The following is a 52,929-nucleotide window of genomic DNA, read 5'->3' on the forward strand; positions in this document are numbered from 1 at the left end:
GTGTGGCTGATCATCCTCTCAGACCAGCTAGGGATCGTCGCCTTGGTGAGCCATTACCCCACCAACTAGCTAATCCCACCTGGGCTAATCCTGACGCGAGAGGCCCGAAGGTCCCCCTCTTTGCTCCGAAGAGATTATGCGGTATTAGCTATCGTTTCCAATAGTTATCCCCCACATCAGGGTATATTCCCAGGCATTACTCACCCGTCCGCCGCTCGTCAGCAAAGAAAGCAAGCTTTCTTTCTGTTACCGCTCGACTTGCATGTGTTAGGCCTGCCGCCAGCGTTCAATCTGAGCCATGATCAAACTCTTCAATTAAAGTTTTGTTGTTTCTTTCGAAACGGCTCAATAAATACTGACTTTAATACCAACTCTTTATAAATAAAGAGTGTAATTTTAAAGCTTTTTATCATTTAAAAAATGATAATTAAATAACTGTGCCAAAACAATCTTCTCTATAAATAGATTGGGTCATTTTGTATTGGTCACTCAGTTTATTGATAAATCTTTCGACTTAACTATTCAGTGAGTGCCCACACAGATTGCATGGTCAAATTGTTAAAGAACGTTAGCACAATACATCGTATTGGCTGAGGCTGCGTATACTACTCCGCGCCAGTTTAAAGTCAACAAGTTTTTTAAATTAGATTTAACAAACCCTTTATTGACCTGCCCTGTGTTAAAAATAGATTATATTTTTAACCACTCGAATAACATTCGAATCAAGACTGCGATTTTCATAGCTTAATGTAAGACAATAATCGTCAATTACCGCAATGATTTTTTACAAACCGCTTATCGACAAGTTACACACAGGTTGTAAGTAACTTACTAACCGTAGGTATTCCGTGTCGTTGGGCTGCATTATAGAAGGAACAGAAAGGATAACAATTGTTTATTTGCTTTTTTGATGTAAATGCTAGTAATACCAACCAAAAGCCATAAAAGACTCAATATTCATACAACAACATCTTTAATTGATAGTCGTAATTTAAAAATACTGCTGACTATTTGATCAATCAATGACTTTTGGTTAATTTCAAATGATTATGAGACAACAAAACAAGGATTCAATAAGGGTTCACGATCATAACGAAGAGGGAAACCATCCAGATCATTCACTGTAGCACCCGCACTTTCAGCGATACATTGACCAGCGGCGGTATCCCACATCATGGTTGGTCCTAAACGCGGGTAATATTGAGCACGTCCTTCCGCCACTAAGCAAAACTTTAATGATGATCCCACCGCTATCCATTTATGTTCACCTAATTGTTGAAGATAAGCCTCTAACCCAACCGATGGATGTGAGCGGCTACCTACCACCGTCGGTATAGTAGAAGGTAGAAGTCGGATCACTTCTTTACCTGCTTTAGTCACAAGCCAAGCTGTTTTTCCATCACCCAGCCATGCTTTATTTAATGCGGGAGCATAGACAACCGCTAAAATAGGTTTTCCATTTTCAATCAGCGCAATATTAACAGTGAACTCGCCATTCTTATTGATAAATTCTTTGGTGCCATCCAATGGGTCCACCAGCCAAAAGGATTGCCAATATTGACGCTGTTGCCAATCAGTCTGTGGCGACTCTTCAGATAAGATAGGAATATCGGGGGTCAGTTGTTGTAGCTGATTAATGATAATTTCATTTGCTGCAAGATCAGCAATGGTAACGGGACTATTATCGGCTTTATTTTCAACAGTAATATTACTGTAATAATGCGTCATTATTGATTTACCCGCATCCAATGCGATGGTGTATATAGCATCAAGTAATGTTGTCACTTACGGTACTCCTGTTACCGGTTATCAAGCAATAATACGTCGACTTCGTAAAGCGTTAATACATTGCTCAACTAACTCATTAATATTATAACTATCCGCTGCGAGACGAATTTCAGGTTGTAAGGGGGGTTGGTACTCAGCATCAATACCTGTAAATTGCTTTATTTCACCGGCTCGTGCCTTTTTATACAGTCCTTTAGGATCTCGCTTTTCACATTCAGCCAAAGGGGTATCAACAAACACTTCAATAAACTCACCTTGTGGCAGTAAATCTCGAACTAATTGTCTTTCTTCACGATGAGGTGAAATAAAGGCACTCAGTACGATTAATCCTGAATCGGCCATTAACGTGGCAACCTCACCAATACGGCGAATATTTTCACGTCGATCTTGATCTGAAAACCCAAGATCTTTACACAACCCATGGCGAACATTATCACCATCTAATAAATAAGTATGATAACCCAATGCCAAGAGTTTATGTTCAAGAGCGCCAGCAACTGTCGACTTACCAGCACCACTCAATCCAGTAAACCATAACACGCAAGGCTGCTGTTGTTTTTGCTGACCTCGTTGCTCTTTAGTCACACTATAACTATGCCAGACAATATTATTGTCTGTATGGGACTTCGTTGTCGTATTCATAACATATTCCATTGTTAATTTAGTTAAAGGGAAAAACGACTGGGATCAATATCAACACTACGGTGGAATACACAATCGAGAGCGGTAATCCAAGTTTAATATAATCTCTAATTTTATAATTACCGACGCTGTAAACGAGTAGATTGGTTTGATAACCATACGGTGAAATGAAACTCGCACTCGCGCCAAATAACACCGCCATAATAAAAGGCATAGGATCGACACCATAACCCAACGCCAAACTATAACTAATGGGAAATACCAGTGCGGCGGCGGCATTATTGGTGATCAGTTCAGTAAGAATTAATGTGAGTAGATAAATGGCAATTAAACCACCATACACTCCCCAGCCATTAAATGCGGTAATAAGTGCTTGGCCCATTTGTTGTGATAAACCACTGATTATCATTAATTGTGCCAGCGTTAATGCTGATCCAACAATAACTACAATATCAATCGGAAATCGACGTCGAAGCTCACCAAAGGAAATAATCCCCAATCCCACCAGCAGTACCAAATAAACGGCTAACCCTTTAATCAATGGCAGCCAATCAGCTAAAGCCAATACAATCACACTTAAAAAACCAACTAATACTGTTGTGCTGCGGTAACGGTCTAAACGTGCGCTTGAATCAAGACCATTAACCAATACAAATTCACGCTCAAGCTTGGTTTGCTTTTGGTTAAACAGTTTCCCCGGCACAATAACTAATGTATCACCCGCGCGTAATTCAATATTACCCAAGCCACCAGCTAACCGTTCATGACCGCGACGAATGGCGACCACGACCGCATCAAAGTTTTCACGAAATTGAGTGCTCTTTAAGGTACTACCACAAATAGCAGCAGAATGACTGACCACAACCTCCATCATTGATTGACCATTAAGATGATGCTGACCAAATAAGTGCAGTCCTTCTATTTCTTGTAAGGTGGTGACACTTTCAATATCACCACAAAACAATAATCGGTCACCTGCTTGTAATTTAGTATTAGGACAAACAGGAGCTACCGTCTTACCGTCACGAATAAGCTCAGCCAAAAACAAACGCCGTAATGCGCGCAGTCCATTTTCAACTACCGTTTTACCAATTAATGATGAATCGCTTTTTACGCGTGCTTCTAAAAAATAAGGTAACTGTTCTTCACTGTCGTCATCGTTGTCCGGTAAAAAATAACTCAGCGGAATTAAAATCATTAACCCGATGACTAATACCGCTAAGCCAATCATGGTCGGGGCAAAAAAACCAAGACTCGGCAAGCCGACATCTTCAACAAAGCTATTAATAATAAGGTTAGTCGATGTACCAATTAAGGTCAGTGTGCCCCCTAAAATAGCGGTATACGATAAAGGCAATAATAATTTAGAGGGGGCATGGCGTTGATTACGTTTTATCGCCCCAATTAACGATACAACTACCGCAGTATTATTGGTAAAGGATGATAACAACGCGGTTGATAGTCCTAGCTTCGCCACAACGGTACTATGGCCACCTTGTGAAATTTGCCGCCCAACCCAACTGATTAAGCGAGTTTTTTCAAGAGCAATGGAGACCAAAATTAATAACACTAAAGTTAATAATGATGAGTTAGTAAAATTTGCGGCAATGGCAGGCAATTCAATTAAGTTTGCTTGAAAACCAATAAACGCACTACCAGCAAATAAATACGCGGCTTTAATCTTCGTAGTGAGCAAGCAGAGAATAATCACTACTAGCATTGCCAGCACAGTAGCTTGTTCCCAGCTCATTCACATTACTCCAGTAATTGACCGATATCTTTTGCATCCCAATGAGGGAAATGCTTACGAACCAGCGCATTAAATTCAACTTCAAACACTGAATAACGACTGTTTTTATCTATTGCTAAGGGTTCACGAATTAAGCCTGCACCAACGGTCACATTGGTTAATCGATCAATAATGATAAAGCCGCCAGTATCTTTACAGGTTTGATAGCTATCAACAGCAATCGCATCGTGTAAGTTGAACTCACATAAACCAATGCCATTAAGGGGTAACGTCTCGGTTACAAAGGTATCAAGACTATTAATATCAACTTGATGACGTATCGCACTCACACTGCCTAGCGTTTTTTTACCTGCCACTTTAATATCATACTGACGTCCAGCCGTTAATGCGGTTTCCCCCATCCACACGATATCTGCCAATACATTGTTACTTAGCGGCACTTCATCTTCTGCTGCGATCAACGTATCACCACGACTAATGTCAATTTCATCGGCTAAGGTAACGGTAATGGCTTGGCCTTTAGTTGCAAATACTAAATCACCATCAAAAGTTACGATTCGCTCTACGGTTGATGTTTTTCCTGACGGTAATGCAGTCACTCGCTGTCCAACTCGTAATTCGCCTGCCGCTAATGTGCCAGCAAAGCCGCGAAAATCAAGATTAGGACGATTCACATATTGAACCGGAAAACGTAAGTCTGCAGAATCATCATCTTTCGACAAATCGACGTATTCTAATAACGTTAATAACGGCTCGCCTTGATACCACGGCATCTTGGCACTTTGATTGACAACGTTATCGCCTTCTAAGGCAGATAATGGCAATAATTGAATATTGATCTTAGGGCTGAGTTTTTTTGAAAACTGGAGGTATTGCTGACTAATATCGTCAAAACGAGCTTGATCAAAATCGACCAAATCCATCTTATTAATTGCCACAATAAATTGGCGAATACCGAGTAAACTAGCGATATAAGAATGACGACGGGTTTGATCTAATACCCCTTTACGGGCATCGATTAAAATAACCGCCACATCACAGGTTGAAGCACCGGTTGCCATATTACGGGTGTACTGCTCATGTCCTGGGGTATCAGCAATAATAAATTTACGCGCTTTGGTCGAGAAATAACGGTAAGCAACATCAATGGTGATCCCTTGTTCACGCTCAGCTTGCAATCCATCAACTAATAATGCCAAATCAGGCTTATCACCCGTGGTACCGACTTTTTGACTGTCAGTATGGATTGCGGCTAGTTGATCTTCATAAATTTGGTGAGAATCATGCAGCAGACGGCCAATTAAGGTACTTTTACCGTCGTCTACGGAGCCACAAGTTAAAAATCGCAACAGAGATTTATTATGATGCTGATCGAGATAAGCTTCGATTCCAAGCTCTGCCACCTGTTGTTCTATGACACTGTTCATTATTCTCTCCTTAGAAATAACCTTGGCGTTTTTTCAATTCCATTGAGCCAGATTGATCGTGATCGATAGCTCGTCCTTGACGTTCACTGGATGTCGCCACCAGCATTTCTTCAATGATCCCCGGTAACGTATCAGCCGTTGATTCCACCGCTCCCGTTAATGGATAACACCCTAAGGTTCTAAAACGGATACTTTTTTGTTGAATCGTTTCACCCGGCAATAATTCGAGTCGCTCATCATCAACCATGATTAACATTCCATCTCGCTCAACAACGGGGCGTACTTGGGATAAATACAGTGGCACAATTTCAATTTGCTCTAAGAATATATATTGCCAAATATCGAGCTCAGTCCAATTGGATAACGGGAACACACGAATGCTTTCGCCTTTATTAATTTGACCGTTATAGGTTTTCCATAATTCAGGGCGTTGGTTTTTTGGATCCCAACTGTGGTTTTTATCGCGGAATGAATACACTCGCTCTTTCGCACGTGACTTTTCTTCATCACGCCGAGCACCACCAAACGCAGCATCAAAACCGTATTTATCGAGTGCTTGTTTTAGGCCTTGGGTTTTCATGATATCGGTATGCTTTGATGAACCATGCGTAAAAGGTCCAACCCCCATCGCTACCCCTTCTGGATTTTGATGTACCAACAAATCAAAACCGTATTTTTTAGCGGCACGGTCTCGAAATTCAATCATTTCTCGAAATTTCCAAGTAGTATCAACGTGCAATAATGGAAATGGGATTTTGCCAGGATAAAAAGCCTTACGAGCTAAATGCAACATCACCGACGAATCTTTACCGATGGAATACATCATTACTGGATTATCAAATTCAGCCGCGACTTCACGCAAAATATGAATACTTTCAGCTTCAAGCTGTTTGAGGTGGGTTAAACGTTTCGGGTTCATCACTCTCTCCATGTTATGCCAGTTTCACTGCCGCTTCAGGTTGCGGCTGTAACTGTTCCTTTGTTGTGAACCAAGCTAATTTATGTGATAACTTTACGACTTCACCGACAACAATTAATGATGGTGATGCAGCATGTTGTGCTAAATCAGCGAGTTCATGTAATTGTCCGGTTAATACTTTCTGAGTGGCTTGTGTGCCACGTTCGATAATGGCGATTGGAGTGTCAGGGGCGCGGCCATGATCTAATAATTGCTGTTGAATATGACTGGATTTCATTAGCCCCATATAGATAACTAATGTTTGATTACCACGCGCCAACGTTGACCAATCAAGTTGTTTACCATCCGGCTTTAAGTGCCCAGTAATAAACATCGCTGTTTGAGCATAATCACGGTGGGTTAATGGAATGCCTGCATAAGCGGTGGCACCGGCTGCGGCCGTAATACCGGGAACAACTTGAAAATCAATCCCAGCTTCTGCTAGCACTTCTAATTCTTCAGCACCACGACCAAACACAAACGGATCCCCCCCTTTAAGCCTTACAACGCGTTTACCTTGTTGGGCATATTCAACAATCAATCGGTTGGTTTGTTCTTGTGGCACACTATGAAAGCCCGCTTTTTTACCGACACAAACAAGTTCTGCATCACGACGTACCAACGCCATGACTTCATCGGAAACAAGGTAGTCATACAACACCACATCCGCTTGCTGCATTAATTGTAAACCGCGTAAAGTTAGTAACCCCGCATCACCAGGACCTGCGCCAATTAACGCAACTTGCCCGACAAGTGGCGTGTGCTGTTGTAACTGTTGTTCTAATGCTTGTTGGGCTTCACTATGACGACCGACGGCAACCAAATCTGCAAAGCGACCATTAAATGCTTGCTCCCAAAAGGCGCGACGACTAGAAAAGGTAGAAAGCTGGGTGGCAAGATAATCACGAAAACCGCCCGCAATAGTCGCCATTTTGCCTAAATGCTGTGGCAATGTTGCTTCTAGTTTTTGACGCAATAAACGCGCTAAAACGGGCGCTTTACCCGATGATGAAATAGCAACAATGATCGGTGAGCGATCAACAATAGAAGGCACAATAAAACTACAACGTTGAGTATCATCAACCACATTGACCAATACTTGGCGTTGATTGGCTGATTGGTAAACCAGAGCATTCAGCGCTTTATGTGGTGTTGCGGCAATGGCTAGAAAAATCCCATCAAGATTCGCGGGCGAAAAGGTATCACCAACAAAACGGATCTGATTAGCAGCAATCGCCGCGGTAAAATCAGCATTCAGCTTAGTTGCAATCACACCAACATCAGCACCCGCTTTTAATAACATCCGTGTTTTGCGCCATGCGCTATTACCACCACCGACAACCAAACAGGGTCGACGCTTTAAATCCGTAAATATTGGTAAATAATCCATTGTTAACTCTCCTTGGTGCTCTGTAACCACTATAGAGAGCCCGTGATATAACTTGAAATTCTAAAGTTTCATTTTTTATATCAAAAAGTTTGGTTACTAATTAAACAATCCTAATTTAATGACCGAATAGAATGATCAACCGCAAATAAATACAAACCAAACATAAATAGCTAATAGTGAGCAAAATGGAGGATATTCAAATATCACTTCGAACCTAAGTTATGCCTTTTCTTTCTTAATTGAATCAGCACCATTTCGTTTTGAATCAAATATTGCGATTCTTTCACCGCTTAATAATGGTTATGCATATAAAAAATGAGAGTTAAAGCACAATTATGTGACGGGTTCAGATAGTAACCGCATAAGATTTGTTATTTTAGGCACGCTTTCCTTACCTACCCTTTGGAGAAACACATGACACTATCTGTTAAGCCTTTATCAATCGCTGTTTTAAGTGGTTTGCTATTACTGGCTAGCCCCGCAAATGCAGAAACGATTAAATTACGTATTCTTGAAACAACAGATATTCATACAAATGTAATGGATTACGATTACTACAAAGATAAGCCGACAGATAAAACGGGGTTAGTCCGTACTGCGACCTTGGTTGAAAAAGCACGCGCTGAAGTTATTAATAGTGTATTAGTCGATAACGGTGATTTGTTGCAAGGTAGCCCTATGGGTGACTACATGGCTGCAAGAGGCATTAAAAAAGGCGAAGTGCACCCTGTCTATAAAGTGATGAACCAACTCGGTTATGCGGTAGGTAATATTGGTAACCACGAATTTAACTATGGTATTGATTTCCTAAACACCAGTATTGAAGGGGCAAACTTCCCTTATATCAATGCCAATGTTTATGATTTAAAAACGGGCAAAAACTTATTTACCCCTTACCTTATTCAGGACTACACCTTTAAAGACAACGACGGCAATAACCAAAAACTGAAAATTGGTTACATTGGCTTTGTACCACCACAAATTATGGTGTGGGATAAAAACAACCTTGAAGGTAAAGTAGAAGCAAAAGACATTAAGCAAACCGCTGAGAAATTCATTCCTCAAATGAAGGCAGAAGGTGCTGATATAATTATTGCCATTCCGCACTCTGGCGTTTCAGCTGACCCTTATAAAGTGGGCGCAGAAAACTCGGTTTACTTCTTAACTCAAGTTGAAGGGATTGATGCGATTGCATTTGGTCACTCACATGCGGTATTCCCAAGTAAAGATTTTGCAAGTCTACCCGGTGTTGATATCAACAAAGGCACCATCAATGGTATTCCGGCGGTAATGCCCGGTCGTTGGGGTGATCACGTGGGTATTATGGATTTGGTATTAGACAAAGAAGGTAATAGCTGGAAAGTGACCTCAGCCCAAACTGAAGCGCGTCCTATCTTTGATAAAGCCAACCAAAAATCATTAATCAAGGCCGATCCAAAATTAGTCGCAGCAGTAAAAATTGATCATAACGCTACCCGTGACTTTGTTAACCAGCCGATTGGTAAAGCCAGTGATGTGATGTACAGCTATTTAGCCTTGGTTCAAGACGACCCAACAGTACAAATTGTTAACTTGGCACAAAAAGATTACGTTGAACGCTTTATTCAAGGCGACCCCGATCTTGATGGTTTGCCTGTATTGTCAGCAGCTGCCCCATTTAAAGCGGGCGGTCGTGGTAATGACGCAGGTAACTACACCGAAGTAGAAGCAGGCCAACTAACATTCCGTAACGCGGCTGACTTATACTTGTACCCAAATACCCTTGTCGCGATGAAGGTAAAAGGTAAAGATGTTCAAGAATGGCTAGAATGTTCCGCGGCACAGTTTAATCAAATTGATGTTAACAGTGAGAAGCCACAAGGACTTATTAACTGGGATGGTTTCCGTACTTACAATTTTGATGTCATTGATGGCGTGAAATACAACATTGATATTTCACAACCAGCAAAATACGACGGTGAATGTAAACTGATTAACCCAACCGCGAATCGTATTAAAGATTTAAGCTTTAATGGAAAGCCGATTGATTTAGAGCAGACGTTCTTAATCGCGACCAATAATTACCGCGCATACAGTGGTAAGTTTGCAGGTACAGGTGAAGCATTCGTTGCCTTTGCCTCACCGGATGAAAACCGCACTGTATTATCAGATTACATCAGTCGCGTGAGCAAACAGAAAGGTCAAGTTGTTCCAAGTGCAGATAATAACTGGCACTTCACACCACTAAAAAGTGATAAGAAGTTAAATATTCAATTTGAAACCGCGAACAGTGATAAAGCAGCGAAATTTATTAAAGATAAAGGCCAATACCCAATGCAACAAGTCAACACCACGCCGGGTGGGTTTGCTATTTATCAATTAGATCTTCAAACGCGTAAATAATTCCCCTCAATAAAATATCTATATACCGCAGCCTTGGTTGCGGTATTTTTTTGATACACTGCCACTATCATTCTTTTTATTCATTAACTCGCTTATGCCTTTCAATAACCATTCTGAATTAGCGGCTTTCTTAGCTCAGCTAGGTGCAGATACCGCCACCATCAACGATGTCATTGCCGTTGCTGAACCACTGGATCTTCCGACTCGTCATATTTTATTACACCAAGGGCAAATCCCAACCCATTGCTACTTTTTATTAAACGGTTTGTGCCATGCGTGTTATTTAACCGAACAAGGTAAACAATTCAGTAAAGAGTTCTATTGGGATCAAGATGTTATTATTGGCTTTGAAAGCTTAATTAATGACGCGCCCTCAGCCTATTTATTAGAAACATTATCCGCCAGCCAATTAATCATGTTACCCATTACCCTGTTTCAGCAATGGCGTCAGCAGCAGCACCCGTTGTATCAAACCTTATTAGAACGTCAATTACTGTATAAAGAGCACAAAGAACGCTTTATGCTCATGCATACTCCAGAGCAACGATTACAACTGTTTAGTGATCATTTCCCCGAGTTAGTTGGGCGCATAACCGATTACCAATTGGCTTCTTATTTAGGTATTACTTCCATTAGTTTAAGTCGAATCAAAAAACGGCTCGCAAGTGGTGAAATTAATCCCAAAAATTAACCATTGTTAACTTCATTTTTGACGTAAATCGGTACACTAACGACATCATACCGAATTCAGGACGTTAACTATGACAACATGGCAGTGTTTACCCTTTGACGAATTAACAACCCACCAGCTTTATGACCTATTAAAACTACGTTCAGAGATATTTTGTGTAGAACAAAACTGTGTGTATCCCGATCTTGATGATCACGACCGCGCTCAAAATGTGTTCCATCTGTTAGGTTACGTAAACAATGAACTTGTCGCATATTTACGTTTATTAGCCCCTGGCGTCACTTATGATAATGTCAGTATTGGGCGAGTAGTGGTAACACCAAGTCAGCGTAAACATGGTTTAGGTCATCAATTATTACGTCAAGGATTAACCCATGCAGAAACAATTTGGCCACAACAGTTAATTGAAATTGGCGCTCAACAATATTTGGTGGCGTTCTATCAATCACATGGATTTACCCAAACTTCAGACATGTACCTTGAAGATGGCATTCCCCATGTTGATATGCAGTTATTACAAGATCCCACCTAATGCGCTGGTCTGCGGTTTCAATCGGTATTGCTATTTTAATTTGCGGTAATTTATCGTCGTCACTGTCTGATGTGGCAGTAAAATTATTAGACGGTAGCGTATCGGCATTTCAGTACATGTTTATTCGCCAATTATTAAGCGTGATCCTAATTGCACCATTATGGTTACGATTAACCCCCGCTCAGCGTGATATTGGGCGTTGGAAGGTGAATGCAATTCGTGCCCATCTAGTATTAGCAGGTAGCGGCATGCTACTGATTGCTTTAACTTACCTTCCATTAGCCACCGCCAATGCTTTATTTTACGCCGCACCGTTACTCATGCTGCCATTATCGATGCTGGTATTAGGTGAACGACCAAATAAAGAAAAAGTATTAGCAACTGCGGTCGGATTTATTGGCATCGTCATTGTATTACGCCCCGATCAATTTCATTGGGCCGCATTTGCCGCATTAGGCACCGCCTCAACATTGGCGTTATATAATGTTTTAGTACGTAAACTGCCCCCACAACAACCGATTATCAGTACCCTATTTTGGACAGGTATTTTATCGTTACCCATATCAAGCCTATTAGCCTACCAATATTGGCAGCCATTACAGCCCAAACAATGGTTATTGATTGCTGCAAGTGCGTTATTTACATTAGGTTATCAAGGCTGTTGTGTTGCGGCTTACCGTCAAAGTGAGACTTATAAGATTGGACTTGCGGAGTATTCTGGGCTGATTTTTGTCGCGATATTTGGTTATCTCTGGTTTGACGAGATTCCCGATCTGCTCACGGGCTTAGGTATTCTATTGATCATTCTTCCAATGGCACCATGGCCTAAAATCCGTCGCTCACCACAGAGCATGAGCCATAACGAGGATTAAACATTTATCACTTAAAAATAATAAGCCGCCTTAACTGGCGGCTTATTAATTTAACGTATAACCATTGCAAATTTATTGACGATAGAAACGGCCATTCGCATTAACAGTATATGAAGCAGAAACACCATTACCTAAAATTTGTAAGCCATTAATTTTACCACGGCTGTTTTGACGATAACGTAATGTCTGCCCTGCTTGAATACGGCTAATCGGTTTACCCGCGCCTTCAACTTTCGCAATAGCATAAAGATCACCGAGTGGTAATCCTTTATTACGGAAAATATTGGCTAACGTATCCCCAGCTGGCACTTTATAGCTGTACCACTGATCAGCAACACCTGCTGATTGTTTAGCAACAACGGATGTTGTTTGAGACTTAGCGACTCGTGATACAACAACTGGCTTATGGGTTGTTGTATCAATGGTATAAACCTTACCACCATTAATCGGATATATTTTTGATGTCATCGGTTTACGTTCAGGGGCTGGACCACGATCTTCCATACCACCATCAGCTTTCATGCCCGAATCTTCTTTAATATCAGCGCTATCTAATACTACATCGGTACGTTTAAGCGTACTTTGTTTACTATTACCATCTGGGTTATTTTCTACCTGAATATTCGGCCCAGAACTTACCTGATTTGCAACATCGCTATTACCTAGATTTAATTCAATATTACGGCGCATAGGTACACTCCCAGCACCGCCTTCTAGTTCCTTCGCTGATGGCAACATTAACGCACCAATAAAAACGGGCACAACAAAAAGTAACGCCCAACGATGAAAACGAGGAAAACGCTGCCATATCTGATATACACCAGATATACGCTCACTGCACTTTGCTTTTACTGCGCTCATGTTTAGTTTCACAGGCGGTTGTTGGTTAGCGTTTTTTTTATTTGAACGGCGATTTACCTTTCCCATATACAGCACTCCAAAGCTTCATATGTCACGCAATTAGCGAATATTGGTTACAAACATTTACCCGATAGGGGCTAAACTGTTATCCTGCCCACTTTAATTCATTCTACATTAAGAGATGACAATAATGTCTGACGTTAAACTAGATACAATTGAGACTAAAGCAAGCTACGGTATTGGTCTACAAATGGGTCAACAACTAGCACAAAGCGGTCTTGAAGGCCTAAACGTAGCAGCTATTGCTCAAGGTATCGCAACTTCTCTAGCTGGCGAAATGCCAGAAATCGAAGTTGATGAAATCAACAATGCACTACGTGAACTTCACACAGCAGCAGATACTGCACGTCAAGAGCAAGCTAAATTAGCTGCTGCTGATGGCGAAGCATTCCTAGCTGAAAATGCACAACGTGCAGAAGTTACAGTAACTGATTCTGGTCTTCAGTACGAAGTTCTTGTTGAAGGTAATGGCGAAATTCCAACTTCAGACAAGCAAGTACGCGTGCACTACCACGGTATGCTAACAGATGGCACTGTTTTTGACAGCTCTGTATCTCGTGGTCAACCTGCAGAATTCCCTGTAACTGGCGTTATCGCTGGTTGGGTTGAAGCTCTTCAAATGATGCCTGTAGGTTCTAAGTGGAAGCTGTCTATTCCACAAAACCTAGCTTACGGTGAGCGCGGCGCAGGTGCTGCAATCCCTCCGTATGCGGCACTAGTATTTGAAGTAGAGCTATTAGATATCCTATAAGATATCGAGCTTGAACAAATAAACGGCGCTCATAGCGCCGTTTTTTATACCTATAGGTTATACAAATAATAAAAAATCATTGCAACCAGACAAATCTTCACTAGGATTGACGTACCCAAGTCAATTTCTGATTTAAAAGACTTCGGTATTTATCTTTACTAAGGAGTCTCCCAATGAAAAAACGTCGTATCGTAACGACTCTCGCAGCAGTTGCATTGTTGTCATCAAGCACCATGAGTTACGCCTTTAGCCTGTCTGATATTTTCGGTGGAAAAAGTGCAGATCAAGTGGTTAGCCAAGTCGCACAAAACCCGCTAACAAAAACACTTATTTCTGAACTAGGTGTTAAACCAGAACAAGCCGCAGGCGGTGCAGGTGCGCTATTAGGTTTAGCAGCTAGCCAACTTTCAGGTCCACAAGGCAGTGAACTTTCAAAACTGATCCCTGGAGCCGAAAAATTAACGGACTCATTACCAATGGGATTAGGTCAGCTACTTAGCAACCAAGCTAACATTGATAAAGTGTTCTCATTACTAGGTATGGATCCAGCGATGATTAATAAGTTTATTCCAGTTATTACTCAATTCTTAGGCCAACAAGGTGCAAGTAATGCCCTTTTAGGTGCACTAGATAAAGTATGGACTCCTGCAGCAAAATAATATTTTAGCCGTATGAATAACTTACAAGGTAGCGTCGATACGCTGCCTTGTTTTTATTTATAAGCTCACCATAAAACGAAACTAAATGCCTGAACCTTGTGATTCAGTGTCATTATCTTCATGTAAGCCACATTCACGTTTCAGACCAAAAAAGCGCGTCTCTTGCTCTGTCATTCCCGGCTGCCATTTCACCGTAGTATGGATATCCCCGACAGATAAATAATCGTGTTGCTTTAACGGGTGGTAAGGTAACTGATGTTGCTGTAAGTAAGCGTCAATATCGTCATTGGTCCAATCAATCACAGGTAAGAACTTAAACCGACCATTTTGAATCGCCAATACAGGTAAAGTCGCTCGCGAATCGGATTGCTCGCGACGTAATCCTGAAAACCACGTTCCCACATTAAGCTCATTCAATGCCCGCCGCATCGGCTCTACTTTATTTAATTGATTATATTGTTTAATTCCATCAACACCTTGGAGCCATAATTGACCATAACGTGCTTCTTGCCATGCGGCACTGTGTTGAGCGCGATAAATATATAAATTCAAATTAAGTTGTTTAGTTAAACTATCAATAAACTGATAAGTCTCTGCAAATAAATAGCCCGTATCGGTAAGCACCACCGCAATATCCGTTTTAGCTTCAGTGACTAAATGCAACATCACTGCCGATTGAATCCCAAAACTAGATGCTAATGCAAACTCGCCGTCAAGATTATCAAGCGCCCATAGCACTCGCTGTTGTGCAGTCATGGTTTCCAGCATGGCATTAATTTCAGCCAGCTGAATAATTTGACTCACTTTTGGCAGTTCAAGTAACTCAGCCAGTTGATATTTAGGCATAAAAATCCCTCATTGATATTTTTACTTCATCAATAATGCCGACACGAATAGTGAAATCACCAAAGCCTTCATTCTCTTGACGCTCCGTCGACCAACGACCGACTAAATTATCTATTTCATCCATGATCTGAGCGACGGTAATATTCTCACGGTACATTTTAGGTACTCGAGTACCATTTCGATTACCACCGAGATGCAAGTTATATCGCCCAGGCGCTTTACCGACTAAGCCTATTTCAGCCAACATCGCGCGACCACAACCATTGGGGCAGCCAGTAACACGCAGAATGATATTTTCGTCTTCGTCTAAGCCATGCTTTTCTAAAACACCTTCAACATCAGTCACAAACTCAGGTAGAAAACGTTCTGCTTCTGCCATCGCTAATGGACAAGTCGGTAGTGAAACACATGCCATCGAATTTTTTCGCTGCTCACTGACACTGTCATCCATCAAGCCATGATCACGCGCGATCTTTTCGATCCTAGCTTTGTCTTTTGCTAACACGCCCGCAACAATCAGATTTTGGTTGGCCGTCATTCTAAAATCACCGCCATGGACCTTCGCTATTGCTGCCATACCCGTTTTAAGAGGTTTGCTCGGTGTATCCAATAAGCGACCATTTTCAATGAATAACGCCAAATGGTGCTTACCATCAATGCCCGCAACCCAACCAATACGATCACCGCGATCGGTAAACTCATACGGTCGACTGGCTTCAAAGCTAATCCCGGCTCGTGACTCAACTTCTGCTTTAAATACCGCCACGCCAACCCGATCAATAGTATATTTAGTTTTGGCATTTTTACGGTTAGAACGGTTTCCCCAATCACGTTGAGTAGTAACCACAGCAGTGGCGACATCAAGGGTTTTATCTAAAGGTACAAACCCGAAATCATCCGCTCGACGAGGATAAGTGGCGTGGTCACCATGAGTCATTGCTAAGCCACCGCCAACTAACACATTAAAACCTACCAATTTCCCATTATCTGCAATTGCGATAAAATTCAGGTCATTAGCATGGACATCGACATCATTCTGCGGCGGAATAACCACCGTCGTTTTAAACTTACGCGGTAAATAATTACTGCCTAAAATAGGCTCTTCATCCGTTGTCTCAAGCTTTTCACCGTCTAACCAAATTTCAGCATAAGCACGGGTTTTAGGCAGTAGATGCTCACTGATCTTTTTTGCCCATTCATACGCTTGTTGATGCAACTCAGATTCAACAGGGTTGGTGGTACACAACACGTTACGGTTTACATCCCCCGCCGTTGCGATGGAATCAATACCGATACTATTTAATGTTTGATGCATCAGTTTAATGTCAGGTTTTAACACCCCATGGAACTGAAATGTTTGACGGGTGGTTAAGCGAATACTGCCATAAGAAGTATGCTCATCAGCAAATTTATCAATTGCTAGCCATTGTTTAGGAGTGATCACGCCCCCCGGCATTCTCGCCCGTAACATCACATTTTGGAGCGGTTCTAATTTTTGTTTAGCGCGCTCGCCGCGAATATCACGATCATCTTGCTGATACATGCCATGAAAGCGAATTAATTGAAAGTTATCAGCGCTAAATCCCCCAGTGATACGATCATCAAGATCTTGCTCTATGGTGCCGCGAAGAAAATCACTTTGACGTTTTAGACGTTCATTGTCTGATAATTTTTGCTCTGTCATTAGTACATATCCCTTTGATAGCGTTTATCTTTACGCAGCTCATTGAGATACTGCTCTGCTTGCTCGCGCGTTTTCTTTCCTTGTTGTTCAATAACGGTTAACAAGGCTTGATGAACATCTTTGGCCATGTGGGTTGCATCACCACAGACATAAACATGCGATCCTGCTTGTAACCACTGCCACACTTGTGGTGCTTGTTCTAAAATGCGCTGTTGAACATAGATTTTCTCGGCTTGATCTCGACTAAATGCGACATCTATTTGATCCACCACCCCGTCTTTTAGATATTTCTGCCATTCAACTTGGTAAAGAAAATCTTCAGTAAAGGTTCTATCGCCAAAAAATAGCCAGTTTTTACCTGTTGCTTCTCGATTATCACGCTCTTGCACAAAGGCACGGAAAGGCGCAATTCCCGTACCAGGACCAATCATGATCACTGGCGTATTATCATCAGCAGGTAACTTGAAGTTATGATTGGTTTCAACAAATACTTTCACAGCCGCGCCTTCTTGTAGACGTTGTGATAAGAAACTAGATGCGCCACCTTGACGTTGCTCATCACCTTGGGAAAATTCAACCACACCAACCGTTAAATGCACTTCTTCACCCACTTCCTGTTGGCTGGAAGCAATGGAATATAAGCGGGGCGTTAAACGACGTAATAAACTGATTAATTGGCTGGCAGTTAATACCGTCTTCTTAGCCGTTAAAACATCAATGATTTGGTTATTAGCCGCATACTCACGCAATTTTTCACGATCATCCACCAGCTTTTGCAATTTTTTACTGCCAGAGAGTTTGGCATATTGGGTCACAAACTGTGGATTTGATGCGGTAATTTCATAATGGCTAATCAACGCATCACGAATAGATAAGTTACTGCCATCAACATCCACCGAAGTTGCAGCATCTAAGTCAAGTTTCGCTAATATGGCATCAACCAATTGCGGATCATTTTCAAACCATACCCCCAGCGCATCCCCCGCTTGATAGCTTAATCCTGAACCTTCTAAATCAATTTCAATATGGCGTACATCTTTATCTGAATTGCGACCAGTGATTTTCTGGCTTACTAATAAACTGGCCGTATAAGGATTTTGCTTAGTGTAAGTAGCAGCAGATGTAGCATTTTGCCCCACCGGTAACTGAACGACTTCCGCTTCACCCGTTGATAAGGTTTGTTTGGTTTTGGCTAATGCTTGTGTACGCCACTCTGCGGCGGCCACTTCATAGTCAACATCACAATCAAGGCGATCAAGCATCGGCTTCGCACCCAGTTTTGCTAAGTAGCGATCAAAATCTTTGGCGGTTTGGCAGAAAAATTCATAACTAGAATCGCCTAGCCCAATCACGCCGTAGTGTAAATTCGATAATTGAGGGGCTTTTTTTGACTGTAAAAACTGGTGCAGTTCAATCGCATCATCAGGGGCTTCACCTTCTCCATGTGTGGAAGCAATAATAATGACATGGGTTTCTTTACTGAGATTTTTACCTTTAAAGTCACCCGCAGAAACCAGATTAACCGCAATATCTTGCGCGAGAGCTTGCTGTTGTAACGCTTGAGCTACACCTTTAGCATTACCTGTTTGCGAGGCATAAATAATGGTTAGTTTACCCGCAGGTTTTGCAGCGGCCAGTACATTTGATGCAGGAACAGATGCCGTTGTTGATGATTGAGATTGGCTCAACCCCCAAAAATAGCCACTGATCCAAGCCAGTTGTTGTGGTGAGGATTCTGCTGCGGCTAGCTTAAGCTGATCTATTTGTTGATCATTAAGTGGGCTAGCTAAAGCTGATAGTTGGTTGATTGACATAGCACGACGATCCCTATTCATTGCGTTATGTTAGAGTAGCCATTTAAACTAATAACAAGAAAGAATAGATAAGAATGTTTTATAACCATTTGTAAGGTTAATCGTACAAAAAAACCAAATAGAGATATCACTATTTGGTTTTGGAATGGAGAAATAAAGGCAGGATTTAGTATTCGTCAGCAATTCTAACTTGTTGAAAACCAACTTCAAATGCTTGTTGAGTAGCACTGTCAATATCACCATAGCATTGTTCACTGCCACTAATATCCGTTAATGGTACTAAACCGCCGCGACGATGGCGAAATTCAACGATATAACCACTATTAATTGATGGTTCGATGAGTGCTTCAACAAGATCTTGGTCAGCGTATAGGTGTTTCAATTCAGTTAATGTCATCACTTACTCCTCCCTAATACTGATATTATGCATCACACATATAATCAGTTTGCTTACCTTTAAAAGTGGTACATAAACGGGATTAGCGCCAATAAAAAAACCACGAAATAATCGTGGTTTTATAATTGGATCACAAAATAGGTTTATACGTTAATTAAAAATCAACTTCTACACCAGCAAACCAACCATCTAGGTCAACATCACCAGTGTTTGATTTTTTAAAGTCATAAGCCATCATACGGTAACCCGCACGAAGGTTAAGATCTGCTGCCACTAAACCTAATGTATATTTCACACCAGCTTGGCCATCAAACAAACTTGTACCGTCATATTTACCCGCGTTCGCTTGAGCAAATACAGATAATGGTGTTGCTGGAATACCTAACTCAGCAGCAGCATAAACAGTTGGCTGCCAATCACTAAAACTGTTCTGGTGTTGAATTTGAACACCAGTAAATTTAGTCATTGTTACACCTAAATCTAGTGCAACTAAATCGTTATCAAGAATTTCATAATAAGCAGTAAAATCACTTTGCTCAAAATTCACATTCCCAGTATCAATATTGTTGTAACGTACCATTACGTTTGGCACTAAAGGAATAAAATGCTCAAAAGATGCATAGTAAGATGTTGATGTATCATCACTTTTATGACCATCTACTTTTGCGTTTGTAAACCATGCATCCGCACCCACTTTAACACCTAGTAAGGTATCAGCTTGGGCTGGAAGGGCTGCAGCTAGCGTCATTGCCGCTGCAATTGAAAGCACCACTTTTTTCATTCCGAGTCTCCGCTCTTATCATTTTATGTAATTAATCGCACAAAATTATATCAGAAGCGGTATAAAAACTCTGCAATCAATCGCAGTTAATAGCGACGATGACGCGACATACGTTCTTGATGCTGTTTGTCGGCATTACGCTCTCGAAAGAACCAAATACCTAATGCTATCACGATGATCCACGGCAATAATTTAAAGACTAATCCCAACATACCGACAACTGCCATCACCGCAAATCCCGCAGCAACCGCAATGAAGACACCAATCAAACTAACACCGGTAAATATCAGTACCAATGTAAAAGCAACTAAAAACAGGAACTCAAACATAGATTATCCTTTGTTATTACGGCAACATCCAAATGAAATCACCGTGTTATATTTATTATTACCTACAATATTGCACAATTCACGCCAACTATAAGTTAATTATTTTACTTTATTTTTCATGCATATAAAAAACGCCAACTCAATAAAGAATTGGCGTTTACTATTTAGTGGTCAATCTCACCTAATACTAAGTAAAATTCGCCACTTTAATAACAATTATTGAAGTGTTATTACACATCCAACTCAGCAGGAATTTTAGCTAATGCTTGCTGCACGACTTCAATACCCGCCCCTGGCTTATGAGCATTTTCACTAATATAACGACGCCATTGACGTGCACCAGGCATACTTTGGAATAAACCTAGCATATGACGAGTAATATGGCCTAAGCATGAACCATTGGCTAACTGACGTTCAATGTAAGGATACATCGCTTCAATGACTTCACGACGTTTCATTACTGGACGCTCACTGCCAAATAAACGTTGATCGACTTCTGCCATTAAATATGGACTTTGGTAAGCTTCACGACCCACCATGACACCATCCATATATTTAAGATGCTGTTCCATTTCTTCAAAGGTTTTAATACCACCATTGATAGCCATGGTTAACTGTGGAAAATCTTGCTTTAATTGATATACGCGCGGGTAATCTAAAGGTGGAACTTCACGGTTTTCTTTTGGACTCAAGCCTTTAAGCCATGCTTTACGGGCGTGAATAGTAAAATTATCACAACCGCCTTTTTCTGACACAGTTTGAATAAAGTGGCTTAGAAATTCATAAGAATCTTGCTCATCAATACCGATACGCGTTTTAACTGTTACAGGAATGTCGGCCACTTCACGCATTGCAGCAACACACTGTGCCACCAGCTCAGCCTCACCCATTAAACAAGCACCAAACATGCCGTTTTGAACACGATCAGACGGACAACCTACATTTAAGTTGATCTCATTATAACCACGATCTGCGGCTAGTTTTGCACAACGAGCAAGATCAACCGGATTTGAACCACCAAGTTGTAATGCTAATGGATGCTCTTCTTCGTTATAAGAAAGAAAATCACCTTTACCATGAATAATTGCACCAGTCGTTACCATTTCAGTATACAACAGAGCTTCTTTACTCATTAGACGATGAAAATAACGGCAATGACGATCAGTCCAATCCAGCATGGGGGCAACAGAAAAACGAGCAGAAGGGTACATGTAACAACATTCCTTACATATTAAGTGGTTATGGCAAATACCACTTACGGGTATTGCAATATACTTCATCCGATGTCGATTTTTGTTTTCGATAAGGGACGGATGAGGGACAGTTTAGGAGGCATAAACGGTCCCTAAAATATCTTTTGAGGCGCGGATTCTACCCTAAAATGACTATTGTCACCATGATTAGACGGGGATCACCCTCAACCCATGATCGGTTTAACAATGCTTTAAAATACGGAAGACAATATCAAGTAAGGTATATAAACAAGAAAAGCCATATTCAAATAAATATGGCTTTTTATAATCAGAAAATTATTTATAGCGACTCTTTTATTACACTTCAGGCGGAGTACCTTCCGCGTTAGATACAATCGCATCCATTTGTACTAAAGCATCCATTGCGATGGCTGAAACACCAATGGTTGTTCTTGCTGGAAGATTATCATTAAAGAATGTTGTATAAACATCATTAACAGCATCAAGGTCAGCCATATTTTTTAGTTGAATGTTTACCTTAACAATATCATCCATAACATGATTAACACTTTCAACTATCGCTTTGATATTAGTTAAACATTGTCTTGCTTGTTCATTAACGCCACCGTCAACAATATTACCCGTCATCGAATTTAACGGTAATTGCGCAGAAATATTACTGTAATGCGAAAACGCAACTGTTTGGGTTGATAACGACGTTTGAGGTGCATTATGGGTGTTATTCGCTTTAATGACCAAGCCATGACGATCTTCAACCGCTTGTGGTGGTGTTCCATCGCCATGAGAAACCGTTGCATCAATCTGTACTAATGCGCCCATAGGTAAACCTTCAACAACGATCACTGAGCGGGCTGGCATATAACCGCAAGTGCGAGCAATGGCAGAGTCAGGGAAATAACGGCTATATATTTCATTAATAGCTTCAATATCAGCAAGGTTTTCAAGATAAATATTAATTTTAACGATATCGTCAGCAGGAACGTCGATCGCTTCTAGAATACTCTTAATATTTTTTAAACATTGTCCAGTCTGCTCTTTTACGCCACCAGCAATAATATTCCCGGTTTTAGGATCAAGCGGTAATTGTGCTGAAATGTGGTTGTAATGTGAAAAAGCGACGGTTTGGGTCGATACATCACTATTTGGGGCATTTGCTGTATTTCGAGCAATTTTGACAAGATCACAAGGAGCTTGTGTTCCTGAGCCTTCACCATTTGAAATCACTGCATCCATTTGAACTAATACCGCGTCCATTGGCAACGCAGCGACACTCATGACAGTACGAGTAGGCAAGTAACGAGGGAAAAAAGTAGCGTAAACATCATCAACAATATCAAGATCTTTGATATTTTTAAGATACACATTGATTTTGATAACATCATGCATCGCATGATCAATACTTTCGACAATAGCCTTAATATTCTTTAGGCATTGTTCTGCCTGTTCTTTAACTCCACCTTCAACAATTTTTCCACTGTTAACATCAAGAGGTAATTGCGCTGAAATATTATTGTAATGCGAAAAAGCAACAGTTTGTGTTGCAACCAAATCGCGGGGTGCTGTTACTGTATTTCGTGAGGATTTTATAATACTGCCCATCTCATCTCTCTTTATATATTAAATAAGGACGAGATAATATTGCAGATCATTGGCAAGTAAAAAACCGCTTTCATCACAACTTATTAAATCTTCTAAATAATTGTATTTTATAAAAACAATCTAAATCTTTCATTCTTAGACTACAGAACTAAAATTTATATTTATTTACTAATTCAATATATTGCACCATTTATAACGAGGTTCAATATTTAGCAATTAATATCTAATGCCTATTTTTTCATAACAAAAAAGGCCTTGAACATTGTTCAAGGCCTTTCTCTAAATTCTTGTTAACTAAAAGGTCTATAACTGACCTTGTTGCAAGACTTTACTTAGTCATATTACCGCTTTTGTACATTGTAGAAAATACTGGCGTGTAAAGTGCAACAATTTTAGTAATGATACCTGACATTGATTTTTACCTTAAATAATTAAGCTTGTTATATATAACCATTACCTAATTATTAAATAGTTAAGGCGTCGGTCACGTTTCGTTGGGCGTCATTATAGGTATTTTAAACAACTTGAGAAATGAAAAAAAATGCAACCTTGGCATTAGTTTTTGTAATGCTTTAATAATCGTGTTTTTAAGATACGTAACAACCCAATATTCAGTACGTTCTAGCACAATCACACTGTTTTACAGTAACTATTCTAGCGCTTAAACGTATAGAAATCTGACGTTTAATCTAAATAATATTTATAGAACAGCATTAATTATGCGAATAATACATCCCTACGTCCTTATAGAAAATCTATTGCAATTCAATGTGGTTTACTAAACTTTATAATAAAAATTTATAATCATTAAAACTCAAAGCCTCTTTTTTGCGACATCTGCTTTTTTCTATCACTTTATAACGTGATCATTTACACGGAATCTTTTTCCTTATAACAGTTAATAGCTAAGTGTGAGTATGTTTTTAGACAGCTGTGATAAAATAAAACCTTAATGACGTTTTTCTGAGGCTCTATGACGGTTCAAACTCAACTGCTAGCGAAAGCACAACAGCTCTGTGAGCAACGAGGGGTTAGAATGACCCCGCAGCGATTAAAAGTACTGGCACTGATCATTAATCATCATAGTTCTATTAGTGCTTATGAGTTACTCGATTTACTCAAAATATCAGAACCCCAAGCGAAACCGCCTACGGTTTATCGCGCGTTAGATTTTCTATTAGCACAAGGGTTTGTTCATAAAGTTGAATCAACCAATAGCTATATTGCGTGTTGCGTACTTGGCCATGCGGATCATTGTTCACAACTATTAATTTGTGATGAATGTGGGTTTGTTGAAGAAATCCATGATGATGAACTGGCAAAACTTTTACGCCAAAAATCAGAACAATATGGTTTCATGATCAAGCACCACGTGGTTGAAAGCCATGGCATTTGTCATAAATGTCAGCAAACTAAAAACGCATGATTGTCCAATAGTGCTGTCACCATCAGTGATGGCACCTTCTGATATTTTCTCCCCCCTCCTTGCAGCGCCTTTCTCTTTAAAATAAATTATCGTTAACTCAAACATAAAAGCACAATAAAAAACTACTCATTGTCATAAATTCGATCTAGACTAAATTCGCAATAAGCACCTAGTTACCTATTGATTGTAACTACTACGATTAGTCTATAAGGGAAGACGTAAATGAGTAAACTGACTGGAACCGTAAAGTGGTTCAACGATGATAAAGGCTTTGGTTTTATTTCTGCTGCCGATGGTAAAGACGTTTTTGTTCATTTCAGTGCTATTCAGGCACAAGGACGTAAAACTTTACGTGAAGGCCAAAATGTTGAATTTATCGTCACTGATGGTCAGAAAGGCCCGCAAGCTAGCGACGTTATCACACTATAATTAAGCTAACGCCAAAAATAAAAAAACGCCGCAATCATCACGATTGCGGCGTTTTATTTTATCGGTCAATTACATTAACCAATAATAGGCATTATGCACGCCATTGTTTGAATGCATTAATCAAACCATTAGTTGAACTATCGTGGCTTACAACACCCTCGTTGCTATTTAGCTCAGGTAAAATTTGGTTAGCCAATTGCTTACCAAGTTCTACGCCCCACTGGTCAAAACTACAGATGTTCCAAATAACACCTTGGGTAAAGATTTTATGCTCATACAATGCGATTAGTGCACCTAATGTGTATGGCGTAATTTCTTTAAGCAGAATAGAGTTAGTTGGACGATTACCTTCAAAAACTTTAAATTCAGCTAGCTCATCAATTTCTGCTTGTGATTTACCTGCAGCAACAAACTCAGCTTCTACTGTCTCGCGACTCTTACCAAATGCTAATGCTTCAGTTTGTGCGAAGAAGTTAGCCATTAGTTTAGGGTGATGATCACCTAATGGATTATGGCTAATAGCTGGTGCAATAAAGTCACATGGAATTAACTTCGTGCCTTGGTGAATAAGTTGATAGAACGCGTGTTGACCATTCGTTCCTGGCTCACCCCAAATGATAGGACCTGTTTGGTAATCCACTGGCTTACCACCACGATCGACATATTTACCATTTGATTCCATGTTACCTTGCTGGAAGTAAGCAGGGAAACGGTGCATGTATTGATCGTAAGGTAGGATCGCTTCAGTTTCTGCGCCGTGGAAGTTGTTATACCAAATACCAATTAACGCTAGAATTACAGGTAATTTTTGCTCTAGTGGCGCGGTTGCAAAATGATTATCCATTGCATGACCACCTTCCAATAACTTAACGAAGTTATCAAAACCTACCGCCAAGCTAATAGAAAGACCAATTGCAGACCATAGTGAGTAACGACCACCAACCCAATCCCAGAACTCAAACATGTTATCAGTATCGATACCAAATTCAGCCACAGATTCTGCATTAGTAGAGAGCGCAGCAAAGTGTTTTGCAACGTGTGCTTTATCTTCCGCCATTGCTAAGAACCAATCACGCGCAGACAATGCGTTAGTCATCGTTTCTTGAGTAGTAAAGGTTTTAGATGCAATTAAGAATAACGTTGTTTCAGGATTTAAGTCTTTTAGCGTTTCAACAATGTGTGTCGCATCAACGTTAGAAACAAAGTGCATGTTTAGGCGTGTTTTGTACGCTGCTAATGCTTCTGAAACCATGTAAGGGCCAAGATCTGAACCACCAATACCGATATTAACGACATCAGTGATTTCTTTGCCGGTGTAACCTTTCCACTCGCCACTTACAATACGGTTAGTGAAACGTTCCATCTTCGCTAATACTGCATTTACTGCAGGCATAACATCTTTGCCATCAACAATGATTGGCGTATTGCTACGGTTACGTAACGCAACATGTAGTACAGCACGATCTTCAGTACGGTTAATTTTCACACCGTTGAACATATCCGCAATAGCAGCATCAAGCTCAGTTTCTTTTGCTAATGCAAACAACTTAGTCAAAGTTTCTTCTGTGATCAGGTTCTTAGAGTAATCTAATAAAATATCAGAACCAAACTGGGCAGAAAACTTGGCAAAACGCTCGCTATCATTTGCAAATAAATCACTTAATTCAAAATCTTGAGCTTGTTCAAAATGCGCAGTCAGTGCTTGCCACGCTTTAGTTTGCGTTGGATTAATATTCTTTAACATAATAATGTTCCTGATTTTGTTATGTTCATCCCTCGAAGCATACCGCCTTCGAAAGATCCTCGATCTATGCTATACAACCTAAAATGCTAGGTCTCTAATAATAAGGTTATCTGTTACAACCAATTATGACGCTAATATCGTATTATCGTCATTGCGTCAGGTCACGAAAATATGATGCATCATACCTGTATTTATCAGCAAGATGATAATGGTAATCACTAATTAAACTAAAAGGTTTCACCGATAAATAAAGAGTAATGGTATATCAAAGGCTTTATCAAAGATTAAAGAATACCAAAATGATACTGGCAGATAACAGGCCGCGATTACTCTTCAAGGTAAATAGTAAATTTTAACCAAAAAAAAGCCGCAGGTTAAACCCACGACTCGTCTTTTTTATGAATAAGTCATTGCCACTCGAGGAGTTAACTTAGTCATTAATTCATAAGCAATAACACCTGTATATTGTGCTATCACTTCAGCAGGTAAACCTTTACCCCATAAAATAGCTTCATCACCTACTTTATCGGTCGCATTCGGTCCTAAATCTACTGTCAACATATCCATTGAAACACGCCCAGCCGTTGGCACAATCCGACCATTAACCATCACTGGTGTACCATTAGGCGCACAACGTGGATAGCCATCACCATAACCAATAGCAATAACACCCATTTTGGTATCTTGCTCACAGGTCCAAATGCCACCATAACCGACTTGTTCACCTTTTTTAACGTCACGAACAGCAATTAAGCTCGATGTTAACGTCATAACCGGTTGTAGATTATAGTTTGATGCCGAACGTTCTAATTCATCAAATGGTGACACGCCATACATAATAATGCCCGGACGGATCCATTCAAAATGACTATCAGGCCACGCTAAAATACCCGCTGATGCTGCTAATGAACGCTCACCTTGGTAAGGCTTGGTCAAGGTTGAAAAACACGCAATTTGATTAACGGTAATATCACTATTTAGATTATCAGCATTACCAAAATGACTAATAAAACGTAATGGCTTAGCAACATTATCGCAGTCATTTAAGCGTTGCATAAACTCAGGCACTTGCTCTGGGCGTAATCCAAGTCGGTGCATGCCTGTGTCTATTTTTACCCATACACGTACGGGTGCATCTAACTCAGCCTGTTCTAACGCTTCCAGCTGTTCAATCGAATGCACTACGGTATGAATATTATTAATCACCAATACTGGAAGATCTGTTGGCGCATAAAAACCTTCTAATAATAAGATCGGTTTTACCACGCCACCAGCGCGTAGTATTAAAGCTTCTTCTATACGTGCCACACCATAAGCATCAACATCGATAAGGCTTTTCGCCACATCTAACAACCCGTGTCCGTATGCATTAGCTTTAACAACCGCTAAAATTTTACTCTTTGGTGCCTGCAGGCGGATTTGACTCAGATTATGTGCCAAAGCTTGGGTATCAATATGTGCAGTTGCAGCTTTCATCCAATATCCTAAATAATTTTTAAGGCTTACTCTTCATCAAAGGCTGGACCAGCATAGTTATCAAAGCGAGAGAACTGGCCTTGGAACGTTAAACGCACAGTACCAATTGGACCATTACGTTGTTTACCTAAGATGATTTCAGCGATCCCTTTAAGGGCACTGTCTTCGTGATAAACCTCATCACGGTATATGAACATGATTAAGTCAGCATCCTGCTCGATGGCGCCAGATTCACGCAGATCAGAGTTAACAGGACGCTTATCTGCCCGTTGCTCTAACGAACGGTTAAGCTGAGAGAGGGCAACAACAGGCACATTTAATTCTTTCGCTAATGCTTTAAGCGAACGTGAGATTTCAGCAATCTCTAACGTACGGTTTTCTTGTAGTCCTGGCACACGCATCAACTGAAGGTAGTCGATCATGATCATACTAAGACCACCGTGATCACGTGCAATACGACGCGCGCGTGAACGTACTTCTGTTGGTGTTAAGCCGGAACTATCATCAATGAACATATTCTTCTTTTGCATCAGAATACCCATTGTTGATGATATCCGTGCCCAATCTTCATCGTCCAATTGTCCGGTACGAATTTTGGTTTGGTCAACACGAGATAATGATGCCAACATACGCATCATTATCTGTTCTGCGGGCATCTCTAATGAGAAAATCAGCACTGGTTTATCTTGATCCATGGCTGCATTTTCACATAAGTTCATCGCAAAGGTCGTTTTACCCATAGATGGACGTGCGGCAACAATAATCAAATCAGACCCTTGCAAACCAGCAGTCTTCTTATTTAAATCAGTAAAGCCCGTTGAAACACCCGTTACACCATCTTGTGGTGATTGATAAAGCAACTCAATACGTTCAAGCGTACGCTCTAAAATTGTATCAACGTTTTGGGGGCCCTCTTTATCATTAGTCCGTTGTTCAGCAATGGCAAAAACTTTACTTTCGGCCATATCCAACAAGTCTTCACTAGTGCGACCTTGTGGATCATAACCCGCATCAGCAATTTCATTGGCAACGCCAATCATATCGCGGATCAAAGCTCGCTCACGGACAATATCAGCATACGCTAAAATATTGGCAGCCGACGGGGTGTTTTTAGCCAATTCAGCAAGGTAAGCAAAACCACCAACACCATCAAGTTTGTCAGACCGCTCAAGATGTTCAGACAGCGTGATCAAATCAAGTGGCTGTCCACCTTCCAATAAGGCTGCGGTTGCCTCAAAAATAATCCGATGAGGGCGACTGTAGAAATCTTTTGCAACGACTTTTTCAGCAACAGTATCCCAACGCTCATTATCCAGCATTAAACCGCCAAGTACTGATTGCTCAGCCTCAAGCGAATGCGGTGGCATCTTAATGGCGTCCATTTGATTATCTTTTAATTGTTTCGATTTACGATTATCTGTCATAGCAATTGTGCATTTACCAAAACCAAGAACGGAGCTCGACAGTATAACCTATCCCCTGCCTCTGAGTAGCTATAAACGATTACGATTGATCACTTGCAACAACAACAATTATCCTCCTTTTTAGTTTTACGAAAAGTATGCTGACGATTCCTAACCAAAAGCTGACAAATTTACGCTAGAATGCGACGATCAATGTTTCGACCTTTACCTTACCCTGCCAGCGGAGGTCTTTTGGCAAGATATATACTCACATTTCTATTGCTTGCCACTACCGCAGCCAATGCCAGTGAAGAATCAACACCGGAAGCACCGATTGAACCATCGCCATTAACCAGTACTATCGGCTTGGGTTATCAAGCACTATCGGGTAACTCTGACTCCCAGACCATGAATGGTAATGTGGCGCTGACGTACACCAAAGGCCGTTATCAAACCAATGCCGATGCCAAATTTATTATGGCAAAGAAAAATGGCGAAGAAGATAAGCGAAAACTATCAACCAGCTTAAAATCAAAACGGATGATCCGTGATGGTTATTATTTTTATGGTAATGGCAGCTATATTGATGACCGCTATGGGCCTTATTATGCAGATTCGATAGTCTCAACCGGTATCGGTTACCGTTTATTTAACTATGAGACATTTCAAACATTAGTGGATATTGGCCCCGGCTTTCGCCATCAAGATCCTAATCTCGATGAGATAAAAAACGACAGTATTGTGAAACAAGAAGTCGTTAATGAAATGGTATTGCAAAGCACCATCGATATTCAATGGAAGCCATTAAAAACACTGACACTCAGTGCTAAATTTAACGTCATTTCAGGGCAAAGTAACACCACCTTAGAAAGCACCTTTAATGCGACTAATGCGATCACTGACAATATTGCTTTAAACGTAGGTTACACCCAAACAGCTTATTCTTGGGTACCTGAAGGCATGAAAAATTCCGATAGTACCACCACGATCTCACTGATTTACACTTTATAAATCAAGATTTCCTAAATTCCAGACATAAAAAAACCAGCCATAAGGCTGGTTTTTTACTATTAAAGCTAAAAGCGATTACTTAGCAGCAACAACGTTTAGTTTAACAGTTGCGAATACATCTGAACTTAGCTGAACGCTAACTTCAAATTCGCCAGTTGCACGTAGTGCGCCTTCAGGTAGACGTACTTCACTCTTAACAAGTGCTACGCCAGCTGCAGAAACTGCATCAGCGATGTCACGAGTACCGATTGAGCCGAATAGTTTACCTTCGTCACCAGCTTTAGATTCAATAACCACACCTTCAAGCGTGTTTAGTGCTTCAGCACGTGCTTGAGCAGCAGCATGTTGCTCAGCAACTTTAACTTCTAGCTCTGCACGACGTGCGTCGAACATTTCAACGTTCGCTTTAGTCGCCATAACAGCCTTAGCTTGTGGGATAAGGAAGTTACGAGCATAGCCCGCTTTAACGTTAACCTGGTCGCCAAGGCCACCTAGGTTAGCTACTTTATCAAGTAGAATAACTTGCATTATCTTGTCCTCTATAAAATTCTAAAAACGACTACTGCTTACAGATGCTTATCTGTGTACGGTAGAAGTGCTAGGTAACGAGAACGCTTGATAGCACGAGCTAGCTGACGCTGGTATTTAGCACGAGTACCAGTGATACGGCTAGGTACAATTTTACCAGCTTCAGTGATGTAGTTTTTCAGAGTTGCTACGTCTTTGTAGTCAATCTCTAGTACGCCTTCTGCTGTAAAACGGCAGAATTTACGACGACGGAAGAAACGAGCCATGGGCTATCTCCTGATCTAAATTAAGTCAATGTAATCGGCATGCAAAACTAATTTCCCGATACCATTACGGCCGGTTTGGTAAGAGATAAATCCCTCCACCTTAATTGTGCTTCCGACAACTAAATCTTGAGTGAGTACTTGTTGACCTTTACCACTGATTACCACGTTAATATAACAATATATTTGGCGTGGTAAGTCAGCTTCCCGCTGCACAGAGCGATGCTCAAGCACAAAGTGACAATGAGGTATGCCTGCCGGGGATTGGCTTCGTTTGGGATGCTTGGCAATAGTGCCAGTCAACACCAGACGATTAGTCATTAATACAAATTACTCAGCAGCTGCTTCGCCTTCAGATTGTGCTTCAGCACGATCTTCACGCTTAGTAAAACGCTCTTCTTTAGCCTTCATCATAGGAGATGGCTCAGTAACAGCGTGTTTAGTACGCATGATCATGTTACGGATCACTGCGTCGTTGAAGCGGAAGTTTGACTCAAGCTCGTCAATAACAGCCTGCTCAGCTTCAATGTTCAAAAGAACATAGTGTGCTTTGTGCAGTTTGTTGATTGGGTAAGCCATTTGACGGCGGCCCCAATCTTCTAGACGGTGAATTTGACCACCAGAATCTTTGATAGCAGCAGTGTAACGCTCGATCATGCCAGCAACTTGCTCGCTTTGATCAGGGTGCACCATGAATACGATTTCGTAATGACGCATAGGTTGCTCCTTACGGATTATTCAGCTTCCCTTGTCGGCTCGGTTAACCTGAGGAAGCAAGGAACTAAAAAAAGAACCGAGAATTTGGATGACGGATAGTACAGAGAATGATCAATCTAGGCAAGCTTATTTTCTCGCCACTCGCCGTTTTTCAATGAAATGAACTCGAACCTTAGTTTATCGCTACTAACATTGACTCATCACGGCCATCTCTGTTCATTTTTCATACTGATAAACAATAAAAGACCCACCCAGTAACCACTGCGTGGGTTTAAATAATTATGCAATTATTTGGGGTTAATCACGCATTATCCGCGTTGACGTACCGCTTCAAATAAACAGATACCTGTCGCTACCGATACGTTCAAACTTGATACTGAACCCGCCATTGGGATCTTAATCAAATCATCACACGTTTCACGGGTTAAACGACGCATACCTTCACCTTCAGCCCCCATAACAATCGCCAATGGCCCAGTTAGTTTACTGTGGTAAAGATCATGGGTTGCTTCACCAGCAGTACCCACAATCCATACGCCTTTATCTTGTAACGCTCGCATAGTACGAGCCAGATTGGTTACACGTACTAATGGCATAATTTCAGCCGCACCACATGCCACTTTACTTGCAGTCGCATTCAACTGTGCTGAACGATCTTTTGGAACAATCACAGCCACAGCACCTGCTGCATCAGCATTACGTAAACACGCACCAAGGTTATGCGGGTCAGTCACACCATCTAAAATCAACAATAATGGATTTTCTTTGGTCGCTAATAAATCATCAAGGTTGTTTTCATTGTACTGCTTACCCGGACGCACACGCGCAATAATACCCTGATGAGAGGCACCATCAACTTTGTCATCTAATGCTTTACGGCCCGCTTCTTGAATCGTGATGCCTAAGTCTTTCAACTCAGTAATTAACGGCAGCAAACGATCATCTTCACGCCCTTTCAGTACGAATACTTCAATAAAGCGCACCGGATCAGATGCGAGTACAGCTTTAACGGCATGGATGCCAAAAATCATATCATTACTCATGGATTAACTCTTCTTTGCTGCGCGTTCTGATTTACCCGCACGTTGCTTTTTCTTCTTGCTAACTTTGGGCTTCTTTTTTGGATCTGTCAGCGGCTTTTCATCCGATAACTTACGTGGTTTTTTATTTCTTGGCTTTTTCTTTTTAGCGTCAGCTTCAGCTTGTGGAATCGCGCCTTCTTTTAAATTTTTACGTACAGAAGAGCGCTCACGTTTACTTTTATCTCGTGATTCAGACTTAGCGTCACCATCTTCAACTTTAAATGCAGGCATTCCTTGGCGCTTTAGGCCATCAGCTTTGCGCATGCGTTGTTTTTTCTCACGCCCTTTCGCTGTTTTACCTGCACCACGTTGTTTACGCTCAGCACCAACGATATCAAAGTCTAATTGACGATCATTTAGGTTAATAGCGGCTACTTTAACCTGAACAGTATCACCTAAACGATAAATCACGCCCGAGCTTTCACCGACCAAGCGTTGACCTACAGGATCAAATTGGTAGTAATCGTTAGCTAAGTTTGAGATATGCACTAAGCCATCAATGTTAAGCTCATTTAGACGCACAAAGAAACCAAAACCGGTAACATTCGCAATCACACCTTCAAACTCATCGCCAAGGTGATCTTGCATGTACTCACACTTGAGCCAATCAGACACATCACGGGTCGCATCATCAGCACGACGTTCTGTGGTTGAACATTGCTCACCGATAGCATCAATTTCATCAAATGAATAATGATGACCACCTGTTAGTGTATCGTTGTTAGTGTTACCTGCTTGTTTAGCAATTAAAAACTTAATTGCGCGGTGCAAGGTTAAGTCCGGGTAACGACGAATTGGCGAGGTAAAGTGAGCATATTGACTAAGGGCTAAACCAAAGTGACCAATATTATCTGCTTGATAAACCGCTTGCTTCATCGAGCGCAATAGCATGGTTTGAATTAATTCACGATCATTACGATCTTTAATTAAATTCGCTAACGCTGCGTAATCTTTCGGGCTTGGCTCTAAACCACCACCAAGTTCTAAACTTAGCTCGCCCAAGAAATCACGGAAGCCTTGCAGACGCTCTTCACCTGGCGTGTCGTGAACACGGTATAGCGCAGGCTCTTTGGCACTTTCTACAAATTGAGCAGAAGCAATATTGGCTAAAATCATACATTCTTCGATGATTTTATGTGCTTCATTACGTACTAACGGTACGATGTTCTCAATTTTACGATCAGCATTGAAAACAAACTTGGTTTCAATGGTTTCAAATTCAATCGCACCACGGGCTTCACGAGCAACTTTCAGCGCTTTAAACATGCTGTAAAGTTCTTCAAGGTGCGGCACTAATGGTTGGTAACGTTGACGCAGTTCTTCATCACCTTCCAGCATGTTACTTACTTTAGTGTAAGTTAAACGTGCATGTGAATTCATCACTGCTTCATAATGTTTATAGCCAGTAAGCTTACCGCCCTCAGAAACGGTCATCTCACATACCATACACAAGCGATCGACTTGTGGATTAAGTGAACATAGACCATTTGAAAGCACTTCTGGCAGCATTGGAATAACTTGAGCTGGGAAGTAAACCGAGTTACCACGTTTTAGGGCTTCATTATCCAGCGCCGATTTAGAACGCACATAATAACTTACATCGGCAATTGCTACCCATAAACGCCAGCCACCATCAGGGTTACGCTGACAGTGCACGGCATCATCAAAGTCACGTGCATCTTCACCATCAATGGTTACCAATGGTAATTGACGTAAATCAACACGACCCAATTTAGCGTCTTCTGGTACTTCCTCAGTAAGATGCTTTATTTGGTTATCAACTTCTGATGGCCACACGTGTGGAATATCATGGGTACGCAGTGCTATTTCGATTTCCATACCCGGTGCCATATTCTCACCCAGTACTTCAACCACACGACCCACCGCATTATGTTGACGTGTTGCTCGTTGATTGATCTCAACCACAACCACGTTACCCATACGGGCACCTTGACGGACGTCTTGTGGAATAATGATATCTTGAGCAATACGAGAATCATCAGGTACCACGTAGCCCATGCCATCTTCAAGGAAGAAACGACCGACAATTTGGTTTGGTGATTCAGTTAACACACGCACAACACGGCCTTCACGACGGCCACGTTTATCTTCGCCATCAGCCTGCGCTAAAATGTAATCACCATGGATCACTGTGCGCATTTGATGGGCAGGTAACAATAAATCAGTGTCTTTACTATAAGTACCTTCAGGGCGTAAAAAGCCAAAACCATCACGGTGGCCGATAACGTAGCCTTTAATTAAATCTAAACGCTCAGGCAATGCATAGCACTGGCGGCGAGTAAATATTAATTGACCATCACGCTCCATCGCACGTAAGCGACGACGTAGACCTTCATATTGATCATCACCTTTAAGTTTTAACTCAGTAAATAACTGGTCACGACTAACGGGTGTACTAAAGCCACGGATGACTTCTAATAGTAACTCACGGCTTGGAATGGGGTTTTCGTAATTAGATGCTTCGCGTTCGCGAAAAGGATCAACCGGTAAATCGGTAGTACCTTTAGACATAAACAGTTCCTGTTGGCCAGCCATACTTTAAGTATACTCAGCTCTTAGGTGAACAGATGGAAACAGGCAATAAATACCTATTCCACTAAATAATAGGGAGTAGTGTGATGCTAGACCATTATCGTTAAATGGCCTTAGTGTTCTGCAGGCAGCCCTAATAAGACACGCAATGGTGGATTATTATCTATCAAAGTCAATAATGTGTACTTATCAAGCTCATTTAAAAAAGCATTGCGCGCATCAGCAAGGATCCCCTTTAACTGACATGCTGGCGTAATATTACAAAAATCAGGTGCACAATTGACGATTTGTAACGGTTCAATCGCCCTTACTACGTGCCCTAATACAATATTTCCCGCAGGCATTCCTAAGCGAATACCACCATTTTTTCCGCGTACGGTTTCTACATAACCTAATTGGCCTAATTTATTAATAATTTTGACCATATGATTACGCGACACACCATAAGTGTCGGTTACTTTTGTGATACTTGTTAACTCACCCTCAGGCAGGCTAGCAAGATATATCAAGGCTCGTAGGCCATAATCGGTAAAACTGGTTAACTGCACATTGACTCCTCTTGTTACTATTTTAATCGCGTTCTTGACTAAAAGATACAGATCAGATACAACTTATAACATATATTATAAATACAACTTACAAAAGAGAAAGTCATGCTCACTCAAAAAACCATTGATATCGTAAAATCGACCGCACCAGTTATTGCCGCAGCTGGCCCTGTTGTCACTCAACATTTTTATCAACGTATGTTTGATCACAACCCTGAACTTAAAGATGTTTTTAATATGAGCCATCAACAAGGCCCAGATAAAAACACGCCATCAAGCCAACAACAAGCATTATTTAATGCGGTATGTGCTTACGCTAATAATATTGATAATTTAGCGGTACTACTACCTGCCGTCGAAAAAATAGCTCAAAAGCACACCAGTTTTTTAATTACTGCCGATCAATATCAAATAGTAGGTCATCATCTTTTAGCCACTATTGATGAATTATTAGCACCTGGGCAAGAGGTATTGGATGCTTGGGGAGAAGCTTACGGCGTATTAGCCAATATTTTCATTAATCGTGAAGAAGAGATCTACCAAGAAAGTGATGCTAAAATTGGCGGCTGGCGTGGCACACGTGAATTTGTTGTGACAAGTAAACAATCAGACAGTGAATTGATCACCAGTTTTACTTTTTCGCCAACAGATGGCGGCCAAGTAGCGACCTACAAACCTGGACAGTACTTAGGTATTTATATTAATGCCGATGAACTCGCGAACCAAGAAATCCGCCAATACAGTTTATCGTCAGCGCCTAATAACAATCATTACCGTATTTCTGTAAAACGCGAAACCCAAGGTACGGTATCAAACTACCTTCACGATAAAATTAATGTTGGCGATAAGATCAAACTGGTAGCTCCTGCTGGTGATTTTTTCTTGGATGTTAATCCACAGACACCTGTAACGTTAATTTCAGCTGGCGTGGGTTTAACGCCAATGCTCGCCATGCTTGAAACACTGACCCAACATCAAGCGCCAGTGAATTGGTTACACGCAACAGAAAATGGTCAGCAACACGCTTATAAAGATCATGTAAAAACACTGGCAAATCAACATTCGCACATTTCAGCATTAACATGGTACAACGCGCCAACGAGTGGCGATCGTCAAGCAGAAGATTATGATTACCAAGGCTTGATCGAGCTTGATAAAATTGCTACTCAAATTTCAGATCCTGAAATGCATTTTTATTGCTGTGGTCCTGTTGGCTTTATGCAATTTATCGCTAAACAGTTAATTGAACTGGGTGTAACTAGCGATCGTATTCATTACGAATGTTTTGGCCCACATAAAGTGCTGTAATATTTTTCATTACTTCTTACACAATGAAATTCCACGCCATCAAAAACAGCACCTAATGAGGTGCTGTTTTTATTGCAATCTATAACAACCATTACCAAAACGATGAGCGTCGTTTAGCGCGCGCGATAATATTAACTGGCATCTTTAGTGCTAACTGCTGCCGTAATCGACGTAATTGTTGATGTTGACGCTTATCAGTGGTCACGGTTTGATATAACCACCGATATGCATCTTCAAAATCTAACGGACTGCCATTATCAGCAATGAGTAATTGTGCTAATTGAATGCGAGCACGAACATTGCCCAACGCTGCAGCTTCACGTAAATAAGGAATCGCACGCTCTTTATCCTGTTGTAAAATAACACCTTGAGCGTAATAACGCCCCAATTGTTCTAACGCGACAGGGACGCCTTGTTGAGCAGCGGCACGCATGTAATACACGCCTTGTTCAACATCTTTTGGAACACACACACCCCACGCCAACATATCACCATAAAGAAATTGATAGGTCGGTGATTCTGTTTGTTGAGCGCGCGCTTGAATATCTTGTACTAATTGACAGTCATCCGCTTTTACTTGGCGTAAATGCTGGTTGGTCGTAAACCACGCGCTAAGCTGATCTTCAGTATAAATAGGCACAGCATCACCCACTACCGTAAGAGCGTATACAGGTGTTGCTAACCAAAAAGCAAAGGTCATCAGTAAGCGCTTCATTTACATTCCTCAAACACCGAATAGTTATCTATCGGCAATGTACAACGAAACTTTAATCATGACAGATGGCAGTCTAACAGTAATATTGAGCTATAAAAAAACCAGCTCGAAAGCTGGTTTTTATTACTTAAAACAATCGCGAGTGATTACTCACCGTATGGGTGAACTTTGATGATTGTCTCGTTACGGTCAGGACCAGTAGAGATAATATCAATTGGCACACCTGTTAGCTCTTCAATACGTGCGATGTAATCAAGTGCTGCTTGTGGTAGCGCATCCAGTGTTTTAGCACCAAATGTTGTTTCGCTCCAACCAGGCATTGTTTCGTAAATTAGTTCTAGATTTTCGTACGCATCAGCTGCCATTGGAGAAACTTCTAGAATCTCACCAGACTTAGTTTTGTAACCAGTACAGATTTTCAGCTCTTTAAGACCATCTAGTACGTCTAATTTAGTTAGACAGAAACCAGAGATAGAGTTGATTTGTACCGCACGACGCATAGCAACCGCATCGAACCAACCAGTACGACGTAAACGACCTGTCGTTGCGCCAAACTCGTTACCAACAGTACCTAAATGCTTACCGATAGGATCTTGCTTTTCTAGACCGTCATAAAGTTCAGTCGGGAAAGGACCTGCACCTACACGCGTACAGTATGCCTTCGCGATACCTAGGATGTAACCTAAGTAACGAGGACCAAAACCAGAACCTGCAGCAACACCACCAGCAGTAGTAGTAGACGACGTTACATATGGGTAAGTACCGTGGTCAATATCAAGCAATGTACCTTGCGCACCTTCAAACATGATCTTGTCGCCACGTAGACGCGCATCATCAAGTTCTTTCGTTACGTCGATAACCATTGATGTTAATAGGTCAGCTTGAGAAAGTACTTTTTCTAGTACTTCTTCATAGTTTACAGGTTCAGCATGGTAGTAATGCTCAATCTGGAAGTTATGATAAGCCATAACATCTTTAAGCTTTTCAGCAAATGTGGCTTTATCGAATAAATCGCCAACGCGAAGACCGCGACGAGCAACTTTATCTTCATAAGCAGGACCGATACCACGACCTGTAGTACCAATTGCTTTTTTACCACGAGCCGCTTCGCGTGCTTGGTCAAGAGCAATATGGTAAGGAAGAATTAGTGGACAAGCTTCTGATAGGAACAGACGCTCACGAACAGGAATACCACGTGCTTCTAGTGGACCCATCTCATTCATTAGTGCATCAGGAGAAAGTACAACACCATTACCGATGATGCATTTAACATTGTCACGTAGGATACCTGATGGGATCAGGTGAAGAACAGTTTTCTCACCGTCAATAACTAGGGTGTGACCGGCGTTGTGTCCGCCTTGGTAGCGAACCACATATTTTGCATCTTCGGTCAGCAGGTCAACAATCTTACCTTTACCTTCGTCACCCCATTGGGTGCCAAGAACGACTACATTATTTGCCATCTTTCTTCATCTATCGTAGTTAAAAAAGGATTCTAGCACCTAAATCCCCCACTTGCAGTCATTTTTGGCTTAATACATTTCACATATGACGACTTTTATCTCTTTTTTATGGCGGTTTTTCTATATTTTCAAATACATCATATAAGCAATCACACCACCAGCGACAACCAAACATCCACCAATACGACGTAACGTATTATCATTTTGTTGGCTTAGTTGACTGACCATATTTCGCCACCCTTGAGGGGCTAATAATGGCCCTAACCCTTCAACAACTAACACTAAACCTATGGCTAACAAAATTGTATTCATTATATATTTTATCCAAAAAAAAAGACAAGGCCGAAGCCTTGTCTTTATTATAACGATAGCACTGTTAGTAAAGCGAGTTTACTTTGCTGGTAACTCTGAATGGTTCATGTATTTAAAGAACTCATTATTCGGATCAACAACAAGAATGTCATTTTTCGAACTAAAGCTATTTTCATACGCTTTCAAAGAACGCCAGAAACTGTAGAACTCAGGATCTTGATTATACGCTTTCGCATAAATCTCAGCCGCTTTTGCGTCTGCATCACCACGTACAACTTGTGCTTTACGCTTCGCCTCAGCTAAAACTGTTGCCACTTCAAGTTCTGAACGAGCACGAAGCTCTTCAGCACGTTGACGGCCTTGAGAACGGTAGCTACGTGCCACTGACTCACGCTCAGCACGCATACGACGGTAGATAGACTCACTGATTTCATCAGGTAAGTTGATTTTCTTAATACGGAAATCAACTACTTCAATACCTAAGTCTTTCGCACTTTCACGCGTTTCTTCAAGTACATCAGCCATGATTTGATCACGTTGGCCTTCAACTTTCTTCACAGGCACAACACCTTCAATTACCGCTAGAGCAGCTTTCGCAGCCTTAGTTTGTGCAATATCAGATGGTGCAGCAGGCGTTGAAGTGCTGTCTTCTCCAGATACAATTTGTTTGATTTCTTTCGCGCCAATTTCGGCACGTAAGCTATCAACAACTTTACGCTTTAACAATGATTCCGCTGTTGATGTGTTACCACCGCCAGTCGCTAAGTAATATTTGCCGTAATCTTTAATACGCCATTTAACATAGGTATCAATGATAACGTCTTTTTTCTCAGCCGTTAGGAAACGATCAGCTTGATCGTCCATCGTTTGAATACGCGCATCAAGATCATGCACACGGTCAAACACAGGAACTTTAAAGTGTAAACCTGGCTCGTAAATACGTGCAATTTCGGTATTGTTATCTTTTAGAATACGACCAAAACGCACGACGATACCACGCTCGCCCTCTTTCACTACAAACATAGACATCAATAATAGTGCAATAAAAATTACAACTACTGGGATGATTAACTTACGCATAATTAATATCTCCCTTGACGGCCAGTATCAGCACGTGGTGTTGGAGCAACTGGCGTTGGTATTTCTACTTTTTCCAATTCAATACCACTTAATCGGCCAGAATCTACTGGCTTTTTAGCTTGGTTATTTGATTGATCCATTAGCTTTTCAAGCGGTAAATACATTACGTTATTACCACCAGACTTAGTATCAATTAACACCTTGCTGGTATTGCTGTATACACGTTCCATCGTATCAAGATACAAACGGTCACGAGTTACTTTCTTCGCCGCTTCATATTGTGGCAACAGCTTATCAAACTGTGCAACATCACCTAACGCACCATTAATAACACGCTCAGAATAACCTTGTGCTTCATTCTTCAGACGCTCAGCTCGACCCGTTGCTTTTGGCAAAATGTCATTACTGTAAGCTTCTGCTTCACGAACATAACGTTCTTCATCTTCACGCGCTGCAATAGCATCATCAAAGGCATCTTTTACCGCTTCGGGTGGACGCGCACTTTGGAAGTTAACGTCCACAACACGGATACCCATGTTATATTTTGCGATAATCTTATCAATTGCAGTTTGAGTATTCGCACGAATAGTCTGACGGCCTGTTGTTAACGCTTGATCCATGGTTGAATCACCGATAACCGCACGCAGTGCAGAATCTGTCGCTTGACGCAAACTATCATCAGCATTAGTAACACTGAATAGATATTTTTCAGCATTATCAACACGGTATTGAACATCCATCTCAACTTTCAGCACATTTTCGTCTTTGGTTAGCATTAAGCCAGAAGCTCGTAGCGAACGAATTGCTTGTACGTTAACAGGGATAACTTCATCAATAAAAGTCGGCTTCCAATTCAAGCCTGGCTTGACGATTTGATCAAACTTACCGAAGCGCAGCACAACACCTTGTTCTGCTTCACTTACAGTGTAAAAGCCTGAAAATCCCCATACAGCCACAGCTAAAACTGCAACAGCACCCAAACCTACAGCGCTACCGCTGCCTGTTGGTCCTTTTTTACTACCAAACACACCACTAACCTTACGACTTAGTTTTGAGAAAACCTCATCCAGATCGGGTGGTCCTTGTTCACGTCCACCATGATTTTTATTACCCCAAGGGTCTTTATCATCACGGCCGCCGTTGTTACCAGGCTCATTCCACGCCATTATAGAACTCCATCAATGTGATATGACGACAGTTTTTATTACTCAGCAATCCATTAAGCAACGATGTAGTCATCTAACGAAGTACTTTCTCTTTTTTGTAACCGCGACCATTCTGCCATCGGTAAGCAAATATCAATCATTAAACAGCCATCTGATTCATATTCCTCTCGCAAAATACATCCCATTTGATAAAACTTACTGCGTAACCGTCCAATAATTTCAGGCGGTAAACGCAAGCTATGCTTTATCATCGTTCCTGCAAGACGTTCTGTTAAGGCTTGGAATAACAAGTCAATGCCTTGCCCTTCCATGGCTGATACCCAAACTCGTCGAGGTAAACCCTCTTCGTCACGCTCGATTCGTGGTTGTGCATTATCCAAGTTATCAATTTTATTCATAACAAGTAAAACAGGAACATCGCTAGCATCGATTTCATCAAGTACGGTATCTACCGCCTCAATGTTCTCACGAAAACGATCATCACTGGCATCAACCACATGAAGCAATAGATCTGCTTCTTGTGTTTCTTTTAATGTTGCTTTAAACGCAGCCACTAAATCGTGGGGTAAATGTCGAATAAAACCAACAGTATCTGCAAGTATCGCTGCACCGACATCTGCAACTTCAATCTTACGCAATGTTGGATCTAAGGTAGCAAACAGCTGATCCGCTGCATATACCCCAGCATCTGTAATATGATTGAATAATGTTGATTTACCCGCATTGGTATACCCAACTAATGACACCGTTGGGATTTCTGCTCGGTTTCGTGCTCGACGTCCTTGATCGCGTTGTTTAGCTACTTTATCTAAACGCCGCAAAATAGTTTTAATACGTTCACGTAATAAACGTCGATCGGTTTCTAACTGAGTTTCACCCGGCCCGCGGAGGCCAATACCACCTTTTTGTCGCTCAAGGTGAGTCCAACCACGAATTAATCGGGTTGATAGATGACGTAATTGTGCTAATTCAACTTGCAACTTACCCTCATGGGTACGCGCTCGCTGAGCAAAGATATCGAGAATTAATCCAGTACGATCAATCACACGACACTGACAAAGCAGCTCTAAGTTTCGTTCTTGTGCCGGTGACAATGCGTGATTAAAAATAATAATATCTGCATTAACAGCGCTTACAGCGTCAGCTATTTCTTGTGCTTTACCTTCACCTACATAATATTTTGGAAGCGGAGTTTTACGGCTACCCGTAACTACGTGCAGCGCGTTAACTCCGGCGGAAGATACTAGCATTTCAAATTCGCTAAGATCTTCCCATTCCTCATCTTGAGTGAAGTTTATATGAACAAGAATAGCCTGCTCACCAGCTTCATAACGGTCAAACAAGTAATTAGCTCCTTATTTGAAATGATCTTACTCTTCTATTTTTTCTGGACGATCACTTCCTGCTGGACGATCACCCGCCTGATGATGATTCACCGGACGAGCGGGTACAACAGTTGAAATAGCATGCTTATAAACCATCTGGTTGACGGTGTTTTTAAGTAGAATGACAAATTGATCAAATGATTCAATTTGGCCTTGTAGTTTGATACCGTTTACCAGGTAAATAGAGACCGGGATTCTTTCACGACGCAGCGCATTCAAAAACGGGTCTTGCAGAGATTGCCCCTTAGCCATTATTTCTTTTCCTTATTTATTTGTAGTTGTATTAGCAACGAACAAAAACTAAAAATACGCAAAGCAGTTCAGAGTATACACGTTAATTAAACATCACATCTAACTGAGTTTGTGACGGTTTGTAACGCGCTATCAACATCACTACTATCCAACCAAGTCAAATCTTTCCAGCCACGAAGCCAAGTGATTTGACGCTTTGCCAATTGACGAGTAGCACAGATACCACGGAAAACCGCTTCATCTATGTCATGTTTCCCGTCCAAATATTCCCACATCTGTCGATAACCAACGCAGCGTATAGAAGGAAGTTCAAGGTGAAGATCACCACGGTCATATAATGCCCGTACTTCCTGCTCAAACCCTGCTTCGATCATTTTTTTGAACCGAAGCTCAATTCGATGATGTAGTACAGCCCTATCCGTGGGCGTAATTGCAAATTGGTGAACCTTATAAGGTAACGATTCACCTTGAGTTTTAGTTAACTCAGTTAATGTTTTACCTGTGATTCGAAATACTTCCAATGCACGAGATAATCGCTGCGGATCATTGGGATGGATCCTTGCACCCGCAACCGGATCAATCTGCACCAATTCATCATGTAGATCTTGCCAACCCCGCGCCTCAGCATCACGTTCAATACCAGCGCGAACAACATCGTTTGCAGCAGGTAATGGTGACAAACCTTCCAATAATGCCTTGTAGTACAACATAGTACCACCGACCAATAAAGGAATCCGCCCTGCAGCTACTATATCAGCCATTTCTTTTAGTGCATCCGTACGAAAGTCTGCAGCAGAATAACTTTGCGCTGGATCACGAATATCGATTAAACGGTGCGGCGCTAGTGCCAATTCATGCGCATCTGGTTTCGCTGTACCAATATCCATTCCTTTATAAATAAGGGCTGAATCAACGCTTATCAACTCAACCGGGAGCTGTTCTCGTAACCGAATGGCTAAATCAGTTTTACCTGACGCTGTCGGACCCATTAAAAAAATAGCTTGTGGTTGTGGCTTCGTCATAACTTGTGGCTTAGTCATAAATTATTTAAATGCTTCTATCGCTGCTTGCATATCAACAGGGCGAATAAGTTGAGTCTTAAATGTCATCACTTGTTCTCCCCATAGCTGCTCTAATTCGGTAATTAACTGAATCGCTTGTGACAAGGTATAGGTTACTACTGGTGTATAACATTGCTTAGCGAGCCAGAATAAAAGGTTATCCCATCCTTGAGCATCAGGGTCATCACTCACGGTATGAAGATAGGTTAACAAATTTGGGATTAACTGTTGTAAATTTTGTTGTCTTAATGGCATACAAACCGACAGAATAATAATACTATTGCGCCCTTTTGTTTTTAGTTGAACCCCTAATTGCTTTAGTAACTGTCCATGTTGCTCAGCACACTGGATTAATTCAGCGTCAATAGGCACTGCCAGTGGAATCAATAATGGCTGAGGCTTTAAACCTTCCGTTTTTGCTAATTGTAACTGCCCAACATAACGTAAATCTTCAGCCGTAGGTAAATGTAATAGCACCACCTCATGTTGCTGACTCAACAATAAAAACTGCTGCTCAATAACAACTAATGGTTTCCCAAATCCAACATCATCACCATAACAACGCTTACTTGGCTTTATTGCTATTGGTTGATTTGATAATGGCCATTCACGTCGAGGTTCAGCTATCTGAGCCGACACTTCACGCTCTGCGCTATGCGTCGACATTAACAGTGCACTGTCTGACTTATCCGGTGTTATCAGCTGCTGATAAACGTTAACCTCTGCGGCTGTTGGCCCGGTCTCTCCATAATGACGACCAGCCGAACCTTGTTGGCGCTTAGCGGTAACTGATGGTGGTAATAATATTGAACTACTCTTTTGACTATAGCTTTGTTGAGTATCTTTACTAACTGAATTTACTAATAAAGTTTTTTTAGATGTAGAAATGGGGATCGAGTCTATATCAAGAGCCGGAGTTGACACTGTTGTTGCAACAGATAAATCTTGAGGCGTTAACCAATGCTCTGGCGCAGCCTTATTAGGATAATCAGGCATAGCCGCAATAGTGTGAGAAACACGATCAATAACAGCAGCAGTGACCTCACCATGCGCATGTGCACTGGCTCTTACTGGCGCTTGATATTGATGAACATCATCAATATCAGCCGCTTGCTGTAATGCGCTTTGTAATGTTTGATAAATAAAATCATGTACTAAGCGCGCTTGATGAAAACGCACTTCATGTTTAGCCGGATGAACATTAACGTCCACTTGATGCGGATCAACCTCAATATACAATACATAAGTGGCATATTGCTCGGATCGTAAACTTGATTCATACGCTTGTCGAATCGCATGATTGATTAGTTTATCTTTCATCATACGACCATTAACGTAGCAATATTGAATATCATTTTGGCTCCGTGCCCCTTGTGGGCTACAAATCCAACCAGATAATCTTAAATCACCATGCGCTAATTCAACCACTAATGCATGTTGCAAAAATGATGGACCACAAGCCGCCGCTAAACGGCGTTCTTGTTGTAATGTATTCTCAGCAATACGATATTGACGCACCAATTTACCGTTATGGCGCAGTGTAATTGCCACATCAAAGCGGCTTAAAGCAATCCGCTTAATCAATTCGTCAATATGGGTAAATTCTGTTTTTTCAGTTCGTAAAAACTTACGTCGCGCTGGCGTATTAAAAAACAAATCCAACACTTCAAGCGTCGTGCCTACAGGGTGAGCAGCAGGTTTTAACTGCACCTCCATATCACGCCCTTCAGCATAAGCAGACCACGCTTCTGCTTGGTCTTCAGTACGAGAGGTTAAAGTTAATCTAGAAACTGAACTGATACTGGCGAGCGCTTCACCACGAAAGCCTAAGCTAACAATGGCTTCAAGATCATCCAGTGAGGCTATTTTTGAGGTCGCATGGCGGCTAAGGGCTAAGCCAAGCTCATCCTTAACAATCCCTTTACCATTATCACGAATACGAATTAACCGGCTGCCACCTTTTTCGATATCAATATCAATTCGAGTGGCACCGGCATCTATACTATTTTCAACAAGCTCTTTGACTACCGATGCGGGGCGTTCAACAACTTCACCCGCTGCAATCTGGTTAGCCAGCCGAGCGGGTAAAATCTGAATCGGCATAATTAACTTCTTGGAATGATTAGCGTCTGTCCTACAGCTAGTTTATCAGAACGTAGCTTATTCGCATCACGAATAGTTGCTACTGATACCCCATATTCTGCCGCAATCTTACTTAAAAATTCACCACGACGTACTTTATGACGTTCTATTTTCGTCGCAGCAACGGCTATTTTTAATTTCTGGCCAACCATGACGTTATCTGACTTTAAATGGCTCGTTTGACGAATGCTGCTCATGGTTACCCCATATTTAGCTGCAATTTTGCCAAGGTACTCACCACGTGTCACGGTATGCCATATAATACGTGTTGATGCTGTATTTTTTGGTGTCGTTATGTTTCCTACAAACGCCGTCTTGATACCACTACCTGGAATTAACAACATTTGACCAATATTAACCGAATTTGATTTCAGATGATTCGCCGATCTAATGGCTGCCATCGATGAACCATATTTAGCCGCAATACCACTCAATGTTTGTCCCGATGTCACTTTGTGCTTCATGCCACCGGCATTTAAACGCGAAGCAAATAAGGTGCCTTCAGGTGGATGAGCGGTGAAGTATTGTAAAATACCTTTATAAACCGCACTCGCCAGTTGATTTTGATGTGCATTAGACGTTAATTGGCGCTCTTCAATTGGGTTAGTAATAAAACCTGTTTCAACCAATAATGATGGAATATCCGGTGATTTTAATACTGCTAAACTTGCATATTGCGGTACGGTTTTATGTAATCGTGCAATATGACGCAGATTCGATAATACCCGTTTAGCAACATCGTAGCCTTCTTTCTGCGAATAGCTAAATTGCAAATCAAGTACAGCACGACCTAAATATTTATCTTTAGGGTTACTTGATAATACATCACCACCACCCAGTAATTCTGACTGCTTCTCACTTTGCTCTAACCAACGACCAATCTCAGTATTTGCACGACGAGTATTTAATACCCATACAGATGCACCTCGAGGTTTTGGTGAACTAAAGCCATCGGCGTGAATAGAAACTAATAATAGCGCTTTATTTTTACGTGCTATCTCTGAACGTTTACTTAATCCTACATAATAGTCACCACGACGAGTCATTACCGCACGCATACCCGTTGTCGCATTAATCTTTGCCGCTAACTTTCGGGCAACCGCTAAGGTCACGTTTTTTTCGTATTTATGCGTTGGACCAATAGAACCAGGATCATCACCACCGTGGCCTGCATCAACTGCAACCACAATATCCGCTGTACCTGATGGTAACTTAGCTAAGTTATTTTCAGTGGCTTTCTCTTCTTCTTGCTCATCTTTATCAGCAATACCCGCACCAGAACCATTAGGTAAATCCATTACCAATCGATAACCATAGCTACCATCAGGTGTAGGTGAAAGAGAAAATATTTTTGGCGTCGTGGTACGTTTAAGCTCAAACACTAATCGTGTCGTGCCTTTTCCTGGCGCATTGCTACTACGAACTTTAGTTAATATTTCACTCTTCGTAACAGTAATTGGCAATTTTGTTTTAATTGATGTCTTATTTAAATCAATCACTAACCGTGATGGATTTGACAGCATAAACTGCGAATAATCTGCTTTGCCTTGCATATCTAACACGACACGCGTTTCATCAGGCGCGGGCCATACTCGAACGCCCTTTAGTTCATTTGCAAAAGCGGTAGAACTAACTAATCCCACTCCCAAAATTAGAAGATTTGCATACGTCCGTAACGCCATTTCTAATTAACCTAATTGTAAGTGGTTGATCAACGTTGAACCATAATCCGTATTCGACGTCAGTATTACTTTTCTTTGTTCACCGTAATAGCGTAATTCCAACTCAAGATCAGCATCAGGCAGCATACCAACCCCTTTTTCTGGCCATTCCACTAAACAAATAGCGTCGCTAGTAAAATAATCACGGATCCCCATAAATTCTAATTCTTCAGGATCAGCAAGACGGTACAAATCAAAATGATAAACCTGCCAAGGAGCCAGATCATATGGTTCAACTAAAGTATAAGTCGGACTTTTTACATTACCTTGATGACCCATTGCACGAATAAAACCACGACTGAATGTCGTTTTACCTGCACCTAAATCACCATGAAGATATATTGTTGTTTGTTGCGTGCAGGCTTTAGCCAATTTAAGGCCAAAATCTACCGTTGCCTGCTCATCAGCAAGAAAAGTTTCAAATGTTTGCATTATATTTTATCTTGGGTTGACTAATTGACGAATAAACGGAAAAAGATTCGCGCCAGCATACCACGCTCGCCGCGTTGCGCACATAAATCTGCTGCTTTACGATAAATCAAAACCTCAGTATATCTAGACATATAGTGTACGAGATTATGATCTGCCTCGAAAAATAACTATTTTAATTTTACCGCAATAAAGTAATACCATTCAATTTGTGTCATTCACATATTCAGCACTGGTGCAGCTTTTATACTCTCTCATTATTATCTCAACTATTATTCCTGCCATTGACAACAGCTTGTCAGCTTGTCAGCTTGTCGCCGAGCGAACCATAGCAACCATTGAGTTAACACTGTCATTGTTACTACTAATGGCTATTCTAAAATAATAATGTGCTAGAATCCGTTCCCTGATTTTTACTGGCTATAAGACTGACGCTATGAGTATCGATTATCAACAACTCGCACTGCAAATTAAAACTTGGGGGCAAGAACTTGGCTTTCAGGCTGTAGGGATCTGTGATATCGATTTAACACAGCACGAAGCACAACTACAGCGATGGCTTGATGCTGGTTACCATGGTGATATGGACTGGATGGCACGCCACGGAATGATGCGAGCTCGTCCACAGGAATTACTCCCTGGAACCATACGTGTCATCAGTGTTCGTATGAATTACTTACCACCACAAGCAGGGTTTGCTCAAACCTTAAAGCAACCAACAAAAGCCTATATTAGTCGTTACTCGCTCGGACGCGATTATCATAAATTAATTCGAAATCGCCTCAAGCAACTAGGCCAACGTATTAAAAGTGTAGTGGGTGAGTTTGGCTGTCGACCATTTGTTGATTCAGCTCCAGTATTAGAACGCCCATTAGCTGAAAAATCAGGATTAGGCTGGACAGGGAAACATTCTTTAATTCTTAACGAACAATCTGGCTCGTGGTTCTTTTTAGGGGAACTATTAATTGATTTGCCGCTACCTGTTGATACTCCGACAACCAATCAATGTGGAAAGTGTGTTGCTTGCATGACCAGTTGCCCTACAGGTGCCATTATCGAAGCGGGGGTCGTTGATGCACGACGTTGTATTTCTTATCTCACCATTGAATTTGACGGTATTATTCCAGAGCAATATCGAGCAGCAATCGGTAATCGAATTTATGGCTGTGATGACTGCCAATTAGTCTGCCCTTTTAGCCGCAACGGTGAAATAACAACAGAAACGGACTATCACTGCCGTGATGTATTATTTCAGCAAGATTTAGTAACACTCTATCAATGGAATGAAGCAACATTTTTAAGTAATACAGAAGGCTCTGCCATTCGTCGTATTGGTCATACTCAGTGGTTACGAAATATCACGATTGCATTAGGTAACGCACCTTATCAAGCCGATATCATCAATGCATTAATCACCCGTCAAGGAGAGCATCCACTCGTCGATGTACATATTAAATGGGCTTTGGAGCAGCAACAACAAAAACGCCAACAAATGGTTATCGATGTTCTGCCTAACGCAACGAAACGTTTAGTACGGATTATAGAAAAAGGACTGCCTAGAGATGCGTAACACTCTGGGTATATGTGGAAAACTTTTTTAATTACGTTAAAAAGATGAGCTAATAGAAAGATTAAACACAGGGAGTGGATAACATAATCAAGATGGTTATCCCAATAAAGAAAGGACAAAATGAACTGTGTACAAATTGTAGATAAACGAGGATTAAAACATAAAAAACAAACAGTTATCCTGTTAGTCTTTCATATCTAATAACGAGAATAGTTTCAAACTCATGTCCTATATTAAAGTTATTCACACCTAGCTAGCACATCTAATCAACTGACTTACCCACAGATATTTTTATGTGGATAACTCTGTTAATTTAACTGTGATCTAACGGTGCAATAAATTTAAAATACTTATAAAAATAACAACTTATCATGTATTTTTTAAAAACAAATACAAAATAAACCACAATGTATTATTGCAGTAAGTATAATTTATCAATGCTAGGAAAGAGCGTTTGCCATATATGACAATATTGATATTACAAACATCTTTGTAAATAGCTAAGATGAAAAAAACAACCGTTAGGTTGCATGATCAATAGCAGATGATGTAATCGAAGCTGATGCTTCTAAGTAGGCTTCATAGTAAAACTAGAAACACTTGAAGTAGTACACTGATAATATCGGTAATCGAATACCTCAGGAATACCACATTAAGACTAATACTTCACAGTAGTAGTTCACCGATAAGTTCGATGATGACTAAATTGGAGCGACACACGAGGCTCCCGATCTTCAAGGAACTAGGCGTGACCTCAACCTTGGCAATATTGCATACAACCAGCTGAGCTAGTGTACATTGCTAAGATTTAAATTTGGAGCGACACACGAGGCTCCCGATCTTCAAGGAACTAGGCGTGATCTCAACCTTGGCACTATTACGTACAACCAGCTGAACAAGTGTACATTGCTAAGATTTAAATTTGGAGCGACACACGAGGCTCCCGATCTTCAAGGAACTAGGCGTGACCTCAACCTTGGCAATATTGCGTACAACCAGCTGAGCTAGTGTACATTGCTAAGATTTAAATTTGGAGCGACACACGAGGCTCGAACTCGTGACCTCAACCTTGGCAAGGTTGCGCTCTACCAGCTGAGCTAGTGTCGCATCACATCTCTTTTAAAAAAAGAGGATTGGTTGCGGGGGCCGGATTTGAACCAACGACCTTCGGGTTATGAGCCCGACGAGCTACCAAGCTGCTCCACCCCGCGTCCGATTTTCTTCACCATTAAGTTTGGTGACAACTATATCGTTCACCGCCGTAGCCATGAACTTCAATTTGGAGCGACACACGAGGCTCGAACTCGTGACCTCAACCTTGGCAAGGTTGCGCTCTACCAGCTGAGCTAGTGTCGCATCACATCTCTTTTAAAAAAGAGGATTGGTTGCGGGGGCCGGATTTGAACCAACGACCTTCGGGTTATGAGCCCGACGAGCTACCAAGCTGCTCCACCCCGCGTCCGATTTTTCTTCACCATTAAGTTTGGTGACAACTATATCGTTCACCGCCGTAGCCATGAACTTCAATTTGGAGCGACACACGAGGCTCGAACTCGTGACCTCAACCTTGGCAAGGTTGCGCTCTACCAGCTGAGCTAGTGTCGCATCACATCTCTTTTAAAAAAAGAGGATTGGTTGCGGGGGCCGGATTTGAACCAACGACCTTCGGGTTATGAGCCCGACGAGCTACCAAGCTGCTCCACCCCGCGTCCGATTTT

The 52,929-nt window shown here is 41.3% G+C and carries 47 protein-coding genes, 6 tRNA genes and 1 rRNA gene; 11 read left to right on the plus strand and 43 right to left on the minus strand.

The genetic code is table 11. The annotated features are described in order from the left end of the window. From CIK00_RS18285 to cysG, 7 genes are all read right to left on the minus strand, one after another. Window positions 1–318: ribosomal RNA gene (locus CIK00_RS18285) — 16S ribosomal RNA — on the minus strand; the annotation flags it as partial. A 729-nt stretch (window positions 319–1,047) separates the two neighbouring features. Further along, window positions 1,048–1,785, minus strand: a complete 738-nt coding sequence (cysQ, locus tag CIK00_RS18290) for a 3'(2'),5'-bisphosphate nucleotidase CysQ (protein ID WP_101770059.1) — start codon at window positions 1,783–1,785, stop codon at window positions 1,048–1,050. Window positions 1,786–1,809: 24 nt separating this feature from the next. Next, on the minus strand, window positions 1,810–2,430 hold the full coding sequence (cysC, locus tag CIK00_RS18295) for an adenylyl-sulfate kinase (protein WP_101770060.1): 621 nt from the start codon (window positions 2,428–2,430) through the stop codon (window positions 1,810–1,812). Between the two features lie 19 nt (window positions 2,431–2,449). Next, a complete protein-coding gene (locus tag CIK00_RS18300; RefSeq protein ID WP_101770061.1) occupies window positions 2,450–4,180 on the minus strand; it encodes an SLC13 family permease in 1,731 nt (576 codons plus the stop codon). 5 nt (window positions 4,181–4,185) lie between these two features. Continuing rightward, entirely contained in the window at window positions 4,186–5,607 is a 1,422-nt protein-coding gene (gene cysN, locus CIK00_RS18305) for a sulfate adenylyltransferase subunit CysN (protein ID WP_101770062.1), read from the minus strand. A 10-nt stretch (window positions 5,608–5,617) separates the two neighbouring features. Then, entirely contained in the window at window positions 5,618–6,526 is a 909-nt protein-coding gene (gene cysD, locus CIK00_RS18310) for a sulfate adenylyltransferase subunit CysD (RefSeq protein ID WP_101770063.1), read from the minus strand. Window positions 6,527–6,539: 13 nt separating this feature from the next. Further along, a complete protein-coding gene (gene cysG / locus CIK00_RS18315; protein ID WP_101770064.1) occupies window positions 6,540–7,955 on the minus strand; it encodes a siroheme synthase CysG in 1,416 nt (471 codons plus the stop codon). A gap of 414 nt (window positions 7,956–8,369) precedes the next feature. Between cysG and CIK00_RS18320 the strand changes: the two genes are divergently transcribed. The 4 genes from CIK00_RS18320 (at window position 8,370) to CIK00_RS18335 (ending at window position 12,432) form a co-directional block, all read left to right on the plus strand. Continuing rightward, the gene (locus CIK00_RS18320; protein WP_101770065.1) at window positions 8,370–10,337 is read left to right on the plus strand and encodes a bifunctional 2',3'-cyclic-nucleotide 2'-phosphodiesterase/3'-nucleotidase; all 1,968 of its coding nucleotides are present in this window, start codon (window positions 8,370–8,372) and stop codon (window positions 10,335–10,337) included. Window positions 10,338–10,431: 94 nt separating this feature from the next. Then, window positions 10,432–11,028: a Crp/Fnr family transcriptional regulator gene (locus CIK00_RS18325; RefSeq protein WP_101770066.1), complete on the plus strand. Its 597-nt coding sequence runs from the start codon at window positions 10,432–10,434 to the stop codon at window positions 11,026–11,028. A 70-nt stretch (window positions 11,029–11,098) separates the two neighbouring features. Then, window positions 11,099–11,560, plus strand: a complete 462-nt coding sequence (locus tag CIK00_RS18330) for a GNAT family N-acetyltransferase (protein WP_101770067.1) — start codon at window positions 11,099–11,101, stop codon at window positions 11,558–11,560. Beyond that, a complete protein-coding gene (locus CIK00_RS18335; protein WP_101770068.1) occupies window positions 11,560–12,432 on the plus strand; it encodes a DMT family transporter in 873 nt (290 codons plus the stop codon). The genes CIK00_RS18330 and CIK00_RS18335 overlap by 1 nt, the downstream gene beginning before the upstream one ends. Window positions 12,433–12,504: 72 nt before the next feature. Here CIK00_RS18335 and CIK00_RS18340 read toward each other — a convergent pair whose 3' ends face one another. Continuing rightward, window positions 12,505–13,359 carry a LysM-like peptidoglycan-binding domain-containing protein gene (locus CIK00_RS18340; RefSeq protein ID WP_101770069.1) on the minus strand — a complete coding sequence of 285 codons (855 nt, stop codon included), beginning with the start codon at window positions 13,357–13,359 and terminating at the stop codon, window positions 12,505–12,507. Between the two features lie 124 nt (window positions 13,360–13,483). On the opposite strand from CIK00_RS18340, the gene CIK00_RS18345 reads away from it, so the two are divergent. Together CIK00_RS18345 and CIK00_RS18350 are read left to right on the plus strand one after the other, a co-directional pair. Next, a complete protein-coding gene (locus CIK00_RS18345; RefSeq protein ID WP_101770070.1) occupies window positions 13,484–14,104 on the plus strand; it encodes an FKBP-type peptidyl-prolyl cis-trans isomerase in 621 nt (206 codons plus the stop codon). Window positions 14,105–14,277: 173 nt separating this feature from the next. Further along, entirely contained in the window at window positions 14,278–14,763 is a 486-nt protein-coding gene (locus CIK00_RS18350) for a DUF2780 domain-containing protein (protein ID WP_101770071.1), read from the plus strand. A gap of 81 nt (window positions 14,764–14,844) precedes the next feature. Here the strand turns inward: CIK00_RS18350 and CIK00_RS18355 are convergent, their stop codons facing one another. From CIK00_RS18355 to CIK00_RS18390, 8 genes are all read right to left on the minus strand, one after another. Next, on the minus strand, window positions 14,845–15,609 hold the full coding sequence (locus CIK00_RS18355; RefSeq protein WP_101770072.1) for a phosphoadenylyl-sulfate reductase: 765 nt from the start codon (window positions 15,607–15,609) through the stop codon (window positions 14,845–14,847). Then, a complete protein-coding gene (gene cysI / locus CIK00_RS18360) occupies window positions 15,602–17,293 on the minus strand; it encodes an assimilatory sulfite reductase (NADPH) hemoprotein subunit (protein ID WP_101770073.1) in 1,692 nt (563 codons plus the stop codon). Before cysI ends, CIK00_RS18355 begins: the two co-directional genes overlap by 8 nt. Next, the gene (locus tag CIK00_RS18365; RefSeq protein WP_101770074.1) at window positions 17,293–19,107 is read right to left on the minus strand and encodes an assimilatory sulfite reductase (NADPH) flavoprotein subunit; all 1,815 of its coding nucleotides are present in this window, start codon (window positions 19,105–19,107) and stop codon (window positions 17,293–17,295) included. Before CIK00_RS18365 ends, cysI begins: the two co-directional genes overlap by 1 nt. 166 nt (window positions 19,108–19,273) lie before the next feature. Next, window positions 19,274–19,504 carry an RNA-binding protein gene (locus CIK00_RS18370; RefSeq protein ID WP_045038408.1) on the minus strand — a complete coding sequence of 77 codons (231 nt, stop codon included), beginning with the start codon at window positions 19,502–19,504 and terminating at the stop codon, window positions 19,274–19,276. Between the two features lie 154 nt (window positions 19,505–19,658). Further along, entirely contained in the window at window positions 19,659–20,285 is a 627-nt protein-coding gene (locus tag CIK00_RS18375) for a TIGR04219 family outer membrane beta-barrel protein (protein ID WP_101770075.1), read from the minus strand. Between the two features lie 86 nt (window positions 20,286–20,371). Next, window positions 20,372–20,614 carry an envelope stress response protein PspG gene (gene pspG / locus CIK00_RS18380; protein ID WP_101770076.1) on the minus strand — a complete coding sequence of 81 codons (243 nt, stop codon included), beginning with the start codon at window positions 20,612–20,614 and terminating at the stop codon, window positions 20,372–20,374. A gap of 230 nt (window positions 20,615–20,844) precedes the next feature. Then, window positions 20,845–21,825, minus strand: a complete 981-nt coding sequence (gene dusA, locus CIK00_RS18385) for a tRNA dihydrouridine(20/20a) synthase DusA (protein WP_101770077.1) — start codon at window positions 21,823–21,825, stop codon at window positions 20,845–20,847. A 339-nt stretch (window positions 21,826–22,164) separates the two neighbouring features. Further along, a complete protein-coding gene (locus CIK00_RS18390) occupies window positions 22,165–23,427 on the minus strand; it encodes a RidA family protein (RefSeq protein WP_101770078.1) in 1,263 nt (420 codons plus the stop codon). 973 nt (window positions 23,428–24,400) lie between these two features. On the opposite strand from CIK00_RS18390, the gene zur reads away from it, so the two are divergent. Both zur and CIK00_RS18400 read left to right on the plus strand, forming a co-directional pair. Then, window positions 24,401–24,853 carry a zinc uptake transcriptional repressor Zur gene (gene zur, locus CIK00_RS18395; RefSeq protein WP_101770079.1) on the plus strand — a complete coding sequence of 151 codons (453 nt, stop codon included), beginning with the start codon at window positions 24,401–24,403 and terminating at the stop codon, window positions 24,851–24,853. Window positions 24,854–25,075: 222 nt separating this feature from the next. Next, a complete protein-coding gene (locus tag CIK00_RS18400) occupies window positions 25,076–25,282 on the plus strand; it encodes a cold-shock protein (protein ID WP_045038403.1) in 207 nt (68 codons plus the stop codon). 91 nt (window positions 25,283–25,373) lie between these two features. Here the strand turns inward: CIK00_RS18400 and pgi are convergent, their stop codons facing one another. From pgi to CIK00_RS18415, 3 genes are all read right to left on the minus strand, one after another. Then, complete coding sequence (pgi, locus tag CIK00_RS18405) at window positions 25,374–27,026, minus strand: glucose-6-phosphate isomerase (protein ID WP_101770080.1); 1,653 nt, start codon at window positions 27,024–27,026, stop codon at window positions 25,374–25,376. 396 nt (window positions 27,027–27,422) lie between these two features. After that, a complete protein-coding gene (gene alr / locus CIK00_RS18410) occupies window positions 27,423–28,502 on the minus strand; it encodes an alanine racemase (protein WP_101770081.1) in 1,080 nt (359 codons plus the stop codon). A gap of 26 nt (window positions 28,503–28,528) precedes the next feature. After that, window positions 28,529–29,926, minus strand: coding sequence for a replicative DNA helicase (locus CIK00_RS18415; RefSeq protein WP_101770082.1), 1,398 nt, complete (start codon window positions 29,924–29,926; stop codon window positions 28,529–28,531). Between the two features lie 231 nt (window positions 29,927–30,157). Between CIK00_RS18415 and CIK00_RS18420 the strand changes: the two genes are divergently transcribed. After that, the gene (locus CIK00_RS18420; RefSeq protein ID WP_101770101.1) at window positions 30,158–30,916 is read left to right on the plus strand and encodes a DUF481 domain-containing protein; all 759 of its coding nucleotides are present in this window, start codon (window positions 30,158–30,160) and stop codon (window positions 30,914–30,916) included. 75 nt (window positions 30,917–30,991) lie between these two features. Here CIK00_RS18420 and rplI read toward each other — a convergent pair whose 3' ends face one another. The 7 genes from rplI to nsrR form a co-directional block, all read right to left on the minus strand. Next, window positions 30,992–31,444, minus strand: coding sequence for a 50S ribosomal protein L9 (rplI, locus tag CIK00_RS18425; protein WP_101770083.1), 453 nt, complete (start codon window positions 31,442–31,444; stop codon window positions 30,992–30,994). Between the two features lie 38 nt (window positions 31,445–31,482). Next, the gene (gene rpsR / locus CIK00_RS18430) at window positions 31,483–31,710 is read right to left on the minus strand and encodes a 30S ribosomal protein S18 (protein ID WP_045030943.1); all 228 of its coding nucleotides are present in this window, start codon (window positions 31,708–31,710) and stop codon (window positions 31,483–31,485) included. A gap of 15 nt (window positions 31,711–31,725) precedes the next feature. Next, on the minus strand, window positions 31,726–32,028 hold the full coding sequence (gene priB / locus CIK00_RS18435; protein ID WP_101770084.1) for a primosomal replication protein N: 303 nt from the start codon (window positions 32,026–32,028) through the stop codon (window positions 31,726–31,728). 9 nt (window positions 32,029–32,037) lie between these two features. Continuing rightward, entirely contained in the window at window positions 32,038–32,424 is a 387-nt protein-coding gene (gene rpsF, locus CIK00_RS18440; protein ID WP_101770085.1) for a 30S ribosomal protein S6, read from the minus strand. Window positions 32,425–32,732: 308 nt separating this feature from the next. Continuing rightward, window positions 32,733–33,467 carry a 23S rRNA (guanosine(2251)-2'-O)-methyltransferase RlmB gene (rlmB, locus tag CIK00_RS18445; RefSeq protein ID WP_101770086.1) on the minus strand — a complete coding sequence of 245 codons (735 nt, stop codon included), beginning with the start codon at window positions 33,465–33,467 and terminating at the stop codon, window positions 32,733–32,735. Window positions 33,468–33,470: 3 nt separating this feature from the next. After that, complete coding sequence (gene rnr / locus CIK00_RS18450) at window positions 33,471–36,038, minus strand: ribonuclease R (protein ID WP_101770087.1); 2,568 nt, start codon at window positions 36,036–36,038, stop codon at window positions 33,471–33,473. Window positions 36,039–36,172: 134 nt separating this feature from the next. Then, window positions 36,173–36,607 (minus strand): nitric oxide-sensing transcriptional repressor NsrR, encoded by a 435-nt coding sequence (gene nsrR / locus CIK00_RS18455; RefSeq protein WP_101770088.1) that lies wholly within the window; start codon window positions 36,605–36,607, stop codon window positions 36,173–36,175. 105 nt (window positions 36,608–36,712) lie between these two features. Here nsrR and hmpA point away from each other — a divergent pair, with 105 nt between their 5' ends. Then, window positions 36,713–37,915: an NO-inducible flavohemoprotein gene (hmpA, locus tag CIK00_RS18460; RefSeq protein ID WP_101770089.1), complete on the plus strand. Its 1,203-nt coding sequence runs from the start codon at window positions 36,713–36,715 to the stop codon at window positions 37,913–37,915. Window positions 37,916–38,006: 91 nt separating this feature from the next. On the opposite strand, the gene motX is transcribed toward hmpA, so the two are convergent. The 11 genes from motX to tsaE all read right to left on the minus strand — a co-directional run bounded on the left by motX (window position 38,007) and on the right by tsaE (window position 49,644). Next, entirely contained in the window at window positions 38,007–38,630 is a 624-nt protein-coding gene (gene motX, locus CIK00_RS18465; RefSeq protein WP_101770090.1) for a flagellar protein MotX, read from the minus strand. A gap of 146 nt (window positions 38,631–38,776) precedes the next feature. Beyond that, complete coding sequence (locus CIK00_RS18470; protein WP_101770091.1) at window positions 38,777–40,093, minus strand: adenylosuccinate synthase; 1,317 nt, start codon at window positions 40,091–40,093, stop codon at window positions 38,777–38,779. A gap of 120 nt (window positions 40,094–40,213) precedes the next feature. Continuing rightward, window positions 40,214–40,405 (minus strand): DUF2065 domain-containing protein, encoded by a 192-nt coding sequence (locus CIK00_RS18475; protein ID WP_373322881.1) that lies wholly within the window; start codon window positions 40,403–40,405, stop codon window positions 40,214–40,216. A 78-nt stretch (window positions 40,406–40,483) separates the two neighbouring features. After that, complete coding sequence (hflC, locus tag CIK00_RS18480; protein ID WP_101770093.1) at window positions 40,484–41,485, minus strand: protease modulator HflC; 1,002 nt, start codon at window positions 41,483–41,485, stop codon at window positions 40,484–40,486. Between the two features lie 2 nt (window positions 41,486–41,487). Next, window positions 41,488–42,651, minus strand: a complete 1,164-nt coding sequence (gene hflK / locus CIK00_RS18485; protein WP_101770094.1) for an FtsH protease activity modulator HflK — start codon at window positions 42,649–42,651, stop codon at window positions 41,488–41,490. 53 nt (window positions 42,652–42,704) lie between these two features. Beyond that, window positions 42,705–43,994, minus strand: coding sequence for a ribosome rescue GTPase HflX (gene hflX / locus CIK00_RS18490; RefSeq protein WP_101770095.1), 1,290 nt, complete (start codon window positions 43,992–43,994; stop codon window positions 42,705–42,707). A gap of 27 nt (window positions 43,995–44,021) precedes the next feature. Further along, complete coding sequence (hfq, locus tag CIK00_RS18495; protein ID WP_101770096.1) at window positions 44,022–44,288, minus strand: RNA chaperone Hfq; 267 nt, start codon at window positions 44,286–44,288, stop codon at window positions 44,022–44,024. Window positions 44,289–44,374: 86 nt separating this feature from the next. Beyond that, window positions 44,375–45,310 carry a tRNA (adenosine(37)-N6)-dimethylallyltransferase MiaA gene (miaA, locus tag CIK00_RS18500; RefSeq protein ID WP_101770102.1) on the minus strand — a complete coding sequence of 312 codons (936 nt, stop codon included), beginning with the start codon at window positions 45,308–45,310 and terminating at the stop codon, window positions 44,375–44,377. Between the two features lie 21 nt (window positions 45,311–45,331). Then, window positions 45,332–47,452: a DNA mismatch repair endonuclease MutL gene (gene mutL / locus CIK00_RS18505; protein WP_101770097.1), complete on the minus strand. Its 2,121-nt coding sequence runs from the start codon at window positions 47,450–47,452 to the stop codon at window positions 45,332–45,334. A gap of 2 nt (window positions 47,453–47,454) precedes the next feature. Next, complete coding sequence (locus tag CIK00_RS18510; protein WP_101770098.1) at window positions 47,455–49,173, minus strand: N-acetylmuramoyl-L-alanine amidase; 1,719 nt, start codon at window positions 49,171–49,173, stop codon at window positions 47,455–47,457. Window positions 49,174–49,179: 6 nt separating this feature from the next. After that, window positions 49,180–49,644, minus strand: a complete 465-nt coding sequence (gene tsaE, locus CIK00_RS18515; protein ID WP_101770099.1) for a tRNA (adenosine(37)-N6)-threonylcarbamoyltransferase complex ATPase subunit type 1 TsaE — start codon at window positions 49,642–49,644, stop codon at window positions 49,180–49,182. Window positions 49,645–50,077: 433 nt separating this feature from the next. Here tsaE and queG point away from each other — a divergent pair, with 433 nt between their 5' ends. After that, a complete protein-coding gene (gene queG / locus CIK00_RS18520; RefSeq protein ID WP_101770100.1) occupies window positions 50,078–51,211 on the plus strand; it encodes a tRNA epoxyqueuosine(34) reductase QueG in 1,134 nt (377 codons plus the stop codon). Window positions 51,212–52,242: 1,031 nt separating this feature from the next. Here the strand turns inward: queG and CIK00_RS18525 are convergent. From CIK00_RS18525 to CIK00_RS18550, 6 genes are all read right to left on the minus strand, one after another. Next, window positions 52,243–52,318 (minus strand) — tRNA-Gly (locus CIK00_RS18525). 27 nt (window positions 52,319–52,345) lie between these two features. Next, window positions 52,346–52,422 (minus strand) — tRNA-Met (locus CIK00_RS18530). 69 nt (window positions 52,423–52,491) lie between these two features. Continuing rightward, window positions 52,492–52,567 (minus strand) — tRNA-Gly (locus CIK00_RS18535). A gap of 26 nt (window positions 52,568–52,593) precedes the next feature. Next, a tRNA-Met gene (locus tag CIK00_RS18540) sits at window positions 52,594–52,670 on the minus strand. 70 nt (window positions 52,671–52,740) lie between these two features. Then, window positions 52,741–52,816, minus strand: a tRNA-Gly gene (locus tag CIK00_RS18545). Between the two features lie 27 nt (window positions 52,817–52,843). Beyond that, window positions 52,844–52,920, minus strand: a tRNA-Met gene (locus CIK00_RS18550). Between the last annotated feature and the right edge of the window lie 9 nt (window positions 52,921–52,929).

The sequence above is a fragment of the Photobacterium carnosum genome (assembly GCF_002849605.1).
GTDB classification, from domain to species: Bacteria; Pseudomonadota; Gammaproteobacteria; order Enterobacterales; family Vibrionaceae; genus Photobacterium; species Photobacterium carnosum.

Bases quoted from the DNA above. Each gene is read 5' to 3' on its own strand.
- CIK00_RS18340 (WP_101770069.1), bottom strand. From the start codon at position 13,359: ATGGGAAAGGTAAATCGCCGTTCAAATAAAAAAAACGCTAACCAACAA.
- alr (WP_101770081.1), bottom strand. From the start codon at position 28,502: ATGAAAGCTGCAACTGCACATATTGATACCCAAGCTTTGGCACATAAT.
- CIK00_RS18415 (WP_101770082.1), bottom strand. From the start codon at position 29,926: ATGACAGATAATCGTAAATCGAAACAATTAAAAGATAATCAAATGGAC.
- pspG (WP_101770076.1), bottom strand. From the start codon at position 20,614: ATGTTTGAGTTCCTGTTTTTAGTTGCTTTTACATTGGTACTGATATTT.
- rpsF (WP_101770085.1), bottom strand. From the start codon at position 32,424: ATGCGTCATTACGAAATCGTATTCATGGTGCACCCTGATCAAAGCGAG.
- CIK00_RS18510 (WP_101770098.1), bottom strand. From the start codon at position 49,173: ATGGCGTTACGGACGTATGCAAATCTTCTAATTTTGGGAGTGGGATTA.
- zur (WP_101770079.1), top strand. From the start codon at position 24,401: ATGACGGTTCAAACTCAACTGCTAGCGAAAGCACAACAGCTCTGTGAG.
- tsaE (WP_101770099.1), bottom strand. From the start codon at position 49,644: ATGCAAACATTTGAAACTTTTCTTGCTGATGAGCAGGCAACGGTAGAT.
- rplI (WP_101770083.1), bottom strand. From the start codon at position 31,444: ATGCAAGTTATTCTACTTGATAAAGTAGCTAACCTAGGTGGCCTTGGC.
- hflC (WP_101770093.1), bottom strand. From the start codon at position 41,485: ATGCGTAAGTTAATCATCCCAGTAGTTGTAATTTTTATTGCACTATTA.
- CIK00_RS18400 (WP_045038403.1), top strand. From the start codon at position 25,076: ATGAGTAAACTGACTGGAACCGTAAAGTGGTTCAACGATGATAAAGGC.
- hmpA (WP_101770089.1), top strand. From the start codon at position 36,713: ATGCTCACTCAAAAAACCATTGATATCGTAAAATCGACCGCACCAGTT.
- CIK00_RS18370 (WP_045038408.1), bottom strand. From the start codon at position 19,504: ATGACATTAACTGAATTGAAACACCTATACGCTGACCAAGATCTTGTT.
- CIK00_RS18300 (WP_101770061.1), bottom strand. From the start codon at position 4,180: ATGAGCTGGGAACAAGCTACTGTGCTGGCAATGCTAGTAGTGATTATT.
- CIK00_RS18475 (WP_373322881.1), bottom strand. From the start codon at position 40,405: ATGAATACAATTTTGTTAGCCATAGGTTTAGTGTTAGTTGTTGAAGGG.
- hfq (WP_101770096.1), bottom strand. From the start codon at position 44,288: ATGGCTAAGGGGCAATCTCTGCAAGACCCGTTTTTGAATGCGCTGCGT.
- priB (WP_101770084.1), bottom strand. From the start codon at position 32,028: ATGACTAATCGTCTGGTGTTGACTGGCACTATTGCCAAGCATCCCAAA.
- CIK00_RS18335 (WP_101770068.1), top strand. From the start codon at position 11,560: ATGCGCTGGTCTGCGGTTTCAATCGGTATTGCTATTTTAATTTGCGGT.
- rpsR (WP_045030943.1), bottom strand. From the start codon at position 31,710: ATGGCTCGTTTCTTCCGTCGTCGTAAATTCTGCCGTTTTACAGCAGAA.
- pgi (WP_101770080.1), bottom strand. From the start codon at position 27,026: ATGTTAAAGAATATTAATCCAACGCAAACTAAAGCGTGGCAAGCACTG.
- CIK00_RS18365 (WP_101770074.1), bottom strand. From the start codon at position 19,107: ATGTCAATCAACCAACTATCAGCTTTAGCTAGCCCACTTAATGATCAA.
- CIK00_RS18350 (WP_101770071.1), top strand. From the start codon at position 14,278: ATGAAAAAACGTCGTATCGTAACGACTCTCGCAGCAGTTGCATTGTTG.
- CIK00_RS18470 (WP_101770091.1), bottom strand. From the start codon at position 40,093: ATGGCAAATAATGTAGTCGTTCTTGGCACCCAATGGGGTGACGAAGGT.
- hflK (WP_101770094.1), bottom strand. From the start codon at position 42,651: ATGGCGTGGAATGAGCCTGGTAACAACGGCGGCCGTGATGATAAAGAC.
- rlmB (WP_101770086.1), bottom strand. From the start codon at position 33,467: ATGAGTAATGATATGATTTTTGGCATCCATGCCGTTAAAGCTGTACTC.
- CIK00_RS18390 (WP_101770078.1), bottom strand. From the start codon at position 23,427: ATGGGCAGTATTATAAAATCCTCACGAAATACAGTAACAGCACCCCGC.
- queG (WP_101770100.1), top strand. From the start codon at position 50,078: ATGAGTATCGATTATCAACAACTCGCACTGCAAATTAAAACTTGGGGG.
- miaA (WP_101770102.1), bottom strand. From the start codon at position 45,310: ATGACGAAGCCACAACCACAAGCTATTTTTTTAATGGGTCCGACAGCG.
- CIK00_RS18345 (WP_101770070.1), top strand. From the start codon at position 13,484: ATGTCTGACGTTAAACTAGATACAATTGAGACTAAAGCAAGCTACGGT.
- cysI (WP_101770073.1), bottom strand. From the start codon at position 17,293: ATGACAGAGCAAAAATTATCAGACAATGAACGTCTAAAACGTCAAAGT.
- CIK00_RS18325 (WP_101770066.1), top strand. From the start codon at position 10,432: ATGCCTTTCAATAACCATTCTGAATTAGCGGCTTTCTTAGCTCAGCTA.
- rnr (WP_101770087.1), bottom strand. From the start codon at position 36,038: ATGTCTAAAGGTACTACCGATTTACCGGTTGATCCTTTTCGCGAACGC.
- CIK00_RS18320 (WP_101770065.1), top strand. From the start codon at position 8,370: ATGACACTATCTGTTAAGCCTTTATCAATCGCTGTTTTAAGTGGTTTG.
- cysN (WP_101770062.1), bottom strand. From the start codon at position 5,607: ATGAACAGTGTCATAGAACAACAGGTGGCAGAGCTTGGAATCGAAGCT.
- cysD (WP_101770063.1), bottom strand. From the start codon at position 6,526: ATGAACCCGAAACGTTTAACCCACCTCAAACAGCTTGAAGCTGAAAGT.
- CIK00_RS18375 (WP_101770075.1), bottom strand. From the start codon at position 20,285: ATGAAAAAAGTGGTGCTTTCAATTGCAGCGGCAATGACGCTAGCTGCA.
- motX (WP_101770090.1), bottom strand. From the start codon at position 38,630: ATGAAGCGCTTACTGATGACCTTTGCTTTTTGGTTAGCAACACCTGTA.
- cysC (WP_101770060.1), bottom strand. From the start codon at position 2,430: ATGAATACGACAACGAAGTCCCATACAGACAATAATATTGTCTGGCAT.
- cysG (WP_101770064.1), bottom strand. From the start codon at position 7,955: ATGGATTATTTACCAATATTTACGGATTTAAAGCGTCGACCCTGTTTG.
- CIK00_RS18355 (WP_101770072.1), bottom strand. From the start codon at position 15,609: ATGCCTAAATATCAACTGGCTGAGTTACTTGAACTGCCAAAAGTGAGT.
- mutL (WP_101770097.1), bottom strand. From the start codon at position 47,452: ATGCCGATTCAGATTTTACCCGCTCGGCTGGCTAACCAGATTGCAGCG.
- CIK00_RS18330 (WP_101770067.1), top strand. From the start codon at position 11,099: ATGACAACATGGCAGTGTTTACCCTTTGACGAATTAACAACCCACCAG.
- dusA (WP_101770077.1), bottom strand. From the start codon at position 21,825: ATGTACCCTTCTGCTCGTTTTTCTGTTGCCCCCATGCTGGATTGGACT.